60 protein-coding genes (1 of these 60 only partly in view) are annotated in these 57,345 nt (G+C 42.9%); 56 read left to right on the top strand and 4 right to left on the bottom strand.

Annotated elements, in window-relative coordinates:
- Nucleotides 1–721: the 3' portion of a D-alanyl-D-alanine carboxypeptidase family protein gene (locus EDD74_RS05790; protein ID WP_116442313.1), read on the top strand. Its footprint begins 488 nt before the window's first position; 721 of the gene's 1,209 nt are visible here — the last part of the coding sequence; its start codon lies beyond the left edge, outside the window; it ends in the stop codon at nt 719–721.
- Between the two features lie 108 nt (nt 722–829).
- Here the strand turns inward: EDD74_RS05790 and EDD74_RS05785 are convergent, their stop codons facing one another.
- A complete protein-coding gene (locus EDD74_RS05785) occupies nt 830–2,623 on the bottom strand; it encodes an aminopeptidase P family protein (RefSeq protein WP_008975270.1) in 1,794 nt (597 codons plus the stop codon).
- Nucleotides 2,624–2,924: 301 nt separating this feature from the next.
- Between EDD74_RS05785 and EDD74_RS05780 the strand changes: the two genes are divergently transcribed.
- From EDD74_RS05780 to EDD74_RS15025, 32 genes are all read left to right on the top strand, one after another.
- The gene (locus EDD74_RS05780; RefSeq protein WP_008975272.1) at nt 2,925–4,364 is read left to right on the top strand and encodes an acyl-CoA carboxylase subunit beta; all 1,440 of its coding nucleotides are present in this window, start codon (nt 2,925–2,927) and stop codon (nt 4,362–4,364) included.
- A gap of 14 nt (nt 4,365–4,378) precedes the next feature.
- Nucleotides 4,379–5,146: an OadG family transporter subunit gene (locus EDD74_RS05775; RefSeq protein WP_116442312.1), complete on the top strand. Its 768-nt coding sequence runs from the start codon at nt 4,379–4,381 to the stop codon at nt 5,144–5,146.
- Between the two features lie 18 nt (nt 5,147–5,164).
- Nucleotides 5,165–5,530: a biotin/lipoyl-containing protein gene (locus tag EDD74_RS05770; protein ID WP_008975274.1), complete on the top strand. Its 366-nt coding sequence runs from the start codon at nt 5,165–5,167 to the stop codon at nt 5,528–5,530.
- Nucleotides 5,531–5,562: 32 nt separating this feature from the next.
- Complete coding sequence (locus EDD74_RS05765) at nt 5,563–6,714, top strand: sodium ion-translocating decarboxylase subunit beta (RefSeq protein ID WP_008975275.1); 1,152 nt, start codon at nt 5,563–5,565, stop codon at nt 6,712–6,714.
- A gap of 32 nt (nt 6,715–6,746) precedes the next feature.
- Nucleotides 6,747–8,159, top strand: a complete 1,413-nt coding sequence (locus EDD74_RS05760) for an oxaloacetate decarboxylase subunit alpha (RefSeq protein WP_016438533.1) — start codon at nt 6,747–6,749, stop codon at nt 8,157–8,159.
- A gap of 216 nt (nt 8,160–8,375) precedes the next feature.
- Nucleotides 8,376–9,167: a Cof-type HAD-IIB family hydrolase gene (locus EDD74_RS05755; protein WP_116442311.1), complete on the top strand. Its 792-nt coding sequence runs from the start codon at nt 8,376–8,378 to the stop codon at nt 9,165–9,167.
- A gap of 71 nt (nt 9,168–9,238) precedes the next feature.
- Nucleotides 9,239–10,156, top strand: a complete 918-nt coding sequence (locus tag EDD74_RS05750) for a MurR/RpiR family transcriptional regulator (protein WP_008975279.1) — start codon at nt 9,239–9,241, stop codon at nt 10,154–10,156.
- A 1-nt stretch (nt 10,157) separates the two neighbouring features.
- Nucleotides 10,158–11,387 (top strand): BaiN/RdsA family NAD(P)/FAD-dependent oxidoreductase, encoded by a 1,230-nt coding sequence (locus EDD74_RS05745; RefSeq protein ID WP_008975280.1) that lies wholly within the window; start codon nt 10,158–10,160, stop codon nt 11,385–11,387.
- 81 nt (nt 11,388–11,468) lie between these two features.
- Entirely contained in the window at nt 11,469–12,125 is a 657-nt protein-coding gene (cmk, locus tag EDD74_RS05740; protein WP_116442310.1) for a (d)CMP kinase, read from the top strand.
- 33 nt (nt 12,126–12,158) lie between these two features.
- Nucleotides 12,159–13,013, top strand: coding sequence for a 4-hydroxy-3-methylbut-2-enyl diphosphate reductase (ispH, locus tag EDD74_RS05735; RefSeq protein ID WP_008975282.1), 855 nt, complete (start codon nt 12,159–12,161; stop codon nt 13,011–13,013).
- Nucleotides 12,994–14,076, top strand: coding sequence for a 30S ribosomal protein S1 (rpsA, locus tag EDD74_RS05730; RefSeq protein WP_008975283.1), 1,083 nt, complete (start codon nt 12,994–12,996; stop codon nt 14,074–14,076). Before ispH ends, rpsA begins: the two co-directional genes overlap by 20 nt.
- 223 nt (nt 14,077–14,299) lie before the next feature.
- The gene (gene rsxC / locus EDD74_RS05725; RefSeq protein WP_009262060.1) at nt 14,300–15,616 is read left to right on the top strand and encodes an electron transport complex subunit RsxC; all 1,317 of its coding nucleotides are present in this window, start codon (nt 14,300–14,302) and stop codon (nt 15,614–15,616) included.
- Nucleotides 15,617–15,626: 10 nt separating this feature from the next.
- Entirely contained in the window at nt 15,627–16,556 is a 930-nt protein-coding gene (locus tag EDD74_RS05720; RefSeq protein WP_016438539.1) for an RnfABCDGE type electron transport complex subunit D, read from the top strand.
- Nucleotides 16,556–17,176 carry an RnfABCDGE type electron transport complex subunit G gene (locus EDD74_RS05715; protein ID WP_016438540.1) on the top strand — a complete coding sequence of 207 codons (621 nt, stop codon included), beginning with the start codon at nt 16,556–16,558 and terminating at the stop codon, nt 17,174–17,176. Before EDD74_RS05720 ends, EDD74_RS05715 begins: the two co-directional genes overlap by 1 nt.
- Complete coding sequence (gene rsxE, locus EDD74_RS05710; protein WP_116442309.1) at nt 17,169–17,873, top strand: electron transport complex subunit RsxE; 705 nt, start codon at nt 17,169–17,171, stop codon at nt 17,871–17,873. Before EDD74_RS05715 ends, rsxE begins: the two co-directional genes overlap by 8 nt.
- Nucleotides 17,874–18,467: an electron transport complex protein RnfA gene (locus EDD74_RS05705; RefSeq protein ID WP_008975288.1), complete on the top strand. Its 594-nt coding sequence runs from the start codon at nt 17,874–17,876 to the stop codon at nt 18,465–18,467.
- Nucleotides 18,468–18,482: 15 nt separating this feature from the next.
- A complete protein-coding gene (rnfB, locus tag EDD74_RS05700) occupies nt 18,483–19,274 on the top strand; it encodes an RnfABCDGE type electron transport complex subunit B (protein ID WP_016438541.1) in 792 nt (263 codons plus the stop codon).
- The gene (locus tag EDD74_RS05695) at nt 19,250–19,720 is read left to right on the top strand and encodes a DUF2752 domain-containing protein (protein WP_008975290.1); all 471 of its coding nucleotides are present in this window, start codon (nt 19,250–19,252) and stop codon (nt 19,718–19,720) included. Before rnfB ends, EDD74_RS05695 begins: the two co-directional genes overlap by 25 nt.
- Before the next feature lie 137 nt (nt 19,721–19,857).
- Nucleotides 19,858–20,001 carry a hypothetical protein gene (locus EDD74_RS15345; RefSeq protein WP_165851616.1) on the top strand — a complete coding sequence of 48 codons (144 nt, stop codon included), beginning with the start codon at nt 19,858–19,860 and terminating at the stop codon, nt 19,999–20,001.
- A 21-nt stretch (nt 20,002–20,022) separates the two neighbouring features.
- Nucleotides 20,023–20,319 (top strand): hypothetical protein, encoded by a 297-nt coding sequence (locus EDD74_RS15340; RefSeq protein ID WP_242990191.1) that lies wholly within the window; start codon nt 20,023–20,025, stop codon nt 20,317–20,319.
- A gap of 242 nt (nt 20,320–20,561) precedes the next feature.
- Nucleotides 20,562–20,936: a NusG domain II-containing protein gene (locus EDD74_RS05685; RefSeq protein ID WP_008975292.1), complete on the top strand. Its 375-nt coding sequence runs from the start codon at nt 20,562–20,564 to the stop codon at nt 20,934–20,936.
- Nucleotides 20,917–21,453, top strand: coding sequence for a Gx transporter family protein (locus tag EDD74_RS05680; protein ID WP_016438544.1), 537 nt, complete (start codon nt 20,917–20,919; stop codon nt 21,451–21,453). The genes EDD74_RS05685 and EDD74_RS05680 overlap by 20 nt, the downstream gene beginning before the upstream one ends.
- On the top strand, nt 21,450–22,052 hold the full coding sequence (ruvA, locus tag EDD74_RS05675; RefSeq protein WP_008975294.1) for a Holliday junction branch migration protein RuvA: 603 nt from the start codon (nt 21,450–21,452) through the stop codon (nt 22,050–22,052). The genes EDD74_RS05680 and ruvA overlap by 4 nt, the downstream gene beginning before the upstream one ends.
- A 15-nt stretch (nt 22,053–22,067) precedes the next feature.
- On the top strand, nt 22,068–23,069 hold the full coding sequence (ruvB, locus tag EDD74_RS05670; RefSeq protein ID WP_009262047.1) for a Holliday junction branch migration DNA helicase RuvB: 1,002 nt from the start codon (nt 22,068–22,070) through the stop codon (nt 23,067–23,069).
- Between the two features lie 69 nt (nt 23,070–23,138).
- Nucleotides 23,139–23,549, top strand: coding sequence for a cell division protein ZapA (locus EDD74_RS05665; RefSeq protein ID WP_008975296.1), 411 nt, complete (start codon nt 23,139–23,141; stop codon nt 23,547–23,549).
- Between the two features lie 36 nt (nt 23,550–23,585).
- Nucleotides 23,586–25,988: a U32 family peptidase gene (locus EDD74_RS05660; protein ID WP_116442308.1), complete on the top strand. Its 2,403-nt coding sequence runs from the start codon at nt 23,586–23,588 to the stop codon at nt 25,986–25,988.
- Between the two features lie 8 nt (nt 25,989–25,996).
- Nucleotides 25,997–27,421, top strand: a complete 1,425-nt coding sequence (locus EDD74_RS05655) for an FtsW/RodA/SpoVE family cell cycle protein (protein ID WP_116442307.1) — start codon at nt 25,997–25,999, stop codon at nt 27,419–27,421.
- Nucleotides 27,422–27,458: 37 nt separating this feature from the next.
- Complete coding sequence (locus EDD74_RS05650; protein ID WP_242990217.1) at nt 27,459–28,799, top strand: peptidoglycan D,D-transpeptidase FtsI family protein; 1,341 nt, start codon at nt 27,459–27,461, stop codon at nt 28,797–28,799.
- 23 nt (nt 28,800–28,822) lie between these two features.
- Nucleotides 28,823–29,164, top strand: coding sequence for a hypothetical protein (locus tag EDD74_RS05645; RefSeq protein WP_242990190.1), 342 nt, complete (start codon nt 28,823–28,825; stop codon nt 29,162–29,164).
- 11 nt (nt 29,165–29,175) lie between these two features.
- Nucleotides 29,176–30,180: a DUF2953 domain-containing protein gene (locus EDD74_RS05640; RefSeq protein ID WP_116442306.1), complete on the top strand. Its 1,005-nt coding sequence runs from the start codon at nt 29,176–29,178 to the stop codon at nt 30,178–30,180.
- A 12-nt stretch (nt 30,181–30,192) separates the two neighbouring features.
- Nucleotides 30,193–30,600, top strand: coding sequence for a GerW family sporulation protein (locus tag EDD74_RS05635; RefSeq protein ID WP_008975304.1), 408 nt, complete (start codon nt 30,193–30,195; stop codon nt 30,598–30,600).
- A gap of 57 nt (nt 30,601–30,657) precedes the next feature.
- Nucleotides 30,658–30,795, top strand: a complete 138-nt coding sequence (locus EDD74_RS15025; protein ID WP_008975305.1) for a hypothetical protein — start codon at nt 30,658–30,660, stop codon at nt 30,793–30,795.
- A gap of 124 nt (nt 30,796–30,919) precedes the next feature.
- Here EDD74_RS15025 and rpmB read toward each other — a convergent pair whose 3' ends face one another.
- Nucleotides 30,920–31,105 (bottom strand): 50S ribosomal protein L28, encoded by a 186-nt coding sequence (gene rpmB / locus EDD74_RS05630; protein ID WP_008975306.1) that lies wholly within the window; start codon nt 31,103–31,105, stop codon nt 30,920–30,922.
- Between the two features lie 205 nt (nt 31,106–31,310).
- Between rpmB and EDD74_RS05625 the strand changes: the two genes are divergently transcribed.
- The 8 genes from EDD74_RS05625 to EDD74_RS05590 all read left to right on the top strand — a co-directional run bounded on the left by EDD74_RS05625 (nt 31,311) and on the right by EDD74_RS05590 (nt 38,218).
- Nucleotides 31,311–31,670 carry an Asp23/Gls24 family envelope stress response protein gene (locus tag EDD74_RS05625; protein ID WP_009262041.1) on the top strand — a complete coding sequence of 120 codons (360 nt, stop codon included), beginning with the start codon at nt 31,311–31,313 and terminating at the stop codon, nt 31,668–31,670.
- A 17-nt stretch (nt 31,671–31,687) separates the two neighbouring features.
- Complete coding sequence (locus EDD74_RS05620) at nt 31,688–33,349, top strand: DAK2 domain-containing protein (protein ID WP_008975308.1); 1,662 nt, start codon at nt 31,688–31,690, stop codon at nt 33,347–33,349.
- A gap of 197 nt (nt 33,350–33,546) precedes the next feature.
- A complete protein-coding gene (recG, locus tag EDD74_RS05615; protein WP_116442305.1) occupies nt 33,547–35,604 on the top strand; it encodes an ATP-dependent DNA helicase RecG in 2,058 nt (685 codons plus the stop codon).
- A gap of 158 nt (nt 35,605–35,762) precedes the next feature.
- Nucleotides 35,763–35,969 (top strand): alpha/beta-type small acid-soluble spore protein, encoded by a 207-nt coding sequence (locus EDD74_RS05610; RefSeq protein ID WP_009262038.1) that lies wholly within the window; start codon nt 35,763–35,765, stop codon nt 35,967–35,969.
- 142 nt (nt 35,970–36,111) lie between these two features.
- Nucleotides 36,112–36,447 carry a cyclic-di-AMP receptor gene (locus EDD74_RS05605; RefSeq protein WP_008975312.1) on the top strand — a complete coding sequence of 112 codons (336 nt, stop codon included), beginning with the start codon at nt 36,112–36,114 and terminating at the stop codon, nt 36,445–36,447.
- Nucleotides 36,448–36,585: 138 nt separating this feature from the next.
- Nucleotides 36,586–37,155 (top strand): 16S rRNA (guanine(966)-N(2))-methyltransferase RsmD, encoded by a 570-nt coding sequence (gene rsmD, locus EDD74_RS05600; protein WP_016438552.1) that lies wholly within the window; start codon nt 36,586–36,588, stop codon nt 37,153–37,155.
- Nucleotides 37,149–37,640, top strand: a complete 492-nt coding sequence (gene coaD, locus EDD74_RS05595; protein ID WP_008975314.1) for a pantetheine-phosphate adenylyltransferase — start codon at nt 37,149–37,151, stop codon at nt 37,638–37,640. The genes rsmD and coaD overlap by 7 nt, the downstream gene beginning before the upstream one ends.
- A 2-nt stretch (nt 37,641–37,642) precedes the next feature.
- Nucleotides 37,643–38,218, top strand: coding sequence for an ATP synthase subunit B family protein (locus EDD74_RS05590; protein ID WP_008975315.1), 576 nt, complete (start codon nt 37,643–37,645; stop codon nt 38,216–38,218).
- A gap of 2 nt (nt 38,219–38,220) precedes the next feature.
- On the opposite strand, the gene EDD74_RS05585 is transcribed toward EDD74_RS05590, so the two are convergent.
- Nucleotides 38,221–39,174 carry a nucleoside recognition domain-containing protein gene (locus EDD74_RS05585; protein ID WP_116442304.1) on the bottom strand — a complete coding sequence of 318 codons (954 nt, stop codon included), beginning with the start codon at nt 39,172–39,174 and terminating at the stop codon, nt 38,221–38,223.
- 174 nt (nt 39,175–39,348) lie between these two features.
- On the opposite strand from EDD74_RS05585, the gene EDD74_RS05580 reads away from it, so the two are divergent.
- The 11 genes from EDD74_RS05580 (at nt 39,349) to EDD74_RS05530 (ending at nt 50,409) form a co-directional block, all read left to right on the top strand.
- Entirely contained in the window at nt 39,349–40,233 is an 885-nt protein-coding gene (locus EDD74_RS05580) for a M23 family metallopeptidase (RefSeq protein ID WP_116442303.1), read from the top strand.
- Between the two features lie 144 nt (nt 40,234–40,377).
- Nucleotides 40,378–41,793, top strand: a complete 1,416-nt coding sequence (locus EDD74_RS05575; protein WP_116442302.1) for an RsmF rRNA methyltransferase first C-terminal domain-containing protein — start codon at nt 40,378–40,380, stop codon at nt 41,791–41,793.
- Entirely contained in the window at nt 41,781–42,506 is a 726-nt protein-coding gene (locus EDD74_RS05570) for a pseudouridine synthase (RefSeq protein ID WP_016438555.1), read from the top strand. The genes EDD74_RS05575 and EDD74_RS05570 overlap by 13 nt, the downstream gene beginning before the upstream one ends.
- Nucleotides 42,507–42,511: 5 nt before the next feature.
- Nucleotides 42,512–44,431 (top strand): YgiQ family radical SAM protein, encoded by a 1,920-nt coding sequence (locus EDD74_RS05565; RefSeq protein ID WP_116442301.1) that lies wholly within the window; start codon nt 42,512–42,514, stop codon nt 44,429–44,431.
- Between the two features lie 38 nt (nt 44,432–44,469).
- A complete protein-coding gene (locus EDD74_RS05560; protein ID WP_116442300.1) occupies nt 44,470–45,234 on the top strand; it encodes an SDR family NAD(P)-dependent oxidoreductase in 765 nt (254 codons plus the stop codon).
- 19 nt (nt 45,235–45,253) lie between these two features.
- Entirely contained in the window at nt 45,254–45,814 is a 561-nt protein-coding gene (locus EDD74_RS05555) for a hypothetical protein (protein ID WP_116442299.1), read from the top strand.
- 32 nt (nt 45,815–45,846) lie between these two features.
- Nucleotides 45,847–46,818 carry an RluA family pseudouridine synthase gene (locus tag EDD74_RS05550; RefSeq protein ID WP_116442298.1) on the top strand — a complete coding sequence of 324 codons (972 nt, stop codon included), beginning with the start codon at nt 45,847–45,849 and terminating at the stop codon, nt 46,816–46,818.
- Nucleotides 46,818–47,348: a Holliday junction resolvase RecU gene (locus EDD74_RS05545; RefSeq protein ID WP_116442297.1), complete on the top strand. Its 531-nt coding sequence runs from the start codon at nt 46,818–46,820 to the stop codon at nt 47,346–47,348. Before EDD74_RS05550 ends, EDD74_RS05545 begins: the two co-directional genes overlap by 1 nt.
- A 75-nt stretch (nt 47,349–47,423) precedes the next feature.
- The gene (gene hisZ / locus EDD74_RS05540; RefSeq protein WP_116442296.1) at nt 47,424–48,677 is read left to right on the top strand and encodes an ATP phosphoribosyltransferase regulatory subunit; all 1,254 of its coding nucleotides are present in this window, start codon (nt 47,424–47,426) and stop codon (nt 48,675–48,677) included.
- A gap of 36 nt (nt 48,678–48,713) precedes the next feature.
- On the top strand, nt 48,714–49,997 hold the full coding sequence (hisIE, locus tag EDD74_RS05535) for a bifunctional phosphoribosyl-AMP cyclohydrolase/phosphoribosyl-ATP diphosphatase HisIE (protein ID WP_116442295.1): 1,284 nt from the start codon (nt 48,714–48,716) through the stop codon (nt 49,995–49,997).
- A gap of 112 nt (nt 49,998–50,109) precedes the next feature.
- On the top strand, nt 50,110–50,409 hold the full coding sequence (locus EDD74_RS05530) for a hypothetical protein (RefSeq protein ID WP_016438562.1): 300 nt from the start codon (nt 50,110–50,112) through the stop codon (nt 50,407–50,409).
- Between the two features lies 1 nt (nt 50,410).
- Here EDD74_RS05530 and EDD74_RS05525 read toward each other — a convergent pair whose 3' ends face one another.
- Nucleotides 50,411–50,932, bottom strand: coding sequence for a TetR/AcrR family transcriptional regulator (locus EDD74_RS05525; protein ID WP_008975329.1), 522 nt, complete (start codon nt 50,930–50,932; stop codon nt 50,411–50,413).
- A 150-nt stretch (nt 50,933–51,082) separates the two neighbouring features.
- Here EDD74_RS05525 and EDD74_RS05520 point away from each other — a divergent pair, with 150 nt between their 5' ends.
- The 4 genes from EDD74_RS05520 to EDD74_RS05505 all read left to right on the top strand — a co-directional run bounded on the left by EDD74_RS05520 (nt 51,083) and on the right by EDD74_RS05505 (nt 57,160).
- The gene (locus EDD74_RS05520) at nt 51,083–51,931 is read left to right on the top strand and encodes a DegV family protein (protein WP_008975330.1); all 849 of its coding nucleotides are present in this window, start codon (nt 51,083–51,085) and stop codon (nt 51,929–51,931) included.
- Nucleotides 51,932–52,088: 157 nt separating this feature from the next.
- Entirely contained in the window at nt 52,089–53,222 is a 1,134-nt protein-coding gene (locus EDD74_RS05515; RefSeq protein WP_116442294.1) for a YibE/F family protein, read from the top strand.
- Nucleotides 53,219–53,992, top strand: coding sequence for a YibE/F family protein (locus EDD74_RS05510; RefSeq protein WP_116442293.1), 774 nt, complete (start codon nt 53,219–53,221; stop codon nt 53,990–53,992). The genes EDD74_RS05515 and EDD74_RS05510 overlap by 4 nt, the downstream gene beginning before the upstream one ends.
- Before the next feature lie 99 nt (nt 53,993–54,091).
- Entirely contained in the window at nt 54,092–57,160 is a 3,069-nt protein-coding gene (locus EDD74_RS05505) for a glycoside hydrolase family 2 TIM barrel-domain containing protein (protein WP_116442292.1), read from the top strand.
- The last annotated feature ends 185 nt before the right edge of the window (nt 57,161–57,345 follow it).

Below are 57,345 nucleotides of genomic sequence, written 5' to 3'. Positions count from 1 at the left end.
GCATTCAACGACAGCGGAAGATTTGGCCAGGATCATGAGTTACTGTATTTTGAAATCTCCGAAGAAAGAGAGCTTTCTTTCAATCACTCAGAAGGGAAGCTATCATTTTATGGATGTAGATTGCCATCGTTCGTTTTCCTGCCAGAATCACAATGCGTTTTTGACAATGATGGATGGAGTGTTATCCGGAAAGACAGGATTTACCGGGAAGGCGGGGTATTGCTATGTCGGCGCGCTTGAAAGCCGGGGAAGAACATTTGTGGTTGCCTTGCTTGGATGCGGATGGCCGAACAATAAAGGATATAAATGGGCAGATACCAGGCGATTGATGACATATGGGATGGAAAACTATGAGCTGCGGGAGGCATTTTCCGGGAAAGAACCCCTCCGTGATGTAACTGTGAAGGCGGGAATTCCTACCAGCGGAAATCTTTTTGAGAAAGCACATGTTCCGGTAAAGATTGAGAAGATTCAAAACAGTCCGGTGGAAGTTCTTTTGCACCGAGAAGAAGAAATTGAAACTGTTGTAGAATTGCAGGAAGAAGTGCAAGCGCCGATTGAAAGATATGAGAAGCTTGGAACGGTTCGCTATATTCTGGACAGGGAAGTACTTCAGCAATACCCGATCGTAGCCCAGGAGAACGTCGAAAAAATAAATTTTCGATGGATCTTTCAAAAAATCAGCGGATACTATTTTTTGAATGAAGACGGAAGAATGTAAAAAGAAAGAAAACTGAAAGAGGGCACCTAAGATCAGCAAAAAAGATCTTAGGTGCCCTTTGACTATGGAAAACCTGCTATGCTTAGCTCCGGCAGGAATCTATGATAGTTAGATTTCCCTTGTGTATACTTTGAGCCATTCGTTTTCTTCTTCTGTCATATAAGGAGAAAGTGTCTCGTATACAAATTTGTGATAACTGTTCAGATAATTGCGTTCGTCTTTATTCAGATCTTCCGGTACGATCGCATCTAAGTCAATCGGAACGACTGTCACATTTTCCAGTCCCATGAATTGGCCAAATTCATTTTTTTCACCTTTGCGCACAACGAGTTCATTTTCCAGACGGATTCCGTGGGAATCTTCAATGTAGATTCCAGGTTCATCGGTGATGACCATACCCTCCTCGAGCACTGCTGGTGGCAGGCCTGAAGGGGATAGCTGCCAACGGAAAGAAGCAGGTCCTTCGTGAATGTTTAGAAGGTAACCGACTCCATGTCCGGTGCCACACTTGTAGTCGATATTCAGAGACCACATAGGTTCTCTTGCGAGGATATCAAGGTTCACACCCCGGCAGCCATATAGAAATCTTGCTCTTGCGAGGTTCATCATACCGCGGGCAACAGCCGTAAAGTGTGTCTTCAGTTCGTCGCTGACCGGTCCAAGAGCAACTGTACGAGTCAAGTCTGTGGTGCCTTCATAATAATTTCCGCCGGTATCTGCAAGGAGAAAGTGCTCTGGTTTCAATTCATAATCAGATTCCGGAGTAGCGCTGTAATGCATCATGGCAGCATGTTCTTTGTATGCGACGATTGGAGAAAAACTTGGACTGATAAATCCCGCCTGCTGGCTGCGGAACTCTTCTAGTTTGTCAGAGGCGCTGCGCTCTGTAATCGGCATCTTTCCTACATTTTTCTTAAGCCAATACATAAATTTTGTGAAAGCGACACCGTCTTTGATATGGCTTGCGCGGATATTTTTCAATTCTGTCTCATTTTTGATTGCCTTAAATGCTGTTGTAGGATTTGGTTTCTCCACTTTTTCTGTTGCGTCAGGGAGATTTTTATAGATCGCATAATTGATCCGGGAAGGATCTAAAAGCACATGAGAAGTTTCATCTAACGTCTTTACAAATGTGTAGATTTCTTCATAAGGATGTAAGATGACAGAAAGCCCGTTCCAGCTATCTAAAATTTCCTGATTTAATTTGGATTCGTTGATAAACAGATGTACGTCCTCCATCGTGATCACAGCATAGCTCAGCACAAGAGGAGTATACATTACATCTCCGCCACGAATATTGAGCAGCCATGCGATATCGTCAAGAGAAGAAAGAATGTGGACTGTCGTGTCAGCTTCTTGCATTTTTTCACGGAGACGTTCCAGTTTGGAGGCGGTACTTTCTCCTGCGTATGCAAGATCCAATAAAAATGCCGGAGCATTTGAAAGAGCCGGGCGATCTTCCCAGATATAGGAAATCAGATCTTCGTCATAGGAAATGGAGACTGCTTTTTCTTTTAATACTTCTTCATAATTCTGACCTTCGGAAGCGCCGATGACTTTTCCGTCAAATCCGAGCACTCCGTGATCTGGAAGAACTGATTCCAAATATTCTTCTTTCGTAGGGACATCAGGTTCTGCCATACGGAAAAGTCTGATTCCACTTCCTTCTAATTGTTTTTCTGCCTGAATGAAATAGCGTCCATCTGTCCAGAGACCTGCATCATCTTTTGTGATGATCACTGTTCCGGCAGAACCGGTAAATCCGGAGATAAACGCTCTGGCTTTAAAATGTTCTCCTACATATTCGCTTTGATGATTGTCAGCGGATGGGATAATATAGGCATCCATCTTTCTCTCTTCCATGAGTTTTCTGAGTTTTGCAATTCTGTCTGTTACACTCATTTCTATTTCCTCCTTAGATACATTTTATAATGTGCGGGAACAAAAAGATGTCCCCGTTTCATGCCTTTTCTATTGTATCATAATCGTCAGTGGAATCAAACAAAATATACAAAAACAAAGAAAGAAGAAGTGAAAAAATCAGCATGATGGAAGAGGATATTTTGAGGGAGGACGTGTCAGTCGAATATGTGAAAAAAATATCAAAAAGCAATTGCTATTTTTTAAGCAGTATTATATAATATAATAGGCAGAAAATTTGGCTAAACTTTATGAAATTTTAGAAATTGGAGGGCTAAAAGATATGAGTTACGAAACAACAGAGAACCGCGCAAGCGAAAGAATTGCCGCTTTGCTTGACGAGGGAAGTTTTGTTGAAATCGGTGCTGCTGTTAAAGCGAGAACGACTGATTTCAACATGCAGACAAAAGAAACTCCGGGAGACGGTGTTGTGACCGGATACGGGGTGATTGATGGGAACCTCGTGTATGTATACAGCCAGAATGCCTCTGTATTGCAGGGGGCGATCGGTGAGATGCATGCAAAGAAGATTGCCGCAATCTATGATCTTGCGATGAAGATGGGAGCTCCGGTAATCGGCCTTGTAGATTGTGCGGGACTTCGACTTCAGGAAGCGACGGATGCGCTCCATGCATTTGGAACTCTGTATATGAAACAGACATTGGCATCGGGTGTAATTCCACAGATCACAGCAATTTTCGGAACATGTGGGGGAGGACTTGCAGTGATCCCTTCTCTGACAGACTTTACGTTTATGGAGAAGGAACATGCAAAATTATTTGTGAATTCTCCAAATGCACTGGAAGGGAATGTCATTACAAAGTGTGATACATCTTCTGCAAAATTCCAGAGTGAGGAAGCAGGTCTGGTAGATGGAACCGGAACAGAAGAGGAAATCTTAGAAGAAATCCGTTCTCTTGTATGTCTTTTGCCGGCAAATAATGAAGACGATAACTCTTATGACGAATGTACAGATGATCTGAATCGTCTCTGTGATGCGATCGAAAATGCAGCGGAAGATACAGCAGTCGTGCTCTCCACTCTTTCAGATAATCATGTATTTTTTGAGACAAAAAGAGACTATGCAAAAGAAATGGTAACAGGATTTATCCGTCTCAACGGTGTGACGATCGGTGCAGTGGCAAACCGCTGCAAGGTCTATGATGAAGATGGAAATGTGGAAGCAGAATTTGACGGTGGCTTAAGTGTACGTGGATGTAGAAAAGCAGCAGATTTTGTAAATTTCTGTGACGCATTCAATATTCCGGTATTGTCTCTTACCAATGTAGAAGGATATCATGCAACAATGTGTTCGGAGAGAAATATTGCCTCTTCTGTGGCAAAGCTTACATATGCGTTTGCAAATGCGACTGTACCAAAAGTGAATGTCATTATCGGAAAAGCATACGGAAGTGCCTATATAACAATGAACAGCAAGGCGTTGGGAGCAGATCTGGTATATGCATGGCCACAGGCAGAGATTGGAATGATGGATGCGAATCTTGCTGCTAAGATCATGTATGCAGAAGAGAGTGCAGAAGTGATCCGACAGAAGGCGGCAGAATATGAAGAGATGCAGACAAGTCCTTTGGCTGCGGCAGGAAGAGGATATGTAGATGCGGTGATCGATCCGAAAGATACAAGAAAATATCTGGTCGGTGCATTTGAAATGTTATTTACAAAGAGAGAAGATCGCCCGGCAAAAAAACATGGAACAGTGTAGAGAGGTGAAGCAAAGTGAAAAAAAGAATCAGCTTATTAATCGGTGCATTGGCTCTGACACTTAGTTTTACCGGATGTGGAAGTAAGAAAGAACTGGAATATGATGAAACACAGCTTACATATGTGACACAGTTTATCATTGCAAATTTTGAAGTGATGGATGAGGAAGCATTTGATAATTATCGGCAGGCATCGGAATATCAGATCAATAAGATCATGTCTGAAGCGAATGCGCCAATTGAACCAGAAGTACTTATTTCTATGATGGATGCCTGGGAAGCGGCAGAAAAAGAATGTGGAGAATATGTAGAACATGGCGAATATCAGTTTGAAGGTTCGGATTCTGGTGTAGTAGTGTCTACAGAGGCAGTATATGAGGAGCGGGAAGCAACGCTGGAATTTAAGTTTGACGAGAATCTCAATATAGAATCACTTGATATTGCGGCAGATTATACAACTGGAGAAATTTTAAAGAAAGCCGGAATGAATACCATTCTTGGAATGGGAACTGTATTTCTTGTTCTGATCTTCCTTGCGTTTGTAATCTCACTTTTGAAATATATACCAATGCTTCAGGAAAAGTTTACAAAGAAGACAGAAAAAAATAAGACACCGGTAAAAGAAGTGCTAAAGGCAGAAGTTCCTATAGTGGAAGAAGAGTTAACCGATGATGAAGAACTTGTGGCCGTAATTACAGCGGCGATTGCAGCGGCAGATGAAAGTGTGTCTGACGGATTTGTGGTAAGATCGATCCGCAGAAGAAAATCAAATAAATGGAATTAATTCAGGAGGAATTTGAAGATGAAAAGTTATACAATTACAGTAAATGGAAATGTATATGATGTGACAGTAGAGGAGAAAGCAGCAGGAGCAGCACCAGCAGCACCGGTACAGAAGAAAGCTCCAGTGGCACCAAAGGCAGCCCCGGCACCGAAGAAAGCAGCAGGGACAGGAAATGTCAAAGTGACAGCAGGTGCGGCAGGAAAAGTATTTAAATTAGAGGCAGCTGTCGGACAGCAGGTAGAAAAAGGAGCACCGATCGTTGTGATCGAGGCGATGAAAATGGAAATCCCGGTTGTAGCTCCGGAGGCAGGAACCGTAGCCAGCATTGATGTAGCAGTAGGTGATGCAGTGGAATCAGGAGCAGTACTGGCTACATTGAATTAATGATGTCCCGGACACAGACTGGAGGTTAAAATATGGAATACATTATGACTACATTGGATAACCTCATGCACCAGACGGCTTTTTTCAATCTTACAGTTGGAAATTACGTCATGATTGCGGTAGCATGCGTGTTTTTATATCTGGCGATTGCCAAAGGATTTGAGCCGCTTCTTTTGGTTCCGATCGCGTTTGGTATGCTGTTGGTAAATATTTACCCAGATATTATGTTATCCATTGAGGATTCTTCAAATGGAGTCGGAGGACTTCTTCACTATTTCTACTTGCTTGATGAGTGGGCGATCTTACCGTCACTGATTTTCCTTGGTGTCGGAGCAATGACCGATTTTGGACCACTGATTGCGAATCCGAAGAGTTTCCTCCTCGGAGCGGCAGCACAGTTCGGTATTTTTGCCGCTTATTTAGGAGCGATGGCAATGGGATTCAGTGATAAGGCAGCAGCAGCGATCTCTATTATCGGAGGAGCTGACGGACCTACATCGATCTTCCTTGCAGGGAAACTGCAGCAGACAGCAATTTTAGGACCGATTGCGGTAGCGGCATATTCTTATATGTCACTAGTCCCGATCATCCAGCCGCCGATCATGAAGCTTCTCACAACGGAAGAAGAAAGAAAAATCAAGATGGAACAGCTTCGTCCGGTATCTAAACTGGAGAGAATTCTATTCCCGATCATCATTACGATCGTCGTATCGCTGATTCTTCCAACAACAGCGCCGTTAGTCGGCATGCTGATGCTCGGTAACTTATTCAAAGAGTGTGGAGTTGTAAGACAGCTTACAGATACAGCATCAAATGCATTGATGTATATTGTTGTGATCCTGCTTGGAACTTCTGTCGGTGCAACGACAAGTGCAGAAGCATTTTTAAACTGGGATACGATCAAGATTGTTGTGCTTGGACTGGTAGCGTTTGCGTTTGGAACAGCTGCAGGTGTATTGTTCGGTAAACTGATGTGCAAGGTGACTGGAGGAAAAGTAAATCCGCTGATTGGTTCTGCCGGAGTATCTGCGGTGCCTATGGCAGCCAGAGTATCACAGAAAGTCGGGGCAGAGGCAGATCCTACAAACTTCCTGTTGATGCATGCGATGGGACCAAATGTCGCCGGAGTCATCGGTACGGCTGTTGCAGCAGGTACCTTTATGGCAATCTTCGGTGTAATGTAAGTTGAAAAAGTGAAATGTTAGGAGGAAGTAACATGGCAGATATAGCAAAAAAACCAATTAAAATTACAGAGACGATTCTGCGTGATGCACATCAGTCGCTGATCGCAACGAGAATGACGACAGAGCAGATGCTGCCGATCATCGATAAAATGGATAAGGTGGGATATCATTCCGTAGAGTGTTGGGGTGGCGCTACCTTTGACGCATCACTCCGTTTCCTGAAGGAAGATCCATGGGAGAGACTCCGGAAATTCCGCGATGGATTTAAAAATACAAAATTGCAGATGTTATTCCGCGGACAGAATATTTTAGGATATCGTCCGTATGGAGATGATGTAGTAGAATATTTTGTTCAGAAATCAATCGCCAATGGAATCGATATCATTCGTATTTTTGACTGTTTAAACGATCTTCGAAATCTGCAGACAGCAGTCACAGCAGCAAATAAGGAGAAGGGACATGCACAGGTGGCGTTGTCCTATACGCTGGGAGATGCATATACTCACGAATATTGGATCGACATCGCTAAGAGGATTGAGGATATGGGAGCAAATTCTATCTGCTTGAAAGATATGGCAGGTCTTCTCCTTCCATATGAGGCGACAGAGTTGATTGGTGCGTTGAAAGAAAATGTCAGCATTCCGATCCAGTTACATACACACTATACTTCGGGTGTGGCTTCCATGACATACTTAAAAGCAGTGGAAGCAGGTGTTGATGTGATCGATACAGCGATCTCTCCATTTGCACTTGGAACCTCCCAGCCTGCAACAGAAGTTATGGTAGAGACATTTAAAGGAACACCGTACGATACTGGATTTGACCAGAACCTGCTTGCAGAGATTGCAGATTACTTCCGCCCAATCCGCGATGAAGCATTAGAATCAGGGCTTCTGAATCCGAAGAACCTTGGTGTAAATATTAAGACATTACTGTATCAGGTGCCAGGTGGTATGCTGTCGAACTTAACTTCTCAGTTAAAAGAGCAGGGAGCAGAAGATCGATATTACGAAGTGCTTGAGGAAGTGCCGAGAGTTCGTAAAGATCTGGGAGAGCCGCCGCTTGTTACACCGTCTTCTCAGATTGTCGGAACACAGGCAGTATTCAATGTCCTGATGGGCGAACGCTACAAAATGGCAACAAAGGAGACAAAAGATCTTCTGAGTGGAAAGTACGGGAAAACAGTCAAACCGTTTGACGAAGAAGTGCAGAAGAAATGTATCGGAGATGCAGAAGTTATCACATGCCGTCCGGCAGACTTGATCCCGGATGAGTTAGATACACTGCGAAGTGAAATGGAACAGTGGTCACAACAGGACGAAGATGTGCTTTCCTATGCATTGTTCCCACAAGTGGCAACAGATTTCTTTAAATATAGAGAAGCGCAGCAGACGAAAGTAGATCAGACAGTTGCCGACACAAAGAACGGATCTTATCCGGTATAGAAAAATAAGACAGAGCCGACAAAGGACAGGGAAGCAAGCAGCCTGTCTTTGTCGATCATAAACCGACCCTGTGGGAGAGCAGCCAGAGAATAAAGCCTCCACAGGGTCGCTTTCATTTTGCGAATCCGCAGGTGTGTATGGAATGCATGTAGGGGTTGACAAACGCGGAATCTTCGCTATGATAAATGAAGACAGAAAAGAAAAAGGAGATACAAGATGAGGCAATCAATCTTATTTTTTGACATTGATGGAACACTTTTAAGCGATAAAACAGGGAAAATTCCGGACAGTGCGTTGGAGGCACTTGCAGAAGCGAAGAAAAATGGGCATTTACTCTTTATCAATACGGGGAGAACGGTCTGTGCGCTTCCGAAAGAGCTTTATCAATTTGAATTTGATGGATACTTGTGTGGGTGCGGATCGTATCTTCTCTTTCATGAGGAAGTATTACTGGAAAGTCATATTGAGGAAGCCTGTGGACAAAAATATATTGAGCAGATGCGGGAATGCGGGCTAGATGGTGTTTTGGAAGGAACGGAAGATCTTTATTTTCCGAAAAAAGTCTCGCGGTTTGAAAAATTGGAGCAGGGAAGACACTATTTTGGACAATTGGGTTTGGGAAAGAAGAAGCATATAGAAGAAGGTGGATTTCTTTACGACAAAATTTTTGTGTATGCAGATGAACAAAGTGAAAAGGAACGTTTTTTTCGTCTGATGGAAGATGCGTTTGCGGTGATCGACCGGGGAGAAAATACATATGAGCTGACACAGAAAGCATTTTCGAAGGCGACGGCATGCGAATTCCTGGTAAAGAAATTCGGTCTGGATAAAGATCAGGTCTATGTATTTGGAGATAGTATGAACGATTTGTCGATGTTTGAATATGCATCACATACGATCGCAATGGGAAATCATGCGCCGGGGCTTGAGCCGTATACAGAATTTGTGACAAAGACAGTGGAAGATGGCGGAATTGCCTGGGCAATGAAGCATTATGGACTGATTTAGAATCCTTCCTTTACTTCAAGGAAGTAGTTGTGTATAATAAGTGAAGACTTAGAGGAAATGGTGGGGAAATTATGAAACATACAGGTGGAACAAGTGGGAATGAGTTCTTAAAGAGAATGGAGACACAGTATGAAAAGTTCAGCAAAGGACAGCGACTTTTGGCTGATTACATTATAGAGAACTATGACAAGGCTGTTTTTTTGACCGCGGCAAAGCTTGGTGAAGTTGTCGGCGTCAGTGAGTCCACAGTTGTTCGCTTTGCCACGCAGCTTGGGTACAGTGGATATCCGGGCTTCCAGAAAGCGTTGGAAGAACTTGTGAGAAATAAGCTGAATTCGATTCAGCGTATGGAAGTGACTTATGGGAGAATCAGTCAGTCAGAAATTTTAGAGACCGTACTCCAGTCGGATATTGAGAAAATTAAAGTCACACTGACGAATATTGATCAAAGTGCATTTGACCGGGCGGTGGATATTATCCTTCAGGCACGAAAAATTTATGTCATCGGAATCCGAAGTTGTGCACCACTTGCTAATTTCCTGCAGTTTTATTTGAATTTTCTGTTTGATAATGTGATTCTTGTCAATACGAATTGTTCCAGTGAGATTTTTGAACAGCTAATTCGAATCGGACAGGAAGATGCGATCATCGGTATCAGTTTTCCAAGGTATTCACAACTGACCCGGAAGGCGCTTTCTTTTTCCAAAAAGCGAGAGGCAAAAGTGATCACACTGACGGATAGTGAACGCTCACCGATGACAGAATATTCAGATTGTAATTTGATTGCGAGAAGTGATATGGCATCGATTGCGGATTCACTTGTAGCGCCGCTCAGCGTGATCAATGCGCTTGTTGTAGCGCTCTGCATGAAGAAACAAAAGGAAATGCGGCGCACACTGGCATTTCTGGAAGAGATCTGGGATGAGAATCAAGTCTACGGAAACGATGAGATCGAAGAGGAAACAACCTTGGGAATAGGAGAAAAATAAGATGAGTAAAGTGTTGATTGTAGGCGGAGGAGCGGCTGGAATGTTGGCTTCTATTTTTGCGGCGCGAAATGGGAATGAAGTACATGTCTTTGAGAAAAATGAAAAACTCGGAAAAAAATTATTCATTACCGGGAAAGGGCGCTGTAATATTACAAATGCCGGGGATATGGAAAATCTGTTTGAAAACGTTGTGAGCAACCGGAAATTTTTATATAGCAGCTTTTATAGTTATACAAATGAGGATGTCATTTCATTTTTTGAAACGCTAGGAGTTCCTACCAAAATTGAGCGCGGCAATCGTGTATTTCCGGTGTCAGATCATTCTTCGGATGTAATCGGAGCGCTTTCCGGTGAAATGAAGCGCACTGGTGTCAAAGTGCATCTTTATACAAAGGTGTCAAAAATTTTAACAGAGAATGGCAGATTTTCCGGGTTAGAGTTTGCAGATGGCGCGTGCGTTCAGGGAGATGCCTGCGTGATTGCGACAGGAGGATTTTCTTATCAGACGACGGGATCTAACGGAGATGGATATCGATTCGCAGAAGAGCTGGGGCATACAGTGACTGATATCTACCCATCCTTAGTTCCTCTGGCAATTGAGGAAGAATTTGTAAAGGAGCTGCAGGGGTTGTCGCTGAAAAATGTAGAGGCGGCAATTTATGATGGGAAAAAGAAATTGTATCAGGATTTCGGAGAAATGCTGTTTACCCACTATGGGGTAAGCGGTCCGCTGATTTTAAGCGGCAGCAGCCATATTGCAAAGAAAGCAGGAGAGAAGAAACTGAAGCTTGTCATCGATCTCAAACCAGCATTGACGGAAGAGCAGCTCGATCAACGTGTGCTTAGGGATTTTGAGCAAAATATTAACAAGCAGTTTAAAAATGCAGTGACAAGGCTGTTTCCGGCAAAACTGATACCGGTGATGATCGAACGGAGTAAGATCGATCCGGAAAAAAAGGTACATGATATTTCGCGGGAAGAGCGGCAGAGTTTTGTAAAGCTGATAAAACATTTTGAGATGACAATTTCAGGACTGCGTGGTTACAATGAGGCGATCATTACAAAAGGTGGCGTGAAGGTAAAAGAGGTTGATCCGGGAACAATGGAGTCTAAACTGGTGCCGGGAGTTTATTTCGCAGGAGAAGTGTTAGATCTTGATGCATTGACAGGCGGATATAATCTGCAGATTGCGTGGTCAACTGCATATGCGGCGGGAAGCAGTATAAAATAGCAGGGATAGATGTTGCAAAATTAGTGACGTTGGAAAATAAAAGAGAAAAATTGGCGGGAGACTGCCGGGAAAAGAGGAAATATGGGATATAATATTGCGATAGATGGACCGGCGGGTGCCGGGAAAAGTACGATTGCCAGGCGGGTGGCCAGAGAACTAGGATACATTTATGTGGATACTGGAGCAATGTATCGGGCAATGGCGGTTTATTTTCAGGAGCAGGGGCTTACTTCGGAAGATTTGGAACATATGAAGGAAATATGCGGCGGAGCAGAAATTGTGATTCGCTACGAGAATGAAAGCCAGCAGGTATATTTAAATGGAAAGAACGTTACTGGAAGACTCAGAGAGGAAGCAGTAGGCAGATTCGCATCTGTCGGATCGGCACTTCCGGAGGTGAGGGCGCACTTGCTGGAACTTCAGCGAAAACTGGCAAGAGATTATGACGTTGTGATGGATGGACGTGATATCGGAACGAATATTCTCCCGCATGCAGATGTCAAGATCTATCTTACAGCAAGTGTCAGGACGAGAGCGGAAAGAAGATTCAAAGAACTTCAGGAAGCTGGTCAGGCATGCGTTCTTGAAGAGATTGAGAAAGATATTCAGGAGCGTGATGAACGTGATATGACAAGGGAGACCGCGCCGTTGAAGCAGGCGGAGGATGCAGTGCTGATCGACTCTTCTGAGATGACGATCGAAGAAGTCGTCCAGGCAATTTTATCGGTGTGTAAATAGGAATTGGAAAAGTAATGGAAAGTGAGGCGGCAGATGGAGGTAAATGTTGCAAAGACCGCAGGGTTCTGCTTTGGTGTAAAGCGGGCAGTAGACCAGGTGTATGAGCAGACGGAAAAGGAAAAAGGGAAGAAAATCTATACATATGGGCCGATCATTCACAATGAGGAAGTGGTGAAAGATCTCAGGAGTCGAGGAGTGGAAGTGATTCATTCGGAAGAAGAGTTGGCAGCACTGACAGAGGGGATTGTGATCATCCGTTCTCATGGGGTGCCAAAGAGGATCTATGATCTGCTGGAGGAGAGAAAGCTGCAGTATGTAGATGCAACCTGCCCGTTTGTAAAGAAGATCCATAATATTGTAAAGAAGGCAAGTGAGGAAGGAAGTCATGTGATCATCATTGGGAATCCGGAACATCCCGAAGTGCAGGGAATTATGGGGTGGTCACTTTTGCCGGTGACTGTAATTCAAGATGCGGAGGAAGCAGAGCAACTGTCTTTGCCGGAGGAACAAAAGATATGTATTGTATCACAGACGACATTTAATTACAATAAATTCAAAGATTTAGTTGAAATTATCTCCAAAAAGAGGTATGATATAAGTGTTTTAAATACGATTTGTAATGCGACAAAAGAGCGCCAGACAGAAGCAAAAAGCATTGCAAAGGGTGTTGATGCTATGATCGTGATCGGCGATAAGCATAGTTCAAATACCCAGAAATTATTTGAAATATGTAAAAAAGCATGTAACAATACGTACTATATACAGACACTTGACGATTTGGATATGAATCAATTAAGGTCCGTGGAAACAGTAGGTATTACAGCAGGGGCATCCACGCCCAATAAAATAATTGAGGAGGTTCAAAAAAATGTCAGAATTAACTTTTGAACAAATGTTGGAAGAATCATTTAAAACAATACGAAATGGAGAGGTTGTTGAGGGTACTGTAATCGATGTGAAACCGGACGAGATCATCCTGAATATCGGATGTAAAGCAGACGGAATCATTACACGCAGCGAGTACACAAACGAACCAAATGTTGATTTGACAACAGTTGTTTCCGTTGGTGATCCGATGACTGTAAAAGTGCTGAAGGTAAATGACGGAGAAGGTCAAGTGCTGTTGACTTATAAGAGACTTGCAGCAGAAAAAGGAAACGAGAGATTAAGAGAAGCTTACGAGAATAAAGAAGTGTTAAAAGCAACAGTAGCACAGATTTTAGGTGGAGGATTAAGTGTTGTTGTTGACGAAGCAAGAGTATTTATTCCTGCAAGCCTTGTATCAGATTCTTATGAAAAAGATTTGAGCAAATACGAAGGACAGGAAATTGAATTTGTAATCAGCGAATTCAATCCAAGAAGAAATCGTGTGATCGGTGATAGAAGACAGCTTCTCGTAGCAGAGAAAGCAGAGCTTCAGAAAGAGCTGTTTGCTAAATTAAAAGTAGGCGATACAGTAGAAGGAACTGTGAAAAATGTAACAGATTTTGGTGCGTTTATCGATCTTGGAGGAGTAGATGGTCTTCTTCATATCTCAGAGATGTCTTGGGGAAGAGTAGAAAATCCAAAGAAAGTATTCCAGGTAGGAGATCAGGTGAAAGTTCTTGTAAAAGATATCAACGATACAAAGATTGCACTCAGCCTGAAATTCCCAGAATCTAATCCATGGGCAAATGCTTCTGAAAAATATGCTGTAGGAGCAGATGTAACAGGAAAAGTTGCAAGAATGACAGATTTTGGAGCATTCGTTGAACTTGCACCAGGTGTAGATGCACTTCTTCATGTATCTCAGATTTCAAAAGCTCATGTAGAAAAACCTTCTGATGTATTATCTGTTGGACAGGAGATTGTTGCAAGAGTTGTTGACTTAAATGAAGCTGAGAAGAAAATCAGTCTTAGCATGAAAGCATTAGAGCCAGAGACAGAGGCAGCAGAAACTACAGAAGAATAATCAAAAGCTGAATAGTAATATGGAATCATTGCCACATTAGGAGAGTTCTCCTAATGTGGTTTTTTGTTTTCCCCCCGCCTAATCATTTGTCTTCACTTTCACAAAGATGTTAAAAAAACGACAAGCTGTTTGCAAAAATATACAAGAAAAATGGGAAATTCAATAGAAAAATCTTTGGATTTTTTGTATGATATATATAAATTATAAGAAAGAAGGAGAAAAAATGGGATTGTTGACGTTTAAAGGCGGGATTCACCCGGATGATGGCAAGAAGCTGTCGAAAGACAAACCGATCGTGGAAGCCAAACCGGGCAAAGAACTGGTCTATCCGCTTTCACAGCATATCGGAGCACCGGCGAATCCAATCGTAGAAATAGGGGCAAGAGTGCTCCGGGGAGAAAAAATTGCTGAGGCGGGTGGATTTGTATCTGCGCCAATTTATTCTTCCGTGTCGGGAACGGTCAAGGCGATCGCTCCACATTTTACATCTACGGGTGCAAAAGTGAACAGTATCATAATTGAAAATGATGAACAGTATGAAGAGGCGAAGTGGAGAGAAGTGATTCCACTTGAGCAGATGAAAAAAGAAGAAATCTTAAATTGTATTGCGGAAGCAGGAATTGTCGGCATGGGAGGAGCAGGCTTTCCTACCAGAGTAAAATTGTCACCGAAAGAACCGGAGAAAATAGAATATATTATCGCAAACTGTGCAGAGTGTGAGCCATATATCACAGCAGATTATCGCCGGATGCTTGAGACACCAGAGAAGTTAGTTGGCGGGATGAAAGTTGTTCTGCAGTTGTTTGAGAATGCAAAAGGTATCTTTGGAATCGAGGATAATAAGCCGGACTGCATTGAAAAGTTAAAAGAACTGACGAAAGATGAGCCGAGGATGGAAGTGAAAGTTCTCCAGACAAAATACCCGCAGGGAGCAGAACGACAATTGATCTATGCGACGACAAAGCGTGCGATCAATTCTTCTATGTTGCCGGCAGATGCAGGCTGTATTGTGGATAATGTGGAGACATTGATTGCGATTTACGAGGCCGTTATTTCCGGAAAGCCACTCTATGAAAGAGTTGTCACTGTCAGCGGAGATGCGGTCAAAGAACCTGGCAATTTTCTTGCCCCTTGCGGCATGAGCCAGATGGAACTTATCGAGATGGCCGGTGGATTTGAAGGCGTGCCGGAGAAAGTGATCTCAGGTGGACCGATGATGGGGTTTGCAATGTTTTCCACAGAAGTACCTGTGACAAAAACTTCTTCTGCAATCCTTGGATTTTCTAAGGATGAAGTGAAAAAGCATGAGCCAAGTGCGTGTATCAACTGCGGACGCTGTGTGGATGCCTGTCCAAGCAGGATTGTTCCGTCGCGACTGGCAGATTTTGCTGAACGGCATGACGAAGAGTCGTTCCTGAAATGGGAGGGGCTGGAGTGTGTGGAATGTGGTTCCTGCAGTTATGTCTGTCCGGCAAAGAGACACTTGAAGCAGGCAATTGGTTCTATGAGGAAGATTGCTCTGGCAAATAAGAAGAAATAGGGAGAGACATATGAACGAGACATTTAATATATCATCTTCGCCGCATATACGCGCAAAGGTCACGACAGGAAATATTATGTTCCTTGTCCTGATCGCGTTAATGCCGACGACACTTTTTGGAATTTATAATTTTGGCGTACAGGCACTTGGAATCGTGTTTCTGACAGTTGCTTCTGCAGTGGCAACAGAGTATCTTTTTGAGCGGTTCATGGGGAAGAAGATCACGATTGCTGATGGAAGTGCAGCGGTCACAGGTCTGCTTCTCGCATTAAACCTTCCGCCGACAGCGCCGTGGTGGATGTGCGTGCTTGGGGCGGTGTTTGCGATTTTAGTAGTCAAGCAGCTGTTTGGCGGACTTGGACAGAATTTTATGAATCCGGCACTTGCTGCGAGGTGCTTTCTTTTGATTTCCTTTACAGGGAGAATGACAACATTTGTCTATGACGGGGTGTCAGGCGCCACGCCGCTTGCCCAGCTAAAAACAGGTGAGAGTGTCAATACCATGGACATGCTGATTGGAAATATTGCGGGAACGATCGGTGAAACATCTGTGATCGCAATTATGATCGGTGCGATGTTCCTTCTGTTTATGGGAGTGATCGATCTTCGGATTCCGGGGACATATCTGATCACTTTTATTGTGATGATCGTATTGTTTAGTGGAAAAGGATTCGACTTGAACTACCTTACTGCACAGTTGTGTGGAGGTGGTTTGATGCTTGGTGCATGGTTCATGGCGACAGATTATGTGACGGCACCGATCACAAAGAACGGGCAGATTTTGTATGGTGTCTGTCTGGGAGTGCTGACGGGGTTATTCCGTCTGCTTGGAAGATCTGCAGAGGGAGTTTCTTATGCAATCATTATCAGCAATCTGCTTGTCCCATTGATTGAAAGAGTAACCCGCCCACGTCCATTCGGGAAGGGAGGAGAGAGATAATGAATCAGAAGATCATAAAAAATACATTGATCCTGACTGCGATCACATTGATATCCGGTCTGCTTCTCGGATTTGTCTATGAGATTACAAAAGAGCCGATTGCTGCCAGCAGAGAAAATCGAAAGCAGGAGGCATATCATACTGTGTTTCAAGAGGCAGAAACCTTTCAGACATTTGAAGCATTTGAGGAAAAAGAGGCAGAAGAAATTTTAAGAAATGCAGGGGTTAGTGGCTGCTATGTCAATGAAGCGGCATTGGCCCTTGACAGCGGGGAAAATGCAATTGGCAGTGTGGTAACAGCTACATCCAAAGAAGGATATGGCGGAGAGATCAAAGTGTCTGTCGGGATTACACTGGATGGCACTGTGACAGGAATCGAACTGTTATCAATCAGTGAAACTGCCGGTCTTGGAATGAATGCACAGGAACCAGAATTTAAGGAACAGTTTCAAGATGTCAATACAGATCATTTTGAGGTTGTAAAAGGAGATGGTGGCAAAGAGGGTAAGATCGATGCGTTAAGCGGAGCAACGATCACAACCGATGCGGTTACCAATGCGGTCAATGCCGCAGTTGCCTATTATCATGGAGCAATGGAAGGAGGAAGTGTCAATGAATAAGTGTACGGAACGACTTTTTAACGGACTGATCAAGGAGAACCCGACATTTGTGCTGATGCTTGGAATGTGTCCGACACTTGCGGTGACGACTTCTGCAATCAACGGACTCGGGATGGGACTGACAACAACGGTTGTCCTTGTAATGTCAAACATGTTGATCTCCATGCTGCGAAAGATTATCCCGGACAGTGCGCGTGTACCGTCTTTTATTGTGATCGTGGCATCGTTTGTCACAATGGTGCAGTTTTTGTTGGAAGGGTTTATTCCAAGTCTTTACGATTCGCTTGGACTTTATATTCCGCTGATTGTTGTAAACTGTATTATTCTTGGACGTGCTGAGAGCTATGCTTCCAAAAATCCGGTGCTTCCGTCTATCTTTGATGGACTTGGGATGGGACTTGGCTTTACAGTAGGTCTGACAGCAATCGGAATGGTCCGTGAGATTATCGGAAGCGGGAAGATTTTTGGCTGGAAGATCATGCCGGCCTCGTATGAACCAATCACGATCTTTGTGCTTGCTCCAGGGGCATTTTTTGTGCTTGCCTGTCTTGTGGCGGTTCAGAACAAAGTGAAAGCGGCAAAGGCGAAAGGCGGACAGCAGGAGGCGGCTAGTGGCTGTGATGGCAGCTGCGCATCCTGTGGAAACGGAAGTTGTGGAAAAGCAGTGTTTTCGGTAGAGAAGCAGGAGGGAAAGTAAATGGAAGAACTATTATTGATTGCAGTCGGTGCAGCGCTTGTAAATAATGTTGTTCTCAGCCAGTTTTTAGGTCTTTGTCCGTTCCTCGGCGTATCTAAAAAGGTGGAGACGGCAGCAGGAATGGGAGGAGCAGTTATTTTCGTGTTGACGATCTCTTCCTTTATCACAAGCCTGATTTACAAATTTATTCTTGCAAACGATGCAATTTTAAATGGAAGACTTGTCTATCTTCAGACGATTGTGTTTATTCTTGTCATCGCTGCACTTGTTCAGTTTGTGGAGATGTTGTTAAAGAAAATGATGCCTCCGCTTTACAACGCGCTTGGGGTGTACTTGCCATTGATTACGACAAACTGTGCGGTACTTGGAGTTGCTTTGAAAAACGTGCAGAAGGATTATGGAATTTTAGCCAGTGTTGTGAATGGGTTTGCAACGGCGGTAGGATTTACGATCGCCATTGTCATCATGGCAGGAATTCGGGAGAAGACAGAACATAATGATGTGCCGGAATCCTTTCGGGGAATGCCGATTGTGCTTGTGACAGCAGGCTTGATGGCGATTGCATTCTTTGGATTTTCCGGACTGAACTTATAGGCAGGAGGAAAGACGATGAGTATTACAGGAATTATATTTGCTGCCCTGATCGTGGGAGGAGTCGGCCTGTTCATTGGTGTATTCCTCGGAGTTGCGGGACAGAAATTTGCAGTGGAAGTTGATGAGCGTGAAACAAAAGTATGTGATGCGCTTCCGGGCAATAATTGCGGCGGCTGTGGATACGCAGGGTGCTCCGGACTTGCTGCCGCGATCGTAAAAGGAGAGGCGGAAATCTCTGCCTGTCCAGTCGGCGGCGCTCCGGTGGCGGAAAAAATCGGAGAGATTATGGGAGTCGCAGCAGGAGAACAGAAGCGGATGACTGCGTTTGTCAAATGTGCGGGGACTTGTGGGAAAGCAAAGCAGGATTATGCGTACACGGGAATCGAGGACTGCGTGATGATGGCGCATATGCAGAATGGTGGTCCAAAATCCTGTGATTACGGATGTTGTGGATTTGGCACTTGTGTAAAAGCCTGTCCGTTTGATGCGATTCACATTGTAGACGGAGTTGCGGTAGTAGATAAAGAAGCATGCAAAGCATGTGGAAAATGTATCAAAGCATGTCCGAAAAATCTGATCGAGCTTGTACCATATGAGGCAAAGCATCTTGTACAGTGCAGTTCTAAGGAAAAGGGAAAAGATGTGATGGCTGTATGCAGCACGGGATGCATTGGCTGTCGGATGTGTCAGAAAGTCTGCCCGGCAGATGCAATCGTTGTGGAGAATAATCTTGCGTGGATCGATCCGGAGAAATGTACGAACTGTGGAGCATGTGCTGAAAAATGTCCGAAAAAGATCATTCTGTAAAAGAGATTGTGAAAAAGATAGCTGCACGGATCTGGAAGGATTTGTTCCAGTACCGGACAGCATTGTTTGCAGTAGCAGTATATTTTCTTTTTATGCATGTAGGCTGCAATGCGGGCTGTCCGAGTGTCTGTCTGACGGGATTTCCGTGTCCTGCCTGTGGTCTGACACGAGCTGCCAGACTCTTGTTTTGCGCAAAGTTTGCTGAGGCATATCGGATGAATCCGATGATCTATCCGATGATCTTTTTTCTGTGTGCGTTTTTCTTTTATCGCTATATTCTTGGAAGAAAACTGCCGCATGTGGCAGCATGGGGTGCAGTTCTCCTTATTGCATGTATTGTAATTTATATTTACCGGATGCTGACACAATTTCCGGGAGAAGCTCCGATGGGATATTATCGAGAGAATCTTTTGTACAAAATATTGGACAGAATATATAGAAGATAGAAAAATGCAAAAAAATAATTGTGCAAAACATAAAAATATGCTAGAATCAAAAAATAGAAATGTACTTGAATTTCAGATTAGAAGGATATAGCGTATGTTCAAAATGATTTGAAAGAGAGAACGAGGAGGATTTTAGTATGGATGAAAAATTCAGTAATATGCCAGAGCAGGATCAGAATGCAGAGGCAGCAGACAATTCTTATCAGCAGACGATGAACTATGGATATTATAGTGATGGTTCTCAGAATGGTTCTGGCGAGAACAATGGAGCATATCAGTAGAACTATAATCAGAATTATGATATGAACTATAATCAAGGATACCAGCAGAATTATAATCAGAATTATAGTGGGAATTCCGGAAAGAAACCATTAGATGCACCATTATCTATGGGTGAGTGGTTGCTTACTATTCTGGCAGGATTAGTTCCTTGCGTAGGAATTGTTCTCTATTTTATTTGGGCATTTGGTGCCAATACAAATATCAACCGGAAAAATTATAGCCGCGCGATGTTGATCGTGATGGCAGTTGTCATTGTACTTTATACATTATTCTTTGTTGTGTTCGGAATTGCAATGTCAAATGCACTTTATTATTAATTAGCGTCAGATCTCTCAGACATAGACGAATTTTTGAAATCTATGTCTGGGAGATTTTTTGTATAGGGAACGCCTATGGAATCCTGTGCAGTAGAAAACACGTTTCGCATGAGAATACGATATTGCAGGCTGATACAATTCACATGAAATCGAACATGTGGTTGCATCCGATCATTGGTTGTGATAGAATGAGTAGTACCGAAATGAATGGACAGAAAAGATCAGAGAGGAATCGTGATAGGATGAAAAAGAATGACTGGATCCTGGCAGGAACTGTTTTGATCGCTGCACTTTTCTTTCTGGTGGGGAATTGTTTCACGGAAAGAAGAGGAAAGGATGCAGAAAAATATTTGAGAATAAAAGTAGACGGAGAAGTTTTTCGGGAAGTCAGTCTGGAGGAAGATGCGGAGATTGCAATTGGAGAACATAACCGGGTAAAAATTCAGGATGGGCAAGTGGAGATGATCTGGGCAGATTGTCCGGATCAGATTTGTGCTGCACATCCGAAGATTTCAAAGAATCGTGAGAGTATTATCTGTCTTCCGAACAAGGTGATTTTGGAGATTGTAGACAGAGCGGATGAAGGAAGTAAGGAAAATGATGCAGTTGCAGGATAGAAATCAGAAGCATCGGAAGGACTGGGGCAGACAATCAGCTTATTTTGGGATGTTTCTGGCGTTGTCATTGATTTTTAGTTATGTGGAAACTTTGATTCCGATTTCTTTCGGAATCCCGGGCATCAAGCTTGGACTGGCAAATATTGTCACAGTGACAGCGCTTTACTATGCCGGGACGAAGGAGGCCTTTGTGTTGGCGATTCTTCGAAATATTTTGACAGGCTTTCTGTTTGGGAATCTGTTTGCTATTTTTTATAGTATTGCCGGAAGTTGTTTTAGTATTTTAATTATGCATCTTTTGAAGAAGAGAGGAAGCTTCAGTGTGATAGGTGTCAGTATTGCCGGTGGAGTGTTTCATAATATCGGACAGCTTCTTGTTGCGATGCTGGTGGTGGAAAGTTTGAGTATTTCCTATTATATGCCGGTGCTGTTGACAGCCGGAATACTCACCGGAGCAGTGATCGGGCTACTCGTACAGAGATTACAGCGATATTTACAGAAAGGACAGACGAGATGATTTCATATATTAAAGGAGAACTGGCTGCGGTCGGTGAAGAACAGGTCGTAGTAGAAGTGCAGGGGATTGGATATGGGATCTTCATGCCGGGGCAGGCAATGACGATGTTGCCTCCGATAGGGAGTGAAGTGAAGATCCATACTTATCTGAACGTGCGTGAGGATGCCATGCAGTTGTTTGGGTTTCTGACAAAAGATGATTTAAAAGTTTTTCGGCTTTTGATCGGAGTGAATGGAATTGGGCCGAAAGGAGGCTTGAATATTTTATCGAAGATGACACCGGATGACTTGCGGTTTGCGGTGCTGGCCGGGGATGTTAAAGCAATCTCAGCGGCTCCGGGAATCGGAAAGAAGACGGCTGAGAAGCTGATCATCGAACTAAAAGACAAGTTGAACATTGATGATGTATTGACAAAAGAAGAGGAAGTGATGTCAGTCCCATCAGGAGGAGCGGATATGCAGTCGGAAGCGGTGCAGGCGCTTGTGGCACTTGGCTATGGCAGTGCAGAAAGCCTGAAGGCGGTCAAGAAAGTTCCGATGACAGAGACGATGACTGTAGAAGAACTATTGAAACAATCGTTAAAATTTATGGTATTTTAAAGGACAAGGACAGATATGGCAAAGAGAATTATTACAACAGAGAATCTGGAAGAAGATGTAAAGATTGAAAGTCATTTAAGACCGACTCTCCTAAAAGATTATATTGGGCAGGAGAAGGCGAAAGAGACGCTGAAGATTTATATTGAGGCTGCAAAGGCAAGAGGAGAATCTCTGGATCATGTGTTGTTCTATGGTCCTCCGGGACTTGGGAAGACGACTCTTGCCGGAATCATTGCAAATGAGATGGAAGTCAATGTAAAGATCACGTCTGGTCCGGCGATTGAAAAACCCGGGGAGATGGCAGCAATTTTAAATAATCTCCAAGAAGGAGATGTTTTGTTTGTGGATGAGATCCATCGTCTGAACAGACAGGTAGAGGAGGTACTCTACCCGGCGATGGAAGATTATGTGATCGACATTATGATCGGAAAAGGGGCGGGGGCACGTTCCATCCGCCTAGATCTTCCTCATTTTACATTGGTTGGAGCGACAACGCGGGCAGGGATGCTTACGGCGCCGCTGCGGGATCGTTTTGGAGTTGTACAAAGATTGGAATTTTACACAGAAGAAGAGCTGCGGACGATCATCATGCGCTCGGCGGATGTACTTGGCGTGGAGATTGATGCAAAAGGTGCATTAGAGCTTGCAAAGCGTTCCAGGGGAACCCCGCGTCTGGCGAATCGTCTGTTAAAGCGGGTGAGAGATTTCGCGCAGGTCAAGTACGATGGACGGATTACGGAAGAAGTGGCAAATTATGCACTGGATCTTCTGGATGTGGATCGTTATGGGCTTGATCATGTGGATCGGAATCTTTTGCTTGCAATGATCGAGAAGTTTCAGGGAGGACCGGTTGGACTGGAAACACTTGCGGCATCGATCGGTGAGGATTCGGGTACTATCGAGGATGTCTGCGAGCCATACCTTTTAAAAAATGGATTCATCCAGAGAACACCGAGAGGAAGGATTGTCACGGACAAGGCATATGCACATTTGGGAATTTCCTATAAAAATCAGTAAAAATAGTTGTTTTTCTGGAAATATGGTTTATAATGGAGAAGAAGATTGTAAAGCATAAGGAGGTTTTCCATGGCTTCGGGAAAGAATTATACAGAAGTTTTGATAGGTGGAAAAGTTTTCACACTCGGCGGATTTGAGAGTGAAGAATATCTTCAGAAAGTATCCACTTATTTGAATCATAAAATTGCAGAATGTACCAGCAGCGAGAACTATCGCAGACAAAGCGCAGAACTTAGAAGTATCCTTCTGTCGTTGAACATTGCGGACGATTACTTTAAGGCGAAGCAGCTGGGCAATACATTTGAAGAAGATATTGAAAAGAAGAACAAAGAGATGTACGATCTGAAGCATGAGCTGATCACGGAGCAGATCAAGCTTGAGAATCTACAGAAAGTGATGGAAGATCTGAAGGAAGAGAATAGAGCCTTGCAGATGAAGATTGTTAAACTGGAAACTGAAATGAACACAAGAAACAAATAGGCTGTCATCTGACAGCCTTTTTTAAAGGATAGAAAAATGAAAAGAATAGAAATATTGGCACCGGCAGGATCCTATGAAAGTTTGGAGGCAGCTGTTTTAGCAGGAGCAGATGCGGTCTATGTCGGAGGAAATAAATTTGGTGCGCGGGCATTCGCAAATAATTTTTCAGAGGAGCAGATGTTGGAGGCGATTGATTTTGTCCACCTGCACGACCGAAAGATTTATATGACTGTGAATACGCTTTTAAAAGAAAAAGAAATTGAAAATGAACTGTATCAGTATATTGAGCCGTATTACAGGCAGGGGCTGGATGCAGTGATCGTACAGGATTTGGGTGTGCTGTCATTTCTGCGGCAGCATTTTCCGAATTTGCCTATTCATGCAAGCACGCAGATGACTGTGACAAATGTGCTTGGAGCAAAATTCCTCGAGGAGCAGGGGGTGGAGCGGGTTGTCACTTCCAGGGAACTCCAGCTTGAGGAAGTGAGGGCGATTACGGAACAGACAAATCTGGAAGTGGAAAGTTTCGTACATGGAGCGCTCTGCTATTGCTATTCAGGGCAGTGTCTGTACAGCAGTATGATCGGAGGAAGGAGCGGGAACAGGGGGCAGTGTGCCCAGCCTTGCCGTCTGCCTTATAAGGTTGGCAAAAGTGGGAAAGAGTCTTATGTTCTGAGCCTTAAAGATATCTGTACGCTTGATTACATTCCGGAGTTGTGTGAGGCGGGAATTTATTCTTTTAAAATTGAAGGAAGAATGAAAAAACCAGAATATGTGGCAGCTGTTACTGCGATGTACCGCAAATATGCGGATCTTTATCTGACACAGGGAAAGAAAGGGTTTGCTGTATCTCGCAAGGATAAAGAGATGCTGATGGATATTTATAACCGCGGAGGGTTTCACGGGGGATATTATCACACGAGAAATGGAAGAGAAATGATCTCGCTGTCCAGACCGAATCATGCGGGTGTGGAAGCTGTGAAAGTGTTAAAACAGCAAGGAAAACAAGTGACTGCCAAAGCACTTCGTCCATTGGAAAAAGGAGATGTTCTGGAGATGCCAGACAAAAAAGAGACGTATACAGTTGGACAGGCGGTGGCAGAAGGACAGAAAATTTCCTTTGTGACACATAAGCATCAGAGAATCAGTGACGGGATGTCATTGTATCGTACGCGGAATGAAAAATTGCTCTCACAGATAAAAAACGACATTTTTAGAGAAAAAGTGCAGGAAAAAATTAAGGGGAATTTAATTCTTTCTCCGGGAAAATCTGCTATACTACAATTACAGTGGAAACAGATTGCTGTGGAAGTCGAAGGAGCTGTGGCAGAAATCCCGCAGAATTCTCCGTTGGATGTTGCGCGGATTGAAAAGCAGATGAAAAAGACAGGAAATACGCCATTTCAATTTGAAGAGATTCAGGTTTGTGTGAAAGAAGATGTCTTTCTTCCAATGCAGCAGTTAAATGAGCTGCGAAGAAAAGGGCTGGAGGCTTTGGAAGCAAAGATTGTGTCACAGTATAGAAGAAGCGGTTCAGAAGAAGTGGAGAAAGAAAAAAGGGGAAGAGAAGCAAAGATACTGGATACTGGAAGAAGTCTGCATTTGCAACCAGAAGCAGCAACAGCAGAGATGTATGCATATGCGGAACAGGGATGCCAGTTGGAGCCGATTGCCGAGGCTTCATGGATTTCCAGGGTATATATTGACTGTAATATGTTTCCGGGAATCTTACAATCTGCCAAGATGAATGAGGCTATTAGCTTTTTGCACGAAAAAGGGAAAACAGTATTTCTTGCAATGCCTCATATTTTCAGAGATAGGACAAGAAAGCGCTATGAGAAAAATTATAGGCAGCTTGAGGAGCAGTTTGACGGTGTGCTTGTTCGAAATATGGAATCCGTTCAGTTTTTACGAGAGCATTCTTATGAGAAGACAATTGTGGCAGATCACCATATCTATCAGTTTAATCACTATGCGAAGGAATTTTGGAAAAAATATGTGTCAGAACTTTCGGCACCGTTGGAATTGAATTGCCATGAACTCTCGGAGTTGGGATGCGAAGGGATGGAGCTGTTGATTTATGGATATCTGCCGATGATGGTATCTGCCCAGTGCGTGCAGAAGACAACGGCGGGCTGTGCACATCAGACGGGATTTCTTACTATGAAAGACCGCTGTCAGAAGTCATTCCAGGTAAAAAACTGTTGTGAAGAGTGTTACAATATCATTTATAACACTGCGCCGGTTGTATTGATCGACCAAAAGAGGGAGATTGAAAGGCTGGCCCCGGCAGCACTTAGACTTGCATTTACTTTGGAAGATGAGCAAAGGACAAGGCAGATGCTTGCGCTTTATCAGGAAGTATTTCTGAACAAAGCAGAAATTGGAGAACTTCCGTTTGAATTTACAAGAGGACATTTTAAAAGGGGTATAAAGTAGGTGAAACATTGGTAAATATTATAGTTGAATTTTCAAAATATCTGTTGATTGTTCTGATGACAGTATATACGTATTCTTGTTTTTCTGTATTTCGTTATGAATACGAGGAGGACAGGCAGCAGATTCTATTAAGACAGAATAAGCTGATGTTTTCCATTCAGTTGATCGCATATGGGGTCATGTATCTGAAGACCGAAAAGACAGAGATTATATTTTTCTATTTGGCGCAGGTGATTTTATTTCTTGCGGTGATCGCGCTGTATACGATTCTTTATCCGAACGTATCAAGAGTCGTAATCAACAACATGTGTATGCTTTTATCAATCGGTTTTATTATGATTTTGCGCTTGAATACAGAGAAGGCAATCAAACAGTTTATTTTTGTTGGAATCTCGATGATAATAAGTCTGATCGTTCCGGTTGTCATACGAAAGATGAAGTCGTTGGCGGAATGGACTTATATTTATGCAGGCGTAGGTCTTGCGGCACTTGCACTTGTTGCGGTATTTGCGGTGACATCCGGCGGGGCAAAACTTGGGTTTTCTGTTGCAGGGATCAGTATCCAGCCGTCGGAGTTTGTAAAGATTTCGTTTGTATTTTTTGTGGCGGCGAGTCTTCGGAAATCGACAGACTTTAAAAATGTAGTGATCACGACGGCAATTGCCGCGGCACACGTGCTGATTCTTGTGGCATCGACAGATCTGGGGGCTGCTCTGATTTTGTTTGTTGTGTACCTGATCATGCTTTATGTGGCGACAAAGCAGCCGCTTTATCTGGCCGGAGGAATGCTGGCAGGAAGTGGCGCGGCAGTGATCGCTTATCATTTGTTCCGACACATCAAGGTTCGTGTATCTGTCTGGAAAGATCCGTTTGCAACTTATGAAACCGGAGGTTTTCAGGTGGCGCAGTCGCTGTTTGCAATTGGAACCGGAGGGTGGTTAGGTATGGGACTTTGTCAGGGATCTCCGGAGAGTATACCGGTAGCAGCAGAAGATTTTATTTTTTCTGCGATTGTGGAGGAACTGGGGTTGATTTTCGGACTATGCTTGATCCTTGTTTGTGTAAGTTGCTATATTATGTTTTTGAATATTGCCATGCAGCTGAGAAACCGATTCTATAAGCTTGTAGCGTTAGGGCTTGGTACCTGCTATATCTTTCAGGTATTTCTAACGATCGGCGGTGTGACAAAATTTATCCCATCTACCGGGGTGACACTTCCGCTTGTCAGTTACGGAGGAAGTTCTATCTTAAGTACATTGATCATGTTTGCGATTATTCAGGGACTGTATATTTTAAGAGAAGATGAGGAAGAGATCATTGAGAGAAAGAAAGCAAGACAATTACGAGATGAGAGAAGACGGGAAGCGTTCCAAAAGGAAACGAGAAAAAGAAAGACAAAAAAAGAAGAAAGCTACAAACAAAGAATTCGCTAGAGTGACCTACTTGTTTGTCACATTGTTTCTTGTTCTGATGGGATATATTGTATATTTTAATGTGGTGAAGAGTGAAAAAATTATTAATAGTCCGTATAATACAAGACAGGATACATTTTCTGACCGTGTTGTGAGAGGTTCGATCCTTGACCGAAATGGAGAGGTACTGGCAAAGACGGAAGTGGCAGAAGATGGAAGTGAGATGCGTACCTATCCGTATGGCGAAGTATTTGCCCATGTAGTCGGTTATGATGTCAACGGAAAGAGCGGACTGGAATCTGCAGAAAATTTTGATCTTCTGACTTCCAATGCTTTTTTTGTAGAGCGGATTATCAAAGAATTTCAGGCGAAAAAAAATACCGGGGACAGTGTTGTAACAACACTGGACGCAAAACTGCAGACAACAGCATACCATGCATTGGGAGATGAAAAAGGTGCGGTTGTTGTCATGGAGGCGGATACCGGGAAAATATTGGCGATGGTTTCCAAGCCGTCCTTTGATCCGAACAGTGTTGAAGACAACTGGGAATATTTAAACGCGGACAATGAGCAGAGTCCTCTTTTAAACCGTGCCATGCAGGGAGCTTATGCTCCGGGTTCAATCTTCAAGATAGTAACAGCGCTGGAATATATCCGGGAGCAGCCGGCCTATGGTGCATATACATATGATTGCTATGGGGAAATTACTTATGATGGTACTACGATCCCGTGTTTTAATCATATCGCACATGGATTTCAGGATCTGAATACTTCTTTTGCCAATTCATGTAACTCCTCATTTGCAAATATTGGATTGAGTCTTGACAGAAAATCCTATGCAAAGACATGTAAACAGCTGCTCTTTAATTCTAAGTTGCCATCGGTGTTGGATTACCGGAAGAGTGATTTTTCTTTAGAGGAAACATCGACAAGCGCGGAAGTGATGATGACTGCCATGGGACAGGGAGATACACAGGTCAGTCCATATCATATGGCACTGATCACATCGGCGGTGGCAAATGGCGGAAAACTGATGAAGCCTTATCTTGTGAGTGAAGTGACGAATTATACCGGAACACCGGTGAAAAAGAACAAACCTTCCGTTTATAAGGAATTGATGACGGCGGAAGAGGCATCCATTCTGACACAGTATATGACATCGGTTGTGACACAGGGAACCGGAATGGAGCTTTCTGGAGAAAGTTACAGTGTTGCCGGGAAGACAGGGACTGCAGAATATGGTTCCGACGGTCAGAGTCATTCCTGGTTTGTCGGGTTTACAAATGTGGAGGATCCGGAACTTGTTGTCAGTGTGATCGTAGAAGGAAATGAGATGCAAACCGGTGGAAGGGCGATTCCGGTTGCAAAAGCTATTATGAATGCGTATTATTATGAATAAGGGCAGTGCATTTTGGAAAAAAGATGAAAAGAGATAAAGAAGGCGGACAGATGAATATTTATAGGAAGCTCTATGTCGGGGAATCTATCAAAGGAAAAGAAAAATCAATTTTACGGAAAATAAAGTATAGAAGGCCACAACTTCAAGCATATGTGATTGTGCTTTCCCAAAAAGAAGGGGAACAGCTGGAAATTTATCATGCAGCAATGCTTCTTCAACCGCTCTATTTTGAGAAGGAGCCATGGATCGTTGGAATTGCGGCAAGTGAATGGGAAGCATATGAGCTTGTGAGAAAAATCGCAGAGGAAGTGCATGAGGCCACAAAGACACTTGAGATGAAAAAATATATTCAGGAAAGGATCTGACAGGTAAAGTTATGCTGCATATTTTGTTGCTGATTTTAAAATGGATAGGGATTGTACTGGCGGTTTTCTTGCTCTTAGTATTGTTACTCATTAATTTGGGACTATTTGTTCCCATTCGGTACCGTGCAGATGCATCCTGTCAAAATGATATAGAGACACTGGAAGCAGAGTTTGAACTTTCGTGGATGTGGAAATTATTTTTTTTGACTGCCTGCTGGAAAAAAGGGAAAGCGGATATGAAAATCAGAATCGGTTGGAAATATCTGTTCTCGGAAGAAAAAGAAGGAAAGTCGGAAGAAAAAATCGAAGTTCCAGAAGAAAAAGAAGAAAATGATCTTCAGAAAGAAAAAGAGGAACAGAAATTTTTAAAGGAGCAGAAAGAGAGTCTGCCGCCGGAGAAAACAAATCGTTCTCTGCCTGAAAATAACGTGCAAGAGCAGGCGGAGAAAAGAGAGTGTCGTCAGGAGAAAACGGAATCTGGGATAGACAAAGAAGAGGAAGAAAAGGAAAGTTTCACAGCTGATCGGCGAAAAGCAGGCGGCAGAAAGAAAAAGCCTCTTTGGGACCGTATGAAAGAGAAAATTTCTGAGTGGATAGAAAGCTGCAAAAGTTTTTGGAGAAAGATTCTTGCAATAGGAAGAAATCTTCGAGGAAAAAAGGAGCAAATCGAAAGCTTTCTCACAGATGCTTCTCATCGCAGGGCATTTTGCAGTCTGAAGCGGGAAGTGCGAAGGTTTCTTGGACATGTCTCTCCGAAAGATGTTAAGATTGTAGGAAAAATTGGTCTGGAAGATCCGTATATGACCGGACAGGCGTTGGCAGTGCTTGGTATGCTGTTCCCGTTTTTGGGGGAGAATACAGTTATTGTACCGGATTTTGAGAATAAAGTATTAGAGGGTTCTGTCCATATAGAGGGCAAAATCCATAATTTCCGGATGCTAGCCATTCTGTGGAGATTGATCAAAGACCGAGATGTAAGAAAAATCATCATAGATATCAAAAAATTAAAATGGTAGGAGGAAAATGTGATGGCAGAGAACAAATTTAATGGAACAGTAGAAGCTCTTTTTCATGGAATGGACAGTGTCCTTTCTTCGAAGACAGTGGTAGGTGAGGCGATTCATATTGGAGACACGATCATCCTGCCTCTGGTGGAGGTTTCCTTTGGTGTTGGAGCAGGAGCTTTTGCAGGTGAACAGAAAGACAGAGCGGGAGGAGGTCTTGGTGGAAAGATGTCACCGAGTGCAGTTCTTGTTATTCAGAATGGTACAACAAGACTTGTGAACATTAAAAATCAGGATACTATCACAAAAATTCTTGATATGGTTCCAGAGGTTATTGACCGCTTTAGCTCCAAGGGCGAGAAGACAGTGACAGAAAAAGAAGTAAATGAAATGCTGAGTGAAGCGGAAGCAGATAAGAACGGACAGGCATAAGAACAGAAAGCCTGCATAAACTGGAAGTAAAGAAAGTGTTTGAAACGGGGGACATAGATGAAACGTGTTGCAGGATTTGCGCTGTTTTTTGTGGCGATCGGGATGTTGATTACAATGTTCCTTGAAAATACTTTCTGGACAGTGATGCTGATACTGATCTGTATTCTGGCAGGATATTTGCTGTTTAGCTGCTGATAGGAAAACAGGGAGAAGTTCTCTCTGTTTTTTTCTTTTTGTGAAATTGGCTTTCGAACGGAAAAAGAGCCTGTATCTTATCATTTATCAAAACGATAAGATACAGGCTCTTTTTTAAGGCTGATTAAGCACGTTCAACTTTGCCAGATTTTAAGCAAGAAGTACAAACATACATTTTTTTAGAACCGCCTTCTGTTTTAACTCTTACTGATTTTACATTTGATTTCCACATTTTTGGTGTTTTTCTATTAGAGTGACTTACGTTATTTCCGAAGTGAGCACCCTTTTCACAAATAGCACATTTAGCCATAATTGCACCTCCTAACGATCTTAATAGTCTTCTTTAGACTCATAACACTGTTTATTCTATCAGAAAGTGTTGGATTTTGCAAGCATAAAATTCAAAAAGGAAAAACTTTAGTAGGAATTCTTGTAAAGTGAAGCAAAACAGAGTATAATACATATGTTAAATGCATGCGAAGCGAAAAAATCCAGAAGAATTGGAGGGAATAGATATGAAAGGTTGTATGAGTACAGAACTTGGAATCATTACTATTGATTCGGAGGTAATTGCAAAATATGCAGGTTCGGTTGCTGTGGAGTGCTTCGGGATTGTCGGAATGGCAGCAGTCAGCATGAAGGACGGACTTGTAAAATTACTAAAGAAAGAAAGCCTGACACACGGGATTCAGGTATCCATCTCAGATGAGAACAAGATTACTTTAAACTTTCATGTGATCGTTGTATATGGGGTTAGTATTTCGGCGGTATCTGATAATCTGATCAGTAACGTCAAATATAAAGTAGAAGAATTTTCTGGTATGCCGGTGGAGAAGATCAATATCTTCGTAGAAGGCGTAAGAGTTATTGATTAGTTAAGGAGGAACTCATTGTGGCAATGAAGACAATGAATGCAGAGATGCTCAGAAAGATGTTTCTGGCAGGAGCTGCGAACATAGAAGCAAAGAAAGAATTTATCAACGAACTGAATGTATTTCCGGTTCCAGATGGAGATACGGGTACCAATATGTCTCTGACTATCATGTCAGCAGCCAAAGAAGTATCTGCGTTGGAGAAAGTGGAGATGGAGACACTTGCAAAGGCAATTTCATCTGGTTCCCTCAGAGGTGCAAGAGGAAATTCCGGTGTTATTCTCTCTCAGCTGTTCCGTGGTTTCACAAAGGGGATCAAGGAGTATGATGAAGTAGATGTAGTTGTACTTGCCAATGCATGTGAAAAAGCGAAGGAGACCGCTTACAAGGCTGTCATGAAACCAAAGGAAGGTACGATTCTTACTGTTGCAAGAGGGATTGCAGAGAAAGCGATGGAACTGGTCGGAGAGACAGATGACTTGGAAGAGTTTATCCCGCAAGTGATCGCACATGCCGAATATGTACTTTCTCAGACACCGGATATGCTCCCGGTCTTAAAAGAAGCGGGTGTTGTGGATTCCGGCGGACAAGGACTTTTAGAAGTTTTAAAGGGTGCTTATGATGCATTTCTTGGCAAAGAGGTAGATTATAGCGCGATTTCCGCAGGAAGCGGTGCTACGGTGACAAGAGTCAGCCAGGATACAGCTGCACATATTAAGTTTGGTTATTGCACAGAATTTATCATCATGACAGAAAAGCATTTTACAGAGGCAGATGAGATGGAATTTAAAGCTTATCTGGAATCAATCGGAGATTCTATTGTATGTGTTGCAGATGATGAGATTGTGAAAATCCATGTGCACACAAATGATCCGGGTCTTGCAATTCAGAAAGCACTCACTTATGGACAATTGTCTCGTATGAAGATTGACAATATGCGTGAGGAACATCAAGAGAAGCTGATTCGTGATGCAGAGAAACTCGCAGCACAGCAGGCTGCTGAGAAGAAAGAAGTTCCTATGAAAGATATGGGATTTATCGCAGTTTCTATCGGAGAAGGAATGAACGAGATTTTCCGTGAACTTGGAGCAGACTACATTATTGAAGGCGGTCAGACAATGAACCCAAGTACAGAGGACATGCTCACAGCTATCGATGCGGTTCATGCAAAACATATCTTTATTCTTCCGAATAATAAGAATATCATTCTTGCCGCTAATCAGGCAAAAGAGCTGACAGAAGATAAAGATATTATTGTAATTCCGACAAAGACCGTGCCTCAGGGCATTACAGCAATTATCAATTTTTCCCCGGAAAATGATGCTGACTGGAATGAAGAAACTATGTTGGAAGAAATAAAAAATGTAAAATCAGGCCAGGTAACCTATGCGGTCAGAGATACAAAGATTGATGACAAGGAAATTCATCAAGGAGATATCATGGGAATCGGTGACAGTGGAATTCTTGCTGTCGGAACTTCTGTGGAGGAGACAACAAAGGAGATGCTCGCACATCTTGTGACAGAAGACTCAGAATTAATCAGCCTGTACTATGGGGAAGAGGTATCCGAGGAAGAGGCGGACAGATTCACAGAAGAACTGGAAGAGATTTATCCGGACGTGGATGTAGATACACATTTTGGAGGTCAGCCGATCTACTATTATGTAGTATCTGTTGAGTAGGAGAGAAGCAGAGCAATTCTGCCATTAGAAAATCATATATGGGAAAGCTGCCGTGGGATAAGATCGGGCTGCACAAGGGAAAATCAGAAATGGTAGGATAGTGCAACAATCGATTTGTCTTACGGCTTTTTTCTATCGAGGTATTTTAAGAAAATGGTCGGTGAAAAATCTACTAAAAAAGGAGAAAAAAGAAATTCATGAATGAGCAGTCGGGAGTCGGAGAATTAAAAGGAATTGGAGAGAAGACAGAAAAGCTGTTTCAGAAACTAGGGGTTTTTACCGTGGGAGATCTGATTCGGTATTTTCCGCGTGGGTATGATGTCTATGATCCACCTGTTAGTATCGGGGAGATTCAGGAACAGAAAGTGCAGGCGGTCAGAGGCATGATTTATGGGACGCTTCAGGTGAGCAGCCGGGGGGCTCAGGTGACAAGCGGATATCTAAAAGATATGACGGGAACAATAAAGATTGTCTGGTACCGGATGCCTTTTCTGAGAAATACATTGCAAAATGGTCAGATTGTGATTCTGCGCGGAAGGGTTGTGACAAAAAAGGGAGTTAGAGTTATGGAACATCCGGAGATTTTTTCTCCGGCGGATAGCTATGAAAAAAAATTAGATACGCTTCAGCCAATTTACCCCCTGACGGCAGGACTGACAAATAATGCGGTGATGAAAGCGGTGCGACAGGCTCTTGATTATCTAGAACTGCAAAAAGAGATCCTTCCGGCAACCGTGCGTATGAAATACCATCTGGCAGAGTATAACTTTTCAGTAAGAGGAATACATTTTCCAAAAGAAAAGCAGGAATTTTATCAGGCGAGAGAGAGGTTGGTCTTTGAGGAGTTCCTTGTATTTATTCTTTCGCTGCGGCAAATGAAAGAAAAGAAAGAGCGAAGTCGAAATCAGTTTCCGGTTCATCCGTCAGAAGAGATAGAAGTGTTTTTGGAAAAGCTTCCTTATGAATTGACGAATGCCCAGAAAAAAGTATGGGAACAGCTTCAAAAAGATATGGCAGGCACACATACGATGGCGCGTCTGATTCAGGGGGATGTCGGATCAGGTAAGACGATCATAGCAGTCTTAAGTTTGATGAGTGTGGCGTTCTGTGGCTGGCAGGGAGCGATGATGGCTCCGACAGAGGTGCTTGCAAGACAGCATTTTGATTCTATCACAGAGATGTTTGAACAATATGAGATTCCGTTAAAAGTAGAATTGCTGACAGGTTCGATGACAGCAAAAGAAAAACGGCTTGCATACGGGCGTATCGAATCGGGGCAGGCACAGATCATTGTCGGAACACACGCGCTGATCCAGGAGAAAGTAACCTATGCGAATCTGGCACTTGTTGTGACTGACGAACAGCATCGATTTGGGGTAAAACAGAGAGAACAGTTTGCGGGAAAAGGGGAACTGCCTCATATTCTTGTTATGAGCGCGACACCGATTCCGCGTACATTGGCGATCATTTTGTACGGGGATCTGGATGTGTCGGTGATCGATGAACTTCCGGCGAACAGGCTCCCGATTAAAAACTGTGTTGTTGATACCAGTTATCGAAAGACGGCATACCAGTTTATCAGACGCCAGGTAGCGGAGGGAAGGCAGTGTTATGTAATCTGTCCGATGGTGGAAGAGAGTGAACATCTGGAGGCGGAAAATGTTATCGATTATGCGGAAAAGCTACAGGGAGAATTGGGGGAGGACATTATTGTAGATTTTCTGCACGGGAAAATGAAACAGTCGCAAAAGGATGAGATTATGGAGCGGTTTGGAAAGAATGAATCGCAGGTGCTTGTGTCAACAACTGTGATCGAGGTTGGGATCAATGTTCCTAATGCTACGGTCATGATGATCGAAAACGCAGAACGGTTTGGACTTGCACAGCTTCACCAGCTGCGCGGACGTGTCGGCAGAGGGAACTATCAGTCCTACTGTATCTTTATGAGTGGTTCGAAAGGGAAAGAGACAAAAGAACGTCTGGAAATTTTGAATCGTTCTAACGATGGATTTTATATTGCGAATGAAGATTTAAAGCTCCGCGGTCCGGGAGATCTCTTCGGGATCAGGCAGAGCGGTCTGATGGATTTCCGGCTTGGAGACGTCTTTCAAGATGCGAAGATTCTCCAGAGAGCAAATGAGGCGGCAGACTGGATTTTGAAAAATGGAAAAGGGCTTGAAGAAGAGGCGTGCAGAAATCTAAAAGAACATATCCAGCATTCTGTGCAGAAAAGTGCGATCGAGAATACACTGTAAAAGGATAAAATACAAGCTTAGAAGAAACGCAAAATTGTCGTATTGCGAAAAAGAAAAAATTTCCAGTGTAAGAACAGAAAAACTCCATATACTATCCATGTAACAAAAAACAATTGTTACAAAAACAAAAAGATAGTTATTTAAAGGAGGAAAAAATCATGGCAAGTCGTTCATCAAACAGAACAGCAGTACCAGAAGCAAAAGAAGCATTAGACAAATTCAAATACGAGGTAGCAAACGAGCTTGGAGTACCTTTAACAGAAGGATATAACGGAGACCTCACATCCAGACAGAACGGATCTGTTGGTGGATATATGGTAAAGAAAATGATTGAACAGCAGGAGAAACAGATGGCTGGTAAATAAGCCGGAATGTTGATCAAAAAGTAGAAGAATGAGAAAAGCGTATGGGAAAATCCTATGCGCTTTTTCTCATTCTTTGATTGCATATTTTATAAAAAAATGGTAAAATAACGGAAAAGCAAGAGCATGTGAAGGGGGCTTTGAAATGAAGTTAGTATATGCGATCGTACATGATGAAGATAGTGAAAGAGCGACAAGGAAATTGAATGAGAAAAAATTCAGTGTCACAAAGCTTTCCAGTACCGGTGGATTTTTAAAGAGAGGAAATACAACATTGATGATCGGTACAGAGGATGAGAAAGTTCCGGAAGTAATTGAGATTGTGAAAGAAGAATGCGCAAAGAGACAGCAGATCGAAGTGCAGGCTCCATATATGGGAAGCGGTGCTCCTGTGAGCAATTATTCTTTTGTGCCAATCACAGTAGAAGCCGGAGGAGCCACCATCTTTGTGATCAATGTAGAGGAGTTCCATAAAGTATAAAGAATGTGCCAAGGCACATTCTTTTTATATTTGACAATATTACAACAAATTTATATAATAGACGAGAACCGGTATGTTTTTCTGAAAATGCAGTCAGATGCTTGCCGGTAAAAATGAGAAAGAGAGAAAGGAGAACTTATGAGAGTAATTGCAGGAAGCGCGAAAAGATTACAATTAAAGACATTGGATGGTCTGGATACAAGACCGACAACGGACCGTATTAAGGAAACGCTGTTTAATATGATTTCTCCTTACTTATATGATTGCAGATTTCTGGATCTGTTTGCCGGAAGCGGAGGAATCGGGATTGAGGCACTTAGCCGAGGAGCCGGGGAAGCTGTATTTGTGGAGCAGAATCCGAAAGCGATGGCGTGTATCAAAGAGAATCTGAAGAAAACAAAATTGGAAGAACGCGCGGTGACGATGGCGACAGATGTTATGACTGCGCTCAGACGCATGGAAGGAAGCGGAACATTTGACTATATTTTTATGGATCCGCCATATAATAAACTGTTGGAAAAGCAGGTGTTGGAGTATCTTGCAGAATCGAAGCTGATTGATGAGGACAGTGTGATCATCGTAGAGGCATCTAAGTCGACGGACTTTTCTTATGTAGAATCTTTTGGATTTTCGGTGTTGAAAAAGAAAGAATATAAGACCAATCTGCATTTGTTCCTCGCGCTGGAAGGAAGCGAAAGAGTATGTTAAGAGCAATTTATCCGGGCAGTTTTGATCCGGTTACATTTGGACATCTGGATATGATCCGGCGCTCCGGTCAGATCGCAGATGAATTAATTGTCGGTGTGCTGAATAATAAAGCAAAAACGCCGTTGTTTTCTGTGGAAGAACGTGTTAGAATACTAGAAGAAGTGACAAAAGATCTGCCAAATGTCAAGGTGATGGCCTTTGACGGATTGTTGGTAGAGTTTGCAAAGCAGATCGGTGCAAAGGTAATTGTAAGAGGACTGCGCGCGATTACAGATTTTGAATATGAGTTGCAAATGTCACAGACCAATCACAAGTTAGAACCAGAGATAGAGACGATGTTTCTGACCACAAGTCTGGAGTATTCGTTTCTTAGCTCGACAACTGTAAAAGAAGTGGCAGCATTTGGAGGCGACATCACACAGTTTGTACCAGAACTGGTCGTAGATAAGATAGAAGAAAAGATGAAAACCAAAAGGAGAGTGTAACTATGAGCAGCCGTATTGAGCAGATTATTGAAGAGATTGAGGAGTATATTGACGGATGTCCGTTTAAGCCATTATCTACATCAAAGATTATCGTAAATAAGGATCACATTGATGAATTACTTCGGGAACTTCGCATGAAGACACCGGATGAGATCAAGCGTTATCAGAAGATTATTTCTAATAAGGATGCGATTCTTGCAGATGCGCAGGCAAAAGCAGACAGTATGCTGGAGGAAGCGCATGTACAGACAAACGAGCTGGTAAGTGAGCATGAGATTATGCAGCAGGCTTATGCGCAGGCAAATGAAGTTGTGATGGCAGCGACAGAGCAGGCGCAGCAGATTCTTGATAATGCTACAAATGATGCAAATGATATCCGGTTAGGTGCTGTACAATATACAGACGAACTTTTAGCAGGTGTTGAAAGTATTGTCGGACACACAATGGACAGTTATACATCTAAATTTGATGGACTTGTAAATTCACTGAAAGAATGCTATGACGTTGTACGTGCAAATCGTGCGGAGCTTGTTCAGCCGGAAGAAGCAGAGTATGACGGAAATGCAACTCAGAACTAAGGCTAGACGAAGAGTTGGAAGAAAAGAGCTGACAGCATCCCACAGAGAATTGCGGTGATCAGTTTTTGAAGGAAATAAGGAAATATGGAAAGTCCGGTTCCTTCTAACATACAGTTTGTCTGTGCAATCGAGCAGACACCGCCGAATGCCGTGAGAGAAAGTGTCAGAACGAAGCGTACAGCGCAGGAAGTGTCAGCTGCGCATAACAGTGGAATTCCGTTTGTGATTTCTAGAAACGGAAGTGCTATATGCAGAAGCGGAATTTTCTGCAGTGGGGCAGAGGACAATAGTGAGATCAGGATGGAGAAGAGCATGATATAACCTCCAATCTTTGTGATCGCTTCAAAACTATTCATAATGCAGGTATCCAACATTTGAAATTTGATGCAAATGTGGGGTGCCTGTTTTTTTGTGTTGTCAGAACTGTTTTTTTCTGGCGAAGAAGTCTTTTGCTTTTTATGGTAAAAAGGATAGAAAAGAATACTTGATAAGATCGGAGTCAAAAACAAAAGGAATAAAGTCGGGACAAGAAGGGATTTGTCCTGAAAATTTTGCCAGACGATGTAGCTGATGATAAACATCGGACTGGTATTATTGCAAAAAGAAAGCAAGTATTGCCCTTCTGTCTTAGAAATTCGATCTTGCCGGAGAAGGTCTGCGGTAACTTTGGCGCCCATTGGATAACCGCAGAGAAATCCTGCGATAATGGCAAAAGAAGCGTTTTCAGAAGTACGGAAGAGTCTTCGAAAAAAAGGTCCGAAGATCCGGTCCAGGTAGACGATACTGTTTGTAGAAATCAAAAGTCCGGACAGAATCATAAATGGAAGCAGTGTTGGAAGAACTGTTTGAAACCAGAGAAGAAGTCCTTTGCTTGCTCCCAAAAATACTTCCTGCGGGCACAAGAGCATGATGAGGAAAAAAAGAATGATTCCAAAACTTGCAGCTTTACGTTTCATAGTATGACCTCCTGTGAATGTCCAAATAGATTTTCTGTAATTATTCATATGGGAGAAAAATGCTTTTTATGTCCAATACTCCTCGAGATTAGAAAATAGGAAGTATGGTCCGGATGCGAAAAATATCATAAGCAATGAAAGGATGACGGATAAAGTCACAGGAAGATTCATAGAATGGTGGTGAAGAAAAACTGCAGGGCGGCAGATAGTATGAGACAGGGAGTATTTGGACGGGAAAGGATCAGACGGATTTTGTTTGTGTTTCTGGCAGCATTTTTCTGTCAGATTGGGCTGCATGAAGTCTATGAAGAGGGGAAATCTGAAAGACTGCATGCGAATACAGTTCAGACAGCAGCGTTTTGGAGACAGTATGTGACGGAGGAAATGGAGTCCTACATACAGAAAGCAGAAGATCCCGGCAGAGACCTTGGAATCTACTGGCTGGAGACAAAATTCGGATACGAAACATTCCCGTGGCAGATTTCCGGTGAAACATTTCAGGAGAGAGAAAAATGCTGGAAGAGAAACCCTTCCTATGAATCATACAGAAATACCTGCCGCGCAATCTGGAATACAGTGAAGTATTTTCCGATACCGGAATCAGAAAAGCCTGGCAGAAAATTTGTGTCCTTTGCAGATTCATGGATGGAAGAGCGAAATTATGGAGGAAAAAGAGGACATGAGGGGACGGATCTGATGGCGGGGGAAAATGTAAGAGGGCTGTATCCAATCATCAGTATAACGGATGGAACTGTGGCAAAGATCGGATGGCTTGAAAAAGGCGGGAACCGGATTGGAATCTGGACTGAGGCGGGGGCGTATTTTTATTATGCACACCTGGATTCCTATGCAAATTTGAAGGTTGGCGATCAGGTGAAAGCCGGGCAGCTTCTTGGATTTATGGGAGATACTGGGTATGGAGAAGCCGGGACAAAAGGAATGTTTCCGGTTCATTTGCACCTCGGTATTTATATTTATCCGGATGGAACTGAGATGAGTATCAACCCGTATGCAATTTTGAAGTATGCAGAGCAGAAAAAACTGAGATATCGATATTAACATTAGACTGCCAGTGCATCAAAAGTCTATTTTTCTGCGCGGGAACGGGATACTTTTCTCTGAGGTTTGGGGTGGTGTAATAAAATGGAATATGATACAATATATTGGGTGATTTTTTTGAGATAATACCATTTGGAGGAAAAAATGAATTTACCAATTAAATTTGAAGAAAAAATGAAGGCTTTGCTTCAGGAAGAATATGAAGAATATATAAAACGTTATGATGAGCCGCGTTTGTACGGGCTTCGCGTAAATACGAGAAAGATCAGTGTGGAGGAGTTTCTGAAAATTTCTCCGTTTGAACTGAAGCCGATTCCATGGATTGAGAATGGGTTTTACTACGATGGAGACCATGTACAGCCGTCAAAGCATCCGTATTATTTTGCAGGACTCTACTATCTTCAGGAGCCAAGTGCGATGACTCCGGCAAATCGTCTTCCAATCAATCCGGGAGATAAAGTATTCGATGTGTGTGCGGCCCCAGGAGGAAAGGCGACAGAGCTCGGAGCGAAGCTGGATGGGACAGGTGTACTTGTTGCAAATGATATCAGCAATTCCAGGGCGAAGGGATTGTTAAAGAATATTGAATTGTTTGGAATTGGAAATGTACTTGTGCTGAGTGAGGAACCTGGGAAAATAGAGGAATATTTTGAGGAGTATTTTGATAAGATTTTGATTGATGCGCCTTGCTCCGGGGAAGGGATGTTCCGAAAAGATAAAAAGATGGTCAAGGCATGGGAAGAACATGGACCGGAATTTTTTGCAAAGATTCAGAGAAGTATCGTGACACAGGCAGCGAGGATGTTAAAGCCGGGTGGAATGATGCTGTATTCCACTTGTACATTTGATTCGGAAGAAAACGAAGGGACAATCGAATATTTGTTAGAGCAGTATCCGGAATTTCAAATTTGTGAGATTGCACCGTACGAAGGATTTTGTCCGGGACTTCCGGAAGTTTCCAGAAGCAAACGGGAAGACTTGTCCAGGACTGTGCGGATGTTCCCGCATAAGCTTCATGGAGAAGGACATTATGTGGCACTGTTGCAGAAAGGGGAACAACCAAAGGAAGAAAACGAAGAGCAGACAAGACAAAGAAGGATAAAAGCAGACAGAATTGCGAAGACAGGTGTGAGAAAGATTCCGGAGGAACTCGAAGCGTTTTTTGAAAATGTCAGTTGGGACTTAGAGAAAAGCCGTTTGGAAATCCACGGGGAGTGCGTCTACTATATGCCGGAGGATCTGCCGGATGTCAGAGGGATTCGATTCTTACGCACGGGTCTGCTTCTCGGAGAACTGAAGAAGAACCGATTTGAGCCAAGCCAGGCGTTTGCGATGAATTTGAAAAAGGAAGAATACAGGTACTGCCTTTGTCTTTCAGCAGAAGATGAGCGCGTGGTCAAGTATTTAAAAGGAGAGACATTGGATGTGGAAGATCTTGTCTCACCGAAAGAAAAAGGATGGTATCTGATCTGTGTCGATGAGTATCCTCTCGGATGGGGAAAGCTCTCTGCCGGAACGGTGAAGAATAAATATCTTCCAGGATGGAGATGGCAGTCATAATGTTGAGATTAGATAAATATCTTGCTGATATGCAGGTCGGGACAAGAAGTGAAGTAAAACAGATGATCCGGAAGGGATTGGTCACCGTGGACGGTCTGATTGTAAAAAAACCGGAAGAGAAAGTGGATTGTGAGAAGCAAGTAGTTGTATGCAGCGGAGCGATTGTCTCTTATCACCAATATGAATATTATATGCTGAACAAACCGGCAGGAGTTGTATCGGCAACAGAGGATCCAAGAGATAAGACAGTGATAGACCTTATCGAAGATCGAAGGAGAAAGGATTTGTTTCCTGCAGGAAGACTGGATAAGGATACCGAAGGACTTTTACTCATTACAAACGATGGGGCACTGGCGCATGATCTTTTGTCACCGAAAAAGCATGTGGATAAGAAGTATTATGCCAAAATAGAGGGAACCGTGACAGAAGAAGATGTGGAGTTGTTTGGAAAAGGAGTCGATATTGGTGAAAAGAGAGTGACTCTTCCGGCAGTACTTACAATTTTATCTTCCGGTGAGGAGTCGGAGATTACCCTTACGATCCGTGAAGGGAAGTTTCATCAAGTCAAAAGAATGTTTGAGGCGGTCGGAAAGAAAGTGACTTATTTAAAACGTCTGTCGATGGGAAGCCTTGTGCTGGATGAAAAACTTCTTCCTGGCGAATACCGGAAATTGACAGAACAGGAACTTACACAATTAAAACAAATGAGGTAGAAAGAATGAATCAAGGATTTTTGCCAGTGTGCAGAAAGGATATGGAAGAACGAGGATGGGATGCAGTAGATTTTGCTTATGTGATCGGGGATGCCTATGTGGATCATCCATCGTTTGGCCCGGCGATCATCAGCCGGATTCTGGAGGCAAATGGATACCGGGTGGGAATCATTTCCCAGCCGGACTGGAAAGATAATACAAGCATTATGGAATATGGAGAACCGAAACTTGGATTTCTGGTCAGCGGGGGAAATATGGACTCGATGGTCAACCATTATTCCGTATCTAAGAAAAGAAGAAAGACCGATGCCTTTACACCAGGAGGAGTCATGGGGAAACGTCCGGATTATGCGACAATCGTCTATGGAAATCTGATTCGGCAGGTCTATAAAAAAACACCGATCATTATCGGGGGGATCGAGGCAAGTTTGAGGCGGCTTGCACACTATGATTACTGGTCGAATCATCTGAAGCGTTCCATCTTGTTAGATTCGGGAGCAGATCTGATTTCCTATGGGATGGGAGAACGATCGATCGTTGAGATCGCAGATGCGCTAAAGAGTGGAATCGCAGTCGGGGATATCACCTTTATCGATGGGACGGTGTACAAGGCGAAAGATCTGAGCAGTGTCTATGATGCGGTTACGCTTCCGTCTTATGAGGAGTTGAAAAAAGATAAATTAAACTATGCAAGAAGTTTTTATGTACAATACTGTAATACAGATCCATTTTCAGGGAAACGACTTGTGGAACCTTATTCGGATCATCTGTATGTCGTGCAGAATCCTCCGGCGAAGCCTTTGTCACAGCCGGAGATGGACAGAGTGTATAGTTTCCCGTATATGCGGACCTATCATCCGTCCTATGAAGCCGCAGGAGGAGTTCCGGCGATTGAAGAAGTAAAATACAGTCTGATCAGCAACCGGGGATGCTTTGGAGGATGTAATTTCTGTGCGTTGACTTTTCATCAGGGGCGTATCATCCAGACGAGAAGTCATGAGTCGCTTTTGGCGGAGGCAAATCAGTTTATATGGGATAAGGATTTTAAAGGATATATTCATGATGTCGGCGGACCGACAGCAAATTTCCGTGCACCGTCCTGCGAAAAGCAGCTTCAGTACGGGGTGTGCAAAGAAAAGCAGTGTCTTTTCCCAAAACCGTGCCGAAATTTGAAAGTAGATCATAAGGATTACTTAAAATTGCTGAGAAAATTACGTGAACTTCCAAATGTGAAGAAAGTATTTATCCGTTCCGGTATTCGGTTTGATTATCTGATGGCAGACAAAGACGATACGTTTTTCAGAGAATTGTGCGAGCACCACGTCAGCGGTCAGCTGAAGGTGGCACCGGAACATATCTCGGATGCAGTGCTTCAAAAGATGGGGAAACCGGAGAACCGGGTATATGAGGCATTTACTGAAAAATATAAGAAGATCAATCAGAAGTTGGGGAAAAATCAGTTTTTAGTTCCATATCTGATGTCCTCTCATCCGGGATCAACGATGAAAGAGGCGGTAGAGCTTGCAGAGTATTTAAGAGATCTCGGCTATATGCCGGAGCAGGTACAGGACTTCTACCCGACACCTTCGACGATTTCAACCTGCATGTACTATACGGGGGTGGATCCGAGAACAATGGAAAAAGTATATGTGCCGGTGAATCCGCATGAGAAAGCGATGCAGCGAGCACTGATCCAGTACCGGAATCCAAAAAATTACGATCTAGTCATGGAGGCGCTGAAAAAGGCGGGACGTATGGATCTGGTAGGATATGACAGGCATTGTCTGATCCGTCCAAGACAGCCAAAACAAGGATCCGGGGAAGGCTTCAGAAAGCAGGCACAGGGAAAGTCTCAGGCAAAAGCACAGGGGAAAGGAAAGCAGAAGAAAAAAGCAATCCGAAACGTGCATAAAAAGAAACAGTAGCCTATAAGAAACAGTAAAAGATAAGGGGAGTGTAAAAAATGAAAATTGTAATTGTAACAGGAGCATCTTCCGGACTCGGAAGAGAATTTGTACGACAGATTGAATCGCTGTACAAAGAACTGGATGAGATCTGGATCATTGCCAGAAGAGAAGACAGACTTCTGGAAGTAGAGAGCAGGATGATGACAAAAGTAAGAATCTTTGCAGCAGACTTAAGGCATCGGAGTGCATTTGACAAAATAGCAGCAGCGCTTCAGGAATTTAATCCAGATGTCCGTATGCTCGTCAATGCAGCAGGATTTGGCAAAGTCGGAGAAGTGGAAGAAATCTCTTCGACCGATCAGGCAGATATGGTCCGTCTAAATTGTGAAGGGCTGACCTATATGACATGTATAGTTCTTCCATATATGAGTACAGGCAGCAGAATTGTCAATGTGGCATCTGCGGCAGCATTCTGCCCACAGCCAAAGTTTTCGGTATATGCAGCGACGAAGGCGTATGTGAAAAGTTTTTCGGATGCGCTCGGCGAGGAAGTGAAAAAAAGGGGAATCTTTGTGACGGCAGTGTGCTCCGGACCGGTTCGCACCGAATTTTTTGAGGTAGCTCGTACGGAAGAAGATGGTCAAAATGCAAAAGATAACTTTATGAAAGAGCCAGAAGTCGTTGTACGGCAGGCATTACTTGATGCGGCAAGAGGTAAAAAATTGTCTGTTTGCGGCATTTCAATGAAAAGTGCTAGGATTGCAACAAAAGTCCTGCCGCAGAAGGTTGTGCTTGGTGTGATGCAGCATTTCTGGAAGTAAATCAGAGACAGGTGAGAAAATGAAAAAAGGAAGACCAGGTTATCTGGATTCACAGAAGAAAAAAGAAATTTTAAAAACAGCGATGATGTTTGGTCTGGTCATCGCGATCATGGCGACGGGTTACCTGACGACACATACGAAGAAAAATCTATTGACTATCGTTGCAGTCTTAGGATGTCTTCCGGCAGGAAAATCTCTTGTCGGTGTGATCACGAGGTGGCCGTACCATTCGATAGGACAGAAAGAAGCAGAAGAGATCGGACGGGTAGCAGGGACCCTTCCGGTTGTCTATGATCTGGTTGTGACAAGCTATGAGAAAATCATGCCGATCGACTGTATGACGGTTTCTGATCATGTGATGATTGGTTATACAAGAAGCAAAAAGACAGATCCGGCATATGCCCAGAAACATATTACCCAGATTTTATCGCAGAACGGCTATCAGAAAATGACAATCAAGATTTATGAAAATTACGAGACATTTTTGCAGAGACTGCGGGAACTGGAAGCACTGGGACATGAGCGAAATGAGGAAAGGGAACAGAAGCTCTTGGGCATTGTTCTGAATATTTCTCTGTAAAATCAGACTTGAAAAAGAGCGGGAGAAAAAAGATGCAGGAAATTAAAGTGACAAAAAATGAGGCTGGCCAGCGTCTGGATAAACTGCTGGCAAAGTATTTAAATGAAGCGCCAAAGAGTTTTTTCTATAAAATGATGCGAAAGAAAAATATTGTCCTCAACGGAAAGAAAGCAACTGGAAATGAGAAACTGGAAGAAGGGGATATAGTAAAATTGTTTTTGGCAGACGAGACGATTCGGAAATTTTCCAGCGTAAAAATTCAGAGAACAAAAACAAATTTATCCGTAATCTACGAAGATCAAGATGTTGTTCTGATCAATAAACCAGTAGGAATGTTGTCGCAGAAGGCAAAGGAAAGTGATGTTTCTCTTGTGGAACATCTGATTTCGTATCTGCTTGACGCAGGGGAACTCTCAGAAGAAACACTAAAAAGTTTCCGTCCGTCAATCTGCAACCGGCTCGACCGCAATACAAGTGGAATAGTCGTGGCAGGGAAAAGCCTTCCGGGGCTTCAGAAAATGGGAGAACTTTTCAAAGAGCGAACTCTCCACAAATATTATCGATGTCTTGTGCAGGGAGTGATCCGAGAAGACCAATATCTGAAAGGATGGCTGAAAAAGGATGAAAAGACTAACAAGGTGCAGATTTTAGACAGACCATCGGACCCATCTGACCAGCCGATTGAGACGGAATATCATCCGTTGTGGACAAAAGAGGGTGTGACATTGCTGGAAGTACGGCTGATTACCGGAAAGACGCATCAGATTCGCGCACACCTTGCCTCAGAAGGCCATCCGCTGATCGGAGATTATAAATATGGGGACCGAAAATTAAACGACTTTTATCAAAAAAAATATGGATTGAAATCGCAGCTGCTCCATGCGTATCGGTTAGAGTTTCCGGTGATGGAGGGAGTTTGCAGTCAGCTGTCTGAGAAGGTGTTTATTGCAGACGTCCCACCGCTGTTTGCAAAAATCTGCAAAGAACTAAGGAGTGAGCGCTGATGGGGACATGGAATTCCAGAGGGCTTCGGGGATCTACGCTGGAGGATATGATCAACAGGACTAATGAGAGATATCTGGAGAAGGGACTTGCGTTGATTCAGAAGATACCGACACCGATCACCCCGGTGCGGATTGACAAGGAACACAGGCATATTACGCTTGCGTATTTTGAGCAGCGGAGTACAGTGGATTATATCGGAGCAGTTCAGGGGATCCCGGTTTGTTTTGATGCAAAGGAGTGTAATGCAGATACTTTCCCATTGCAGAATATCCATGAACATCAAGTGGAATTTATGAAAAATTTTGAAAAGCAGGATGGGGTCGCATTTTTATTGATCTATTTCAGTAGACGGAATGAATTGTATTATATGCGCTGTGCCGAGATGGAATGCTTTTGGGAGCGGGGGCAAACCGGCGGCAGAAAGAGCATTCGAAGGGAAGAGCTTTCGGAGCACTTTTTTCTAAAGATGGCAGGAGGATATGTACCGTATCTTGATGCGCTTCAGAAAGATCTAGAGGAAAGAGAATAAAAAGAAGTACAAAAGATAAGGGAAGATAAAAAATGATGCCAAAAGATAAGTAAAAATTGTAAGGAGAAGGGGAGAATGGCTATGAGACAGAAGATTTTGCATACACCAGAGGGAGTCAAAGATATTTATGGAAAAGAGTGCAGAAAAAAGTTGTTGCTTCAGGAAGAACTGCATGAAATGCTTCATTTGTATGGATATGAAGACATTCAGACACCTGCTTTTGAATTTCTGGAAGTATTTGGAAGAGACACCGGAATCGTATCTTCCAGAGAACTCTATAAATTTTTTGACCGGGAGGGAAACACACTTGCATTGCGACCGGATATTACACCATCGGTAGCAAGAGTTGCAGTGACACAGTTTGAAAAGGATTCTGTACCGCTTAGGATGTGTTACATAGGAAATACATTTTTAAATCATGGAAGTCAGCAGGGAGAATTGTGTGAAAGCACACAGCTTGGTGCAGAACTCATTGGAGATGGAACTGCAGGGGCAGATGCAGAGTTGATCGCGCTTGCGTCAGATAGTCTGAAGCGCGCTGGGATGAAAGAATTTCAGATCAGTGTCGGGCATGTGGAATTTCTGCAAAGCCTTTTGGATGCGGCACAATTCCCTGCCGAAGTCAAAGAAAAGGTGCGGACGATGATTGCAAGGAGAAATTTCCTTGGTATGAGAGAACTTCTTGAGAAACTTCCGGTAAAGCGTCCGATCAGAGAAGTTTTTTATCGCCTTCCAGAATTGGTTGGAAGTGTGGAAATTTTAAATGAAGCGAGAGAGCTGGCACCGGACAGGCGGGCAATTCTTGCTTTGGAGCGTTTAAAAGAAGTTTATGAAATTTTAAAACTGTACCACATGCAGGAGATGATCACATTTGATCTTGGCATGTGTGGGAAATATGCTTATTATAGTGGAATGATTTTTAAGAGCGATACTTTTGGAGGCGGGGAACCTGTCGCGAAAGGCGGACGGTATGACAGGTTGATGGAAAGATTCGGAAGAGAGCTTCCGGCAGCAGGGTTTGCAATCGGTACAGATGAGCTGATGAAAGCACTGATCCGACAGAAAATCCAGATTCCGGAGGAACCGGAGCAGATAATCCTGCTCTTTGACCGGGAGCAGAGGAAGTACGCAATCTCTCTTGCGAAGGACTTCCGCGGAAAAGGGAAACGAGTAGAGCTGCTTGAACGGGAAGAAAAGAAAAATCTGTCGGTATATCATATCTATGGGCGCAGAAAGCAGGCGGGCAGCTTAATCTATCTGAGGAGAGACGAGCAGATCATCATGGTGAATTTACACACGGGAGAGAAAAAAGTCGTAGACTGTGCGTAAGGCGGTCTGAAATTGATAAAGGAGCGAATTGTAAAAATGAGTTATAAAAAATTAATTCCTTGCATTTTCATCGATGAAGGGAAGGCAGTAAAATGGTTTGACAACAGAGAAGTCCTTTCAGAAAATGTAGTTTCTCTGGCAAAATATTACAGTGATCATGGTGCGGATGAACTTTTTGTGTTTGATCTGTCTTCTTCTGACGAAGAACATGAGGAAGCAATAGCAATTATGAAGAAGATCAGCCGGGCAATACGCATTCCGATGGTGGCGGGAGGAAATATCAAGCGGCAGGAAGATATCAAGAAAATCTTGTATGCGGGTGCGAAACGGGCAGTATTGAATTTTTCGAAAGCGATTTCCTTTGAGTTGATCGAGGAGGCGGCAAAAAGGTTTGGAAAGGAGAAAATCTCAGTTTCTCTCAATGATTTTGATGCGCTGTTTAAGCAACAGCATTTGATCGAAGAGTGCAGCAGTGAAATTTTATTTATGCACAGACTGGATTTGGATTCGGTCATGAATGTGACAGATATTCCGTGTGTGGTGCTTACAGATACGAATGAGAAGTCAGAATTGTTTAAAATTTTAAAATGTCCGGGTGTGAAAGGACTTTCCGGCGCTTATGTAAGCCGGACGACAATGGATTTTGTTGCATTTAAAGAGCAGTGCGCTAAGGAAAATATTAAAATGACTTCGTTCGAGAGCATGATGGAGTTTTCAGAGTTTCGCCTCAATGAGGAGGGGCTTCTTCCTGTGATCGCGCAAAGTTATAAGACTGGAGAAGTGTTGATGTTTTCCTATATGGATAAAGAGGCATTTTACAATACAATCAAAACCGGAAAGATGACTTATTATGACAGAGAAGCGAAAAGAAGCAAAGTACAGGGAGAGGAAAGCGGCCATTATCAGTATGTGAAGGCACTTACGATCAACTGTGATAAGGAGGCTTTGCTTGCAAAAGTAGAACAGATCGGACCGGCATGTAAGACCGGGAATGCAACGTGCTTCTTCCAACCGCTTGTCGGTACGGATTATGACGGCACAAATCCGCTTCAAGTGTTTGAAACGGTTTATGAGAAGATTCTTGAGCGCAAAAAAAATCCGAGAGATGGATCTTATACGAACTATTTGTTTGACAAAGGAATTGATAAGATTCTCAAGAAAGTTGGGGAAGAAGCAACTGAATTGATCATTGCAGCAAAGAACCCAAACCCGGATGAGATTAAAGGAGAGATTTCTGATTTCCTTTATCATGCGATGGTACTTATGGTTGAGCGAGGCGTGAAGTGGGAAGATATTATTAAAGAACTTGCGGAGAGATAACAGATGGACTGGTCTGTCAGAAATTAAGCGGGCATACACTTTATAAAAGAAGTGTATGCCCGCTGTTTTAGGAGCAACTACAAACATGTCGGGACGGAGAGGAGAGACTCGTATGAATGAGACAGAAAAAAGAAGAGAAGAACTACTTGCACAGGCAAGAAATCTATATGGAAATGGACGAACATCCAATCCGGCGATCCATCCGCGCTGCCAGGGAGCGTATCATCAACTTTATGAGAAAGAAGAGGCACTGCCCCGTTCTACTTTTGTGCTGCGTGTCTGTGTCAGTCTGATTTTATTTTTGATTTTTGCGGGGATCGATTATGAGAAAACTTCTGTTGGAACATACGATAGTGCAAAAATCATAGAGGCAATTACATATCAGCAACCTATGGGAGAGTTCTTAAAGTAAGTTAAGGCTGTTCTTGCGGGAAAAATGTTTCCGTGACGATTTTTCCCATTTCTTCCGGAGACTCGTTCATACCGGTATCCATCCATGTAAGAATCACTCCGCACAGTCCGAAGGAGATGAAAATCTGGCGATAATATTCGGCGCAGTCTTGTGTAAAAACGTCGCCAAAGCGTATGATCAGTGCGTTGAGAAGCAAAAGTGATAGTTTCGCCTGAATCAGAGTCTGAACGATATCCCGGATGGAGTAGAAAAACTGGAAAAAGCGGATTGCAAGTTCACAGGCAGAAGTATTCCGGATTGTTTTTTCGTGTTCAATCCAGTCTGTCATTAGTTTGTCCAGCTTAAATTCAATCACTTCTTCTTTGGAAGTAAAATTCCGATAGTAAGTGACACGACTGACATTGGCGAGTTCAGTGATCTCACGGATCGTAATTGCCTCAAGGGGCTTTGTGCGCAGAAGTCTTAAAAGCGAATCGGCAATGCATTCCTTTAGAAAATCGCTTGTGCGTTGGGTTCTTTTCATAGATACAAAATCTCCTGTTTTGTTTCATTTGTAAGTTTCTGCATTGATTTTTTTTGCAGATATGCTATATTGTTTAATTGATATATTTGTATCATCTATTTTAGAAAATCAGACAGAGGTTGTCAATCTGTTGAAGGAGGAAATTTTACAATGATGATTATTACAGATTCCGCTTCGGATATCACAAAGCAGGAAGCAGAGGAGATGGACATTCGGATTGTCTGGTTAAAGACAAAATTTTCAGATGGAGATTTTCCATTGAAAACAGAAGAGGATTTTATCCATTTTTTTGATAAGCTTGCTGAAGAGAAGGAACTTCCGGTTACCAGTCAGCCGTCTCCGGAGGAATTTTTGCAGTTGTACGAAGAAGCAAAAGAAAAAAATGAGGAAGTGCTTGTGATTACTCTTTCCAGCGGATTGAGTGGGACAGTCAACGCAGCAAATCTTGCAAAACAGATGAGTGAATATGAGAAAATCTGGATCATTGATTCTGAGCAGGCGATTGTTACTCAGCGTTTTCTGGTACAGAAGGCGGTAGATATGCGTGCTCAAGGGAAAAATATGGAAGAAATTGTTGCGGCCATAGAGGATTTGAAAAAGCGCGTCACAGTATGCGGCATGTTAGATACACTTACCTATTTAAAAAAGGGAGGTCGGATTCCGGCAGCACTTGCTGTGTTAGGAAATGTTCTCCAGATCAAACCTGTGATTGAACTGAAGGATCGCGAATTGACGATGTTAGGGAAGGCACGCGGAAGAAAAGGTGGCGTGAAGTATCTGTGGAAAGAATATGAATCCTATGAAATCGATGAGAAGGAACCGGTCTATTTTGGATATACATCCGATAAGGAGATTGGGGAAAAGTTCATGGAAGAGACTGTTGAAAAGTATGGTCTGACAAATTACCACCTGTATCCGGTAGGTGGCATCATCGGGACACATGTTGGTCCGGCCTGTGTTGCGATCAGCTTTGTAAAAAAGAAGAAAGATGAAAAATAATTGTTTTAAATAATAGTGGAGAGTGTGAATGACATCAGATCACACTCTCCACTAAATTTTTGAGAAAAAGACAGGTTTTTAGCTGCCACTTGACAAGTAGTGAAAAACTGAATACGATAAAGAAAAATTAAAAAGTGATCATGAAGGAAAAAGTGTGATGTGGGAAGAAAAGAAAAATAAAGAAAATGTGTCTGTCAGAAGAAAAAGAATCTTTGCTGCAATCTTATTGTATTTTTGCCTGCTTCTTTTTGTGGCAAATGATGCGTGGGTATATCAGACACCTATTGTTAAGATTACGGCAGTGCATACAAAGGAAAGCAGGAAGGAAGAAGATGTTCGGGGAGGGAGAGAACCTTATTATGCGCAAAACATCAAAGGAATTTTGCTGAACGGAGAAAAAAAAGGAAAGACAGTACGGCTGAACAATGAATATTCTTATTCCGGGGTACTGGATCAAAAATACGCAAAGGGAGATAAAGTACTCGTGACTCTGGAGGGAGACTCTTTGAAAGGAACGATCAAAAGTTTGAAAAGGGATACCCACCTGGCAGTGCTTGCAGGGGCGCTTATTTTCCTTCTGCTTGCGGTTACGAAGGAGAAAGGGATGCTTACCATCCTCACGGTTGTGGCAAATTTTGGAATTTTTTTCCTTGGGTTTACAGGGTTCCTGAAAGGAAGAGAAGTGCTTGTTGTCTGTAGATTTATGACAGTTCTATTTGCGGTAATACCTCTTGTGATCCTGAATGGATTCCATAAGAAAACGTGGGCGGCAGTGTTATCTACGTTAAGTGTTTTAGCGCTGATCATGGGAATCTTTGATCTGACAGTACGGTATACCGGAGGGCTTGATTATTCTTCGATGGAATATCTTGGAAGTATGGATGATCCAGGAGAATTATTTCGTGCAGAAATCATGTTGGCAGGACTCGGAGCAATTATGGATGTCACTGTGACGATTTCATCAGCGCTCGGAGAAATTACGAGGAAGAATCCATCTGTTTCTGTGCGGGCGCTGATCCGTTCAGGAAGAGAGATCGGTTATGATATTATGGGAACAATGATGAATGTACTCTTGTTTGTATTTGCATGCAGTCAGATTCCGACCTTTTTGATTCGAATGAACAATGACGTAGATTTTTTTACGATCCTTCGTCTGCATATTCCATATGAGATCTGCTGCTTTCTGATAGAAAGTATCGGAATTGTACTGGCAATTCCAGTTTCGATACTTTTTGCTTCAGTTTTTATGAAAACCGGCAAAGTTAGAAAAGATCGGAGGAATGAAAGATGATGATAGGAATACTTGCGTTGATTTTATTTGGATTGATGATGATGATCGGTGGAGACCGGGGAGCAGTATCTGTTATGTCTCTTGCAGGAAATCTGCTGGTATTGTCACTGGCGATCATTTTGATGGCAGGCGGGCATGCACCTCTTATCATTACTGGAATTGCAGCCGGTCTGATCAGTTATATTACACTGGTAAAACAAAATGGGAAAAATCAGAAGACGGAGATTGCGTTCGGAGCAACCGGGATAGTTATCCTGTTATTGCTTGCAGCAATTTTTCTGCTTTTGTGGGATGCAAGAAGTGGTGGATTAAATGAAATACAGGCAATCCAGGAAGATGTGATGTATTATTACAATACCAATCTGCATATTAACATGCTTCAGATTACTGTGTGTATGGTATTGCTCAGCACCCTTGGGGCAGTGCTGGATACCGCGTTATCTATTACGTCTTCTTTGTACGAGGTGATTTTACACAAACCAGATATGAGTAGACGTGAAATTTATCATTCGGGACTGCAGATTGGGAAAGACATTATTGGGACTACGGTGAATACGCTGTTCTTCGCTTACTTAGGAGATTCCTTACTGCTCTTTTTCTATCTGAAAAATGTGAAATATACGGCAGAAGTAATTTTAAATTCCAAAATGTTATTTCAGGGAGTGTCTGCTATGCTTTTCAGCGCGATTGCATGTCTGTTGACTGTGCCGGTTGCTTCGGCAGGGTGTATGCTTTTTCTGAAAAAAGAGGAGAAGAAGGAAGAAAAATAAGAAATTTTTTCAAACTAGAGTGTATGGACAAAACAGTGGAAAAAGTATAAACTCACGTTAAAGCGGAGAAAAACTAGAAAGGTAAAGGAGAATTTTGTGATGTTAGTGCCAAAATACTACGAGGACTTAGAAATTATGCATGAGAACACCATGCCGTATAGAGCTTATTACATACCGGCTTCCTGCAATATGGGACCGTTGGTGGAAGACAGATTTTCTTCCGACCGAACAATCTGTTTGAATGGAAGGTGGAAATTCCAATATTTTGACAGTCTCTATGATCTGCAAGACAGATTTTATGAACCGGGATTTGATCTTGATTGTTTTCGGGAGGTGGAGGTACCGGGAAACTGGCAGAATTATGGTTATGATAGCCATCAGTATACCAATGTACGATACCCGATTCCATTAGATCCGCCGTATGTACCTCAGGAAAATCCATGTGGTGCATATGTGTACAAATTTGATTACAAGAAACAGGCAGATGCACCAAGAGCCTATTTGAATTTTGAAGGGGTAGACTCTTGTTTTTATGTTTGGATCAATGGAAAGTATGTCGGGTATAGCCAAGTTTCTCATGCTACAAGTGAATTTGATGTCACAGATGTGTTGCTTGACGGAGAAAATACGCTCGCGGTACTTGTTTTGAAATGGTGCGATGGAACTTACCTGGAAGATCAGGATAAATTTCGCATGAGCGGAATCTTCCGGGATGTCTATCTGTTAAGAAGACCGGAAAATGTAGTCTACGATTATTTTGTAACAACTACATTGGGAAGGTCTGATGCAACTGTTACTGTCCGGGCAAACTATATTGGAGAGGAAGTGCCGGTAAAGATTACGCTTTGTGATGAGGAAAATAGAGAAGTAGCCTGTGGAATGTTTGTGAAGTCGGAGAAGAGTGGCTATACACATCAGGTAATCCTTTCGGTTAAAGAACCAAAATTGTGGAATCCCGAACAGCCATATCTGTATACAATGGTTTTGAAGAGTGCCGGGGAAGTCATCACAGACCGGGTGGGAATCCGGGAAATCTGTATCAAAGACGCAGTGATATACGTCAATGGAGCACCGGTGAAATTTAAAGGGGTGAACCGACATGATTCGGATCCGGTAACGGGCTTTGTCGTTGGGGCAGCACAGATGAAAAAGGATCTGCAGTTAATGAAGCAGCATAATTTCAATGCGATCCGCACCAGTCATTATCCGAATGCACCGTATTTTTATCAGCTCTGTGATGCGTATGGATTCTTCGTAATTGGGGAGGCAGATAATGAGAGCCATGGAACGGAAGCTCAGTATTTGAAGGATTCTAGCTGGGAGAATGCAAGCAGGCGCTGGAATGAGCGGATTGCAGATAATCCAGAATTTATTTTGGCAACAGTAGACCGCACAAAACTTTGCGTACATCGGGAGAAAAACCGCCCTTGCGTGGTCATTTGGTCGATGGGAAATGAGTGCGCTTATGGATGTACCTTTGAGGAGGCATTAAAATGGACAAAGAAGTTTGATCCGTCAAGGCTTACCTGTTATGAAAGTTCAATTTATCAAAGTGAGAAGAGAACGTATGATTGCAGCAATATTGATATTTTCAGCAGAATGTACCCGGAGTTAGAAGAGATTGACACCTATATGGAGCAGAATCCGGAGAAGCCGTTTTTATTGATTGAGTATTGCCATGCGATGGGAAATGGACCGGGGGATCTCGAAGATTATTTCCGCAAGATTGATCAGTATGACAAGCTCTGCGGAGGATTTGTGTGGGAATGGTGTGATCATGCAGTGTATCGCGGAGAAACTTTAGATGGGAAGACAATGTACTTTTACGGTGGTGATTTTGGGGAAGAAGTACACGATGGAAATTTCTGTGTCGATGGACTGGTGTATCCAGATCGGACACCACATACAGGTTTGAAGGAGTATTGGAATGTATATCGTCCGGCGAGAGTGATCTCATTTGAGCAGGAGAGCGGCAGTCTTTGTCTGAAAAACTATATGAATGCGGTGGATCTGAAAGATTATCTTTTTCTGACCTACGAAGTGACATGTGATGGAATCATGACGGAACAAGGAAAAGTTATACTGCAGGAGTCTATCCTGCCACGCATGGAAGGCAAGATTTCTCTTCCGATAACTGTTCCGGAAAGTGGAAAATGTTATTTGAAAATAGGCTACCATTTAAAGTGCGGAACGAACTTGATGGAAGAGAACAGCAGCCTTGGATTTGATGAGATTCTTTTGAAGAATGAAGACGGACAAAATAGGCAGGCGGCGGCACTCTTAGCGATGCAGGAGAGAAATGGATTGATACATGTTTCAGAGACAGATCGTTTGCTTTTGATCCAGACGGATCAGTTTTTATACTGTTACAATAAGCTTTCGGGGATGTTTGAACAGGTGACTATAGACGGAAAAGAACAGTTTGATGCTCCGATGGAATTAAATATCTGGAGAGCACCTACGGATAATGACCGGAGGATCAAAGACGAATGGATTCGTGCAGGATATGATCGGAGCCACTCTAGAGCGTACAAAACAAAGTGGACAATGCAGGAAGAAAAGGTGCAGATCCATAGCAGGTTATCAGTCTCAGCGGTGGCATTACAAAAAGTCCTGGAGATTGATGTGGCGTGGGAGATTTCTGGTAGAGGAGAACTTTCTGTGAAAATGCATGTGAGAAAAGACACAGAATTTCCAGAACTTCCGAGATTTGGTATTCGCCTATTTCTGAAAGGGGAATATGAGACCATTCGATTTTATGGACTTGGTCCGCATGAGAGCTACCGGGATAAATATCATTCTTGCAGTCATGGTCTTTATGAGTCATCTGTAGAGGAACAGCATGAGGATTATATTCGGCCTCAGGAGAATGGAAGCCACACGGATTGTGATTACATGGTACTGAAAAAAGGAAATCAAGCATTTGCGGCAGTCTCACCGACAACATTTTCTTTTAATGTGTCTTACTATACTCAGGAAGAATTGACAGCAAAAGCCCACAATTTTGAACTGGAAAAGTCGGGTAGCACCATTGTCTGCCTCGATTATGCACAAAATGGAATCGGTTCTAACAGTTGTGGCCCTCGTCTTCAGAAAGAATACCGGTTTGATCAAGAGGAATTTATTTTCCAAATGAAGATCTTAGTGGGAAAAGAATTTGTGTTATAGATGAAACTAAGAGTATCCATTGCAGGTTGTACAATGGATAGATTAATTAAAATTTAATAGTCAGAACTCTACTAAGCAGGAAATCAGAAGTGAACTGCTCCCCGTCAAGAGGACAGAGAAAAAATATAAAATTTCCCCGGCCAGCAGCTAAATGTTGCTGGCCGCTTTTTATGCAGCAAGGCACA

Source organism: Faecalimonas umbilicata (genome assembly GCF_004346095.1).
GTDB classification, from domain to species: Bacteria; Bacillota; Clostridia; order Lachnospirales; family Lachnospiraceae; genus Faecalimonas; species Faecalimonas umbilicata.
The sequence above is the reverse complement of the archived record's forward strand: the minus strand, read 5'-3'. Positions and strand labels throughout refer to the sequence as shown.

Excerpts from the sequence above, each read along its gene's own strand:
- ruvB (WP_009262047.1), top strand. The coding sequence starts at position 22,068 with ATGGCAAAGAGAATTATTACAACAGAGAATCTGGAAGAAGATGTAAAG.
- rsmD (WP_016438552.1), top strand. The coding sequence starts at position 36,586 with ATGAGAGTAATTGCAGGAAGCGCGAAAAGATTACAATTAAAGACATTG.
- EDD74_RS05605 (WP_008975312.1), top strand. The coding sequence starts at position 36,112 with ATGAAGTTAGTATATGCGATCGTACATGATGAAGATAGTGAAAGAGCG.
- cmk (WP_116442310.1), top strand. The coding sequence starts at position 11,469 with ATGGGATATAATATTGCGATAGATGGACCGGCGGGTGCCGGGAAAAGT.
- EDD74_RS05720 (WP_016438539.1), top strand. The coding sequence starts at position 15,627 with ATGAACGAGACATTTAATATATCATCTTCGCCGCATATACGCGCAAAG.
- EDD74_RS05660 (WP_116442308.1), top strand. The coding sequence starts at position 23,586 with ATGAAAAGAATAGAAATATTGGCACCGGCAGGATCCTATGAAAGTTTG.
- EDD74_RS05750 (WP_008975279.1), top strand. The coding sequence starts at position 9,239 with ATGAAACATACAGGTGGAACAAGTGGGAATGAGTTCTTAAAGAGAATG.
- EDD74_RS05510 (WP_116442293.1), top strand. The coding sequence starts at position 53,219 with ATGATGATAGGAATACTTGCGTTGATTTTATTTGGATTGATGATGATG.
- EDD74_RS05560 (WP_116442300.1), top strand. The coding sequence starts at position 44,470 with ATGAAAATTGTAATTGTAACAGGAGCATCTTCCGGACTCGGAAGAGAA.
- hisZ (WP_116442296.1), top strand. The coding sequence starts at position 47,424 with ATGGCTATGAGACAGAAGATTTTGCATACACCAGAGGGAGTCAAAGAT.
- EDD74_RS05585 (WP_116442304.1), bottom strand. The coding sequence starts at position 39,174 with ATGAAACGTAAAGCTGCAAGTTTTGGAATCATTCTTTTTTTCCTCATC.
- EDD74_RS05785 (WP_008975270.1), bottom strand. The coding sequence starts at position 2,623 with ATGAGTGTAACAGACAGAATTGCAAAACTCAGAAAACTCATGGAAGAG.
- EDD74_RS05555 (WP_116442299.1), top strand. The coding sequence starts at position 45,254 with ATGAAAAAAGGAAGACCAGGTTATCTGGATTCACAGAAGAAAAAAGAA.
- EDD74_RS05575 (WP_116442302.1), top strand. The coding sequence starts at position 40,378 with ATGAATTTACCAATTAAATTTGAAGAAAAAATGAAGGCTTTGCTTCAG.
- EDD74_RS05650 (WP_242990217.1), top strand. The coding sequence starts at position 27,459 with ATGGGATATATTGTATATTTTAATGTGGTGAAGAGTGAAAAAATTATT.
- coaD (WP_008975314.1), top strand. The coding sequence starts at position 37,149 with ATGTTAAGAGCAATTTATCCGGGCAGTTTTGATCCGGTTACATTTGGA.
- EDD74_RS05665 (WP_008975296.1), top strand. The coding sequence starts at position 23,139 with ATGGCTTCGGGAAAGAATTATACAGAAGTTTTGATAGGTGGAAAAGTT.
- ispH (WP_008975282.1), top strand. The coding sequence starts at position 12,159 with ATGGAGGTAAATGTTGCAAAGACCGCAGGGTTCTGCTTTGGTGTAAAG.
- rsxC (WP_009262060.1), top strand. The coding sequence starts at position 14,300 with ATGGGATTGTTGACGTTTAAAGGCGGGATTCACCCGGATGATGGCAAG.
- EDD74_RS05625 (WP_009262041.1), top strand. The coding sequence starts at position 31,311 with ATGAAAGGTTGTATGAGTACAGAACTTGGAATCATTACTATTGATTCG.
- EDD74_RS05780 (WP_008975272.1), top strand. The coding sequence starts at position 2,925 with ATGAGTTACGAAACAACAGAGAACCGCGCAAGCGAAAGAATTGCCGCT.
- EDD74_RS05755 (WP_116442311.1), top strand. The coding sequence starts at position 8,376 with ATGAGGCAATCAATCTTATTTTTTGACATTGATGGAACACTTTTAAGC.
- EDD74_RS05765 (WP_008975275.1), top strand. The coding sequence starts at position 5,563 with ATGGAATACATTATGACTACATTGGATAACCTCATGCACCAGACGGCT.
- EDD74_RS05565 (WP_116442301.1), top strand. The coding sequence starts at position 42,512 with ATGAATCAAGGATTTTTGCCAGTGTGCAGAAAGGATATGGAAGAACGA.
- EDD74_RS05505 (WP_116442292.1), top strand. The coding sequence starts at position 54,092 with ATGTTAGTGCCAAAATACTACGAGGACTTAGAAATTATGCATGAGAAC.
- EDD74_RS05515 (WP_116442294.1), top strand. The coding sequence starts at position 52,089 with ATGTGGGAAGAAAAGAAAAATAAAGAAAATGTGTCTGTCAGAAGAAAA.
- EDD74_RS05770 (WP_008975274.1), top strand. The coding sequence starts at position 5,165 with ATGAAAAGTTATACAATTACAGTAAATGGAAATGTATATGATGTGACA.
- EDD74_RS05640 (WP_116442306.1), top strand. The coding sequence starts at position 29,176 with ATGCTGCATATTTTGTTGCTGATTTTAAAATGGATAGGGATTGTACTG.
- rpsA (WP_008975283.1), top strand. The coding sequence starts at position 12,994 with ATGTCAGAATTAACTTTTGAACAAATGTTGGAAGAATCATTTAAAACA.
- EDD74_RS05520 (WP_008975330.1), top strand. The coding sequence starts at position 51,083 with ATGATGATTATTACAGATTCCGCTTCGGATATCACAAAGCAGGAAGCA.
- EDD74_RS05705 (WP_008975288.1), top strand. The coding sequence starts at position 17,874 with ATGGAAGAACTATTATTGATTGCAGTCGGTGCAGCGCTTGTAAATAAT.
- rsxE (WP_116442309.1), top strand. The coding sequence starts at position 17,169 with ATGAATAAGTGTACGGAACGACTTTTTAACGGACTGATCAAGGAGAAC.
- EDD74_RS05545 (WP_116442297.1), top strand. The coding sequence starts at position 46,818 with ATGGGGACATGGAATTCCAGAGGGCTTCGGGGATCTACGCTGGAGGAT.
- EDD74_RS05570 (WP_016438555.1), top strand. The coding sequence starts at position 41,781 with ATGGCAGTCATAATGTTGAGATTAGATAAATATCTTGCTGATATGCAG.
- EDD74_RS05760 (WP_016438533.1), top strand. The coding sequence starts at position 6,747 with ATGGCAGATATAGCAAAAAAACCAATTAAAATTACAGAGACGATTCTG.
- EDD74_RS15345 (WP_165851616.1), top strand. The coding sequence starts at position 19,858 with ATGGATGAAAAATTCAGTAATATGCCAGAGCAGGATCAGAATGCAGAG.
- EDD74_RS05745 (WP_008975280.1), top strand. The coding sequence starts at position 10,158 with ATGAGTAAAGTGTTGATTGTAGGCGGAGGAGCGGCTGGAATGTTGGCT.
- EDD74_RS05645 (WP_242990190.1), top strand. The coding sequence starts at position 28,823 with ATGAAAAGAGATAAAGAAGGCGGACAGATGAATATTTATAGGAAGCTC.
- EDD74_RS05695 (WP_008975290.1), top strand. The coding sequence starts at position 19,250 with ATGTCCGAAAAAGATCATTCTGTAAAAGAGATTGTGAAAAAGATAGCT.
- EDD74_RS05635 (WP_008975304.1), top strand. The coding sequence starts at position 30,193 with ATGGCAGAGAACAAATTTAATGGAACAGTAGAAGCTCTTTTTCATGGA.
- rpmB (WP_008975306.1), bottom strand. The coding sequence starts at position 31,105 with ATGGCTAAATGTGCTATTTGTGAAAAGGGTGCTCACTTCGGAAATAAC.
- recG (WP_116442305.1), top strand. The coding sequence starts at position 33,547 with ATGAATGAGCAGTCGGGAGTCGGAGAATTAAAAGGAATTGGAGAGAAG.
- ruvA (WP_008975294.1), top strand. The coding sequence starts at position 21,450 with ATGATTTCATATATTAAAGGAGAACTGGCTGCGGTCGGTGAAGAACAG.
- EDD74_RS05715 (WP_016438540.1), top strand. The coding sequence starts at position 16,556 with ATGAATCAGAAGATCATAAAAAATACATTGATCCTGACTGCGATCACA.
- EDD74_RS05530 (WP_016438562.1), top strand. The coding sequence starts at position 50,110 with ATGAATGAGACAGAAAAAAGAAGAGAAGAACTACTTGCACAGGCAAGA.
- EDD74_RS15025 (WP_008975305.1), top strand. The coding sequence starts at position 30,658 with ATGAAACGTGTTGCAGGATTTGCGCTGTTTTTTGTGGCGATCGGGATG.
- EDD74_RS05550 (WP_116442298.1), top strand. The coding sequence starts at position 45,847 with ATGCAGGAAATTAAAGTGACAAAAAATGAGGCTGGCCAGCGTCTGGAT.
- EDD74_RS05610 (WP_009262038.1), top strand. The coding sequence starts at position 35,763 with ATGGCAAGTCGTTCATCAAACAGAACAGCAGTACCAGAAGCAAAAGAA.
- EDD74_RS05590 (WP_008975315.1), top strand. The coding sequence starts at position 37,643 with ATGAGCAGCCGTATTGAGCAGATTATTGAAGAGATTGAGGAGTATATT.
- EDD74_RS05525 (WP_008975329.1), bottom strand. The coding sequence starts at position 50,932 with ATGAAAAGAACCCAACGCACAAGCGATTTTCTAAAGGAATGCATTGCC.
- hisIE (WP_116442295.1), top strand. The coding sequence starts at position 48,714 with ATGAGTTATAAAAAATTAATTCCTTGCATTTTCATCGATGAAGGGAAG.
- EDD74_RS05580 (WP_116442303.1), top strand. The coding sequence starts at position 39,349 with ATGGTGGTGAAGAAAAACTGCAGGGCGGCAGATAGTATGAGACAGGGA.
- EDD74_RS05685 (WP_008975292.1), top strand. The coding sequence starts at position 20,562 with ATGAAAAAGAATGACTGGATCCTGGCAGGAACTGTTTTGATCGCTGCA.
- EDD74_RS05680 (WP_016438544.1), top strand. The coding sequence starts at position 20,917 with ATGATGCAGTTGCAGGATAGAAATCAGAAGCATCGGAAGGACTGGGGC.
- EDD74_RS15340 (WP_242990191.1), top strand. The coding sequence starts at position 20,023 with ATGAACTATAATCAAGGATACCAGCAGAATTATAATCAGAATTATAGT.
- rnfB (WP_016438541.1), top strand. The coding sequence starts at position 18,483 with ATGAGTATTACAGGAATTATATTTGCTGCCCTGATCGTGGGAGGAGTC.